The following is a 57671-nucleotide window of genomic DNA, read 5'->3' on the forward strand; positions in this document are numbered from 1 at the left end:
TGATTCAGAAGGAGTCTTGACTCTTGATGCAAATACAGTATCAGGAAGCTACAGCATCACGTACCAATTATGTGAAGTAGGAGCCAATCCTTCAAACTGTGATACAGCTACAGCTACTGTAGTTGTAGGCCAGCCAATAATCGATGCAGTAGCAGAAACGACAGCTTCGATCAATGGTTACACAGGAGGAACAACTCCAGCCTTAACGTTAAATGATAAATTAAACGGAGCAGCAGTAGTAGTGGGTACTAACCCAGGTGAGGTAAAAGTAACCCCGGTAACAGTACCAACAGGCTTAACATTAAATACAGACGGAACAGTAACAGTTGCAGCAAACACTCCAGCAGGAAATTATGATGTAACATACAAAATCTGCGAAGTAACCAATCCAGGAAACTGTGATGAAGTAACTTCAGTTATAGTAGTTAGCCAGCCTACAATCGATGCAGTAGCAGAAACGACAGCTTCGATCAATGGTTACACAGGCGGAACAACACCAGCCTTAACGTTAAATGATAAATTAAACGGAGCAGCAGTAGTAGTGGGTACTAACCCAGGTGAGGTAAAAGTAACCCCGGTAACAGTACCAACAGACTTAACATTAAATACAGACGGAACAGTAACAGTTGCAGCAAACACTCCAGCAGGAAATTATGATGTAACGTACAAAATCTGCGAAGTAACCAATCCAGGAAACTGTGATGAAGTAACTTCAACTATAGTAGTAGGTAAATCAATTATCATTGCATTGACTGAGACTACAGATGCAATCAATGGAAGAGTTGGTGGAACGACATATTCATTAGTTAAAAATGATCTTTTAAACGGAGTTGCAGTTGTTATTAAAAATAGTAATGGAGGAGTAATCTTGACAAGTGTAAGTGTACCAGCAGGATTAACTTTAAATGCGGACGGAACTGTGAAAGTAGATGCGGGAACGCCAGTAGGACTTTATGAGGTTGAATATACAATTTGCGAATTTTTAAATCCAACGACAAATTGTGCAACTGTCAAAAGTTATGTTCTTGTTACAGGTTCAGCTCCTAGTGCAGGGTTATTAAAAGCAAATGAAGACAATGGAGGAACTATAGATACTAATAAAGGAGAAAAACCAAACGTAAATGTCTTTAAAAATGACACTTATAATGGTTTGCCATTAGATCCTTCAACTGTTATTTTAACAACAGTAGTTTCAAATCCTAATTTAATTTTAAAAGCGGATGGGTCAATAGAAGTAAAAGATGGAACTCCAGTTGGGGATTATGAATTGACATACCAAATTTGTGAAGTCTTAAATACAGATAATTGCAGTCAGGCAAAAGTGAAAGTTTCAGTTGAAAACAGCGTTGATCCTGAACCGCCAATTTCAAAAATTGTTCTTGGAAACGATCAAGGTGTTGCAGATGGAATAAATGGTTCACTTGAATTCATCAATGTTTTAGACAATGATTTCTTGAATGACAAGCCAATTAGTTCTCTAGATATTGTAATTACTAATATATCAAGAAGTCCATATTTCGAATTTAATTCAGATGGAACAGTAAATGTGAAACCAAATACGCCGGGAGGAAATTATGCAATTGCATATCAAGTTTGCGAAAAAGCAGATTCATCTAATTGTAGTACCGGAATGTTAAATGTTTTTGTTGAAGTTCCAGAAATTGCACTTGTAAAAACAGCGGTATTCAATGATGAAAATGGTAACGGAGTTGCTAATGCAGGCGAAACAATTACATATAGATTTGTGGTAACAAATACAGGAAATGTTCCATTAAAAGGAATTATGATTACAGATCCTTTAGTTGGAGTTAAAGTCTTTGGTCAAGCAATTGATCTAGATGTTAACGAATCTAATGACACTAATTTTACTGCAGAATATAAGATCACACAAAGTGATATTAATTTCGGAAGCGTGAGTAATCAAGCTAGTGTAAAAGGAAGCAGTGCAAAAGGAGTTGTAGTTGAAGATATTTCTGATGATGCAAGCCTTACAGATGATAAACCAACTGTTTTAGGTCTAAAAGGATGTGTGATAAAAGTCTTTAATGCTTTCTCTCCAAATGGAGATGCTAAAAATTCAAGATTCTACATTCAAGGATTAGAATGTTATCCAAACAATACAGTAGAGATTTACAATCGTTGGGGAGTATTAGTTTTTGATGTTGATCGTTACAATAATGAAGATCGAGTGTTTACAGGATTTTCACAAGGACGTACAACCATTAGTGAAACTGCTGGATTACCTGTAGGAACCTATTTTTATATTATTAAGTATACTGATAGCGATTCTAATCCTCACGAACTTTCAGGTTATTTATATCTAAATAAATAAAAATTACAAACGGCTTAGTATTGAGCTAAGCCGTTTTTTTAAATTCTTTTAAATGAAAAAATTAAGCTTAATTTTTATATTCTTTTCCATTGTAGGCTTTGCGCAGCAAGATGCTCAGTATACACAATACATGTACAATACTATAAATGTAAATCCTGCATATGCTGGTTCACGAGGAGTAATGAGTGTTTTTGGATTATATCGTACCCAATGGATAGGGCTTGACGGTGCGCCAAAAACCAGCAGTTTTTCATTAAACACACCGATAAATAACAGCGATATCGGAATAGGTGTTTCGCTTGTAAATGACAAAATTGGACCTACAAATGAAAATACCTTATCTACAGATATATCATATTCAATACCAACATCCGAAACCTTCAAACTTTCGTTTGGAATTAAAGCAACAGCTAATTTATTCAATTTAGACATAAATAAACTTAATCCCGAAGATCAGGGAGATCCACAGTTTCAAGACTTAAATAATAAGTTCTCACCAAATATTGGAGCAGGAGTTTATTGGCACTCAGACAAAGCTTATGTTGGTTTTTCTATTCCAAACTTCATAGAAACAAATAGATATGATGACAATGATGTCGCAATTTTTAAAGATAAAATCAACTATTACTTAATGGCAGGTTATGTATTTGATCTTAATTATTATGTCAAATTTAAACCAGCTGTTCTAACAAAAATGGTGCAAGGAGCCCCTTTACAAGTTGATTTATCAGGAAATTTTATGTTTAATGAAAAGTTTGTCGTAGGATTGGCTTATAGATGGAGTGCTTCATTAAGCGCAATGGCAGGTTTTCAAGTCTCAGAAGGAATGTATATAGGTTACGCTTATGATCGTGAAACGACTAAGTTAAACAACTATAATTCAGGTTCTCACGAAATATTCCTTCGTTTTGAGTTTTTTAATAATTATAATAAAATGATATCTCCAAGATTCTTCTAATATATGCCATAATGAAAATTAAAAAAATAGGTTATTCAGTTCTATTACTATGCTTCTTTTTCCAAATAAATGCGCAGACAAAACTTATAAGTAAAGAAAATAAAACTAAAAGCAGCAAGGAAGTTAAACTTGCCAAAAAAGAGGAGAAAGCAAAAAAAGAATATGCAAAACTAGTAAGTAAAGCAGATAAAAAATATGACAATTATGAATATGTAGACGCTATAAAGGCCTACAAAAGCGTAATGGCAAAAGGAGATTATGACGAAAAACTGCTTCAAAGACTTGCAGACTCTTATTATTTTACAGCCGATTTAAGAAATGCAGAAAAATGGTATGGAGAACTTTACAGAATCAATAAAAATCAGTTACCAGAATATTTATACAAGTATGCACAATCCCTAAAATCAGTAGGACATTATCAAAGAGCAGATCAAATCTTAGAAATATTTAACACCAGAGCTGCGTCACAAAATAGAGCTGCTTTAGTTAGAAATGAGAAAAATTATTTAGACGAAATTAAATCCAATTCGGGACGTTTTGTAATCGCCGATGCTGGAGTTAATTCTGAATTTTCAGATTACGGAGGAGTAGTTTATGATAACAAGATTGTTTTTACTTCTGCAAGGGATACTGGCGGAATAGCTAGAAAAAACTTTAAATGGACAAATAAATCCTTTTCTACTTTTTTTACAGCAGATTTATTACCAGATGGAAGTGTTGGAAAAGTGAAACTTTTCTATAAAAAAGACCATGGAAATTTTAATGAATCTTCTCCAGTGTTTACAAAAGATGGGCGCACAATGTATTTTACCCGAAATAACTTTATTGATGGTAAAAGAGGAGAAAATAATAAGAATGTAACGCTTCTTAAACTTTATAAAGCAGAATTGGTTGGTGATAAATGGGGTAATATAAAGGAGTTGCCTTTCACAAGTGATCAATACAGCACCGCACATCCTGCTCTAAGCATAGACGAGAAAACGTTGTATTTTGCTTCAGACATGCCTGGAACTCTTGGAGAATCTGATTTGTACAAAGTAACCATAAATACTGATGGAACTTTTGGAGCACCTGAAAATTTAGGAGCACATATAAATACAGAAGGAAGAGAAACATTCCCATTTGTCTCAGGTGATAATGAATTGTATTTTTCTTCAGACGGACGTCCAGGACTAGGAGGTCTTGATGTGTATGTTGTAAAAATGAATGAAGACGGAACGCTGGACGAAGTTCAAAATGTTGGACAGCCAGTAAACAGTAAACAAGATGATTTTGCTTTTGTAATCGACAGTAAAAAGAGAAATGGATTCTTTTCGTCAAATCGCGAAAATATGAATGATTCAGATAATATCTATCGATTTACAGAAATAAAAAAATTGGTATGCGAACAAGGACTGTCAGGAATAATTACAGATGCTGAATCAAATGAAATTTTAGCAAATGCTTCTCTTATTTTGTTTGATGAAAATTTCAATACGCTGCAAAATGTTGAATCAGATGAAAAAGGGAATTATGCTTTTGAAAACGTAAAATGCGGAAAGAAATATTCTATCAGAGTTGTCAAAGACGGTTTTAACAGAAAAGATGTTTCAATTGCTTTAAAGAAAGAAAATGGTAAAACTGAATTACCAATTGGATTGCATAAAAATGTGCAGCCAGCCGAAATTAAGAAAATAGCGGTAAATAAATTGGCTATTAAACCTTTGAAAATAGGGACTATTAACGTCGGGTCAGATTTGGTAAAATTACTTCACATTCCGATGAACTTTTTTGATTTAGGAAAAGCTACAATTAAAAAATCATCCGAAGCTTCACTAATTAAAGTTGTACAAGCCTTAAATCAGTATCCGAATTTAAAATTAGATATTCGATCGCACACAGACAGCCGATCTTCATCTGAAAGTAATCAGATTTTATCTGATAAAAGAGCCCAGTCAACAAGAGACTGGTTAATAAGTAAAGGAGTTGATGCCAGTAGATTAACAGCAAAAGGATATGGTGAAACACAGTTAGTTAATAAATGTGCAGACGGTGTAAAATGTACCGAACAACAGCACCAGTTAAACCGACGCAGCGAATTTATTGTAGTTGCTATGTAAATATAAGTTTCTTTAAAATATAATAAGCCCTTTTCTAAATCTAGAAAAGGGCTTTTTTCTTGAGAATACTTTAAAAGTTAAAAAAGCTGATTTTTGGCAAAAAAGAGCCGTAAATGTTTTTGTTCTTTAGTGTATAGTTTTAAAAAGTTATAAAACAATGTATAATGTTTAAAATGAGTATGTTGTGTTTTTAAAATATAGTGTTAGAAGTAAATAGTGTGCGATTTTTTTTTAACTTTATAAATCTAAAATTTTTCAGATATGACTGTAGATCAAATACTAAACGCAAAAGGTAAAAATGTTTATTCGGTACATTCAACAACAACAGTTTATGAAGCTTTGAAAGTAATGGGCGAAAAAAACATAGGAGCAATCCTAGTTATTGACGGAAATGACTTAAAAGGAATTTTATCTGAAAGGGATTATGCTCGAAAAATAGTTTTAAAAGATAAATCTTCCAAAGAAACCCTTGTGCATGAAATCATGGAAAGCAATGTTTTTTCGGTTAAATTATCTAATAATATCGAGGATTGTATGGAGTTGATGAGCTCAAAGAGAATCAGGCATCTCCCAGTTTTAGAAAACGAAATTGTAGTAGGAATAATTTCGATCAGTGATGTGGTAAAAGCTGTTATCGAAATTCAAAAAGATACCATTAATCACTTAAATTCCTATATCTCACAGTAAATAAATTTTATGAAATATAACTTTTTAAATAGTCCATTTTGTCATGGGCTATTTTTTTGACGTTATTAATTTAACATTTTAACAAAAGAAAGTAGTAAAAACATACCTTTTTAAGCTAAGACTTATATCTTTGTAAGCTAGAATAAAAGCTAAAAATAATGAACAAAGAGAGTAAAAAAAGAGAGGCATTACTGTACCACGCAGAGCCAACTCCAGGAAAAATTCAAGTAGTTCCAACAAAAAAATATGCAACCCAAAGAGACTTATCACTGGCTTATTCGCCGGGAGTTGCTGAACCATGTTTAGAAATCGCAGCAAACAAAGAAGACGTTTATAAATACACCGCAAAAGGAAATTTAGTAGCTGTAATTTCAAATGGTACAGCTGTTTTAGGTCTTGGAAATATAGGCCCTGAGGCAGGAAAACCAGTAATGGAGGGGAAAGGTCTATTGTTTAAAATATTCTCAGATATAGACGTTTTTGATATAGAAATCGATACCGAAAATGTTGAAGAATTTATTCAAACGGTAAAAAATATTGCTCCAACCTTTGGAGGTATCAATCTTGAAGATATCAAAGCACCAGAATCTTTCGAAATTGAAAGAAGATTAATAGAAGAATTAGACATTCCAGTAATGCATGATGATCAGCACGGAACTGCGATTATTTCTTCTGCAGCCTTAATCAATGCACTTGAATTAGCAGGCAAAAAAGCCGAAGATGTAAAAGTGGTTGTTTCAGGAGCAGGATCAGCAGCAATTGCTTGTACTGATCTATATGTTTTACTAGGAGTAAAAGTCGAAAATATTTTAATGTATAATAGTAAAGGACTTTTAACAAAAGACAATCCTTCACTTTCAGAATTACAATTAAAATACGCAGTTAACGGTCCTAAAATTGATTTAGCAGATGCAGTAAATGGAGCAGATGTTTTCATCGGATTATCATCAGGAGATATTCTGTCACCAGAAATGTTATTGACAATGAAAGAAAATCCGATTGTGTTTGCAATGGCAAATCCAAATCCGGAAATCGATTATAATTTGGCTGTTCAAACGCGAAAAGACGTTATTATGGCTACAGGACGTTCAGACTTTCCTAACCAAGTAAATAATGTTTTAGGTTTTCCATATATTTTTAGAGGAGCGTTAGATGTACGTGCTACTAAAATTAATGAAGAAATGAAAATGGCGGCTGTAAAAGCTTTAGCTATTTTAGCAAAAGAACCAGTTCCAGAACAAGTTAACGTAGCTTATGGTGCAACAAAGCTTGGTTTTGGTCAAGAATATATCATTCCTAAGCCTTTTGATCCTCGATTAATTACTATTGTAGCGCCTGCAGTTGCTAAGGCAGCAATGGAATCTGGCGTAGCAAAAAAACCTATTACAGATTGGGCAGCTTATGAAGATGTGCTTCGTGAACGTATGGGTAACGATAACAAAATGGTGCGTTTAATTACCAATCGTGCTAAATTAAATCCTAAACGAGTTGTTTTTGCAGAAGCAGATCATTTAAATGTTTTAAAAGCAGCTCAAATTGTTTATGAAGACGGTATTGGTTCGCCAGTATTATTAGGAAATAGAGAATTAATTTTAGAATTAAAAGCTGAATTAGGTTTTGATGCTGATCTTGAAATTATTGACCCTAAAACGAATGAAGAAGAAGCAAGACGAAATCGATTTGCAAATTCTTATTGGGAAACAAGAGAGCGAAGAGGAGTTTCATTGCTTGATGCTCAGAAGTTTATGCGCGAAAGAAATTATTTTGCAGCAATGATGGTTAATGAAGGAGAAGCTGATGCTGTAGTTACAGGTTACTCAAGAAGTTATCCAAGTGTTGTAAAACCAATGCTTCAGCTAATCGAAAAAGCGCCAGGTGCATCACTTGTTGCGACTGCAAACATGATGCTTACATCTCGTGGACCAATGTTCTTGTCAGATACAGCAATAAATATCAACCCAAGTTCAGAAGATTTAGTAAACATCGCCATCATGACAGCAAAAACAGCAAAAATGTTTGGTGTTGAGCCTGTTATTGCAATGGTTTCTTATTCGAATTTTGGATCATCAACAAGTCAAAGTGCTTCAAAAGTAAGAGAAGCAGTTGCTTACTTGCATAAAAATCATCCAGACATGATTGTTGATGGTGAAATTCAAGCAGATTTTGCTTTAAATCCAGATATGCTTAAAGAAAAATTTCCTTTCTCTAAATTAGCAGGTAAAAAAGTTAATACATTAATCTTTCCTAACTTAGAGTCAGCAAATATTACATACAAATTGTTGAAAGAGTTATATAAAGTTAACTCTATTGGGCCAATTATGATGGGAATGGGTAAACCAGTTCACATTTTTCAATTAGGAGCAAGTGTTGAAGAAATGGTCAACATGGCAGCAATTGCGGTAATTGACGCGCAGCAAAAAGAAAGTAAAAAAAACAAATTAGCAGAGTAGTACAATAAAGTAAGGGTCAAATAATATTGTCTTAATTTTATTGCATTTTTGTTATATTTGATACTTATAAATAATACTATGATAGCACATTTGCAAGGGAAATTAGTTGAAAAAAATCCCACAGAAGTTGTAATTGATTGTGGTGGAGTGGGATACCATGTAAACATATCGTTGCATACCTTTTCATTAATTCCTAATGCTGATTTTATAAAATTGTATACGCATCTTCAAATCAAAGAAGATGCGCATACTTTATTTGGTTTTGTCGAAAAATCAGAGCGAGAAATATTTAGAATGCTTTTGTCTGTTTCAGGAATTGGAGCCAATATTGCAAGAACAATGTTGTCTTCTATTGAACCAAGACAAATTATTAATGCCATAGCATCGGGTGACGTTGGTGTTATCCAGTCTATAAAAGGAATTGGAAACAAAACAGCACAGCGAGTAATACTTGATTTAAAAGAAAAAGTGTTAAAGTTGTACGATTTAGATGAAGTTTCCGTAGTTCAAAACAATACAAATAGAGATGAAGCGTTATCTGCTTTGGAAGTTTTAGGATTTGTTAGAAAAACTTCAGAAAAAGTAGTTGAAAAGATTGTAAAAGAAGATCCGGAAGCTACCGTAGAAACGATTATTAAAAAAGCATTAAAAAGCTTGTAAACCCAATCTTGATAAACGAATTGTATGCGTAAAATTTGTATTTTTTTGCTGGTTTTATTATGTGGTAACGTTTTGCGATCACAAGTAAATCCGGCGGCTCAAGATACAACCAAAACTCAGTTTTCTGTTGGAAAATTAGAGTTAGAAAATCCGCCTAGTATACTCTCAGCTTATCGATATGATCCAATTACAGATCGTTACATTTATACAAAATCAGTCGATGGTTTTTCCATTGATTATCCCCTTATTTTAACACCCAAAGAATACGAAGATTTAGTTTTAAAAGAATCCAGAAGAGATTATTTTAGAAAGAAATCCGATGCAATCGATGGCAAGAAAGCAAACAGCGAAGCTGCCAAAAAAGATTTACTGCCACGTTACTATATTAATTCAAGCCTTTTTGAAAGTGTATTTGGAAGTAATACTATCGACGTAAAACCTACTGGATCTGTTGAGATGGATTTAGGTATGCGTTATACAAAACAAGACAATCCTTCATTCTCACCTCGTAATAGATCAAGTCTTACGTTTGATTTCGATCAGCGAATCAGTATGAGTTTAATGGGTAAAGTAGGAACTAGATTGGAGGTAAATGCAAACTACGATACACAATCGACATTTGCATTTCAAAACTTGTTTAAACTGGCATACACGCCGTCAGAAGATGATATCATCCAAAAAGTAGAAGTAGGTAATGTCAGCATGCCGCTAAATAGTACCTTAATTCGTGGAGCGCAGAGTTTGTTTGGAGTTAAAACGCAGTTGCAATTTGGAAAAACAACCATTACAGGCGTTTTTTCAGAACAAAAATCACAAACAAAAAGCGTCGTTGCCGAAAACGGAGGAACAGTTCAAAACTTTGATCTATATGCTTTAGATTATGATAACGATCGACACTTTTTCTTATCTCAATATTTTAGAAATAAGTATGACGCGTCTCTAAGGAATTATCCAATTATTGATAGTCGTGTACAGATAACAAGATTAGAAGTTTGGGTAACCAACAAACAAAATCGTATAAGCACAAACAATAATAACTTAAGAAACATTATAGCGCTTCAGGATTTAGGTGAAGGCCAGATTAGTGGTATTCCAGATAACGAAGTTGTTGTAATAAGTTCTAGCACTGGATTTTTTAATAATCCTGTAGATACACCAACAAATAATACCAATAATAAATATGATCCAGCGACCATTGGTCAAGCAGGAGCATATTTAAATTCTAATATTAGAGAAATCGTAACTGCAAAATCAGGATTCAACAACACCAATGTAAGCGAAGCCACTGATTATTCTGTATTAGAAAATGCTCGAAAATTAACAGCGGCAGAATATACATTTAACCCTCAATTAGGATATTTATCGTTGCAACAGCGTTTAGCAAACGATGAAATTCTAGCAGTAGCTTTTGAATACACAGTGGGTGGAAAAGTGTACCAAGTAGGAGAATTTGGAAGTGATGGTATTGACGGAACAGTAGTTACTGGAAACAATAATGGCAATCAGGCAATTATTACACAAAGTTTAGTTTTAAAAATGCTGAAAAGTAATTTGACAAACGTTAAAAATCCAGTTTGGAATTTGATGATGAAAAACGTTTATCAGATTCCACAGGCCTATCAAATTAAACAAGATGATTTTAGGTTAAATATCCTTTACACAGATCCATCGCCTATAAACTACATTACACCAGTTCAAGGAACTACTTTTCCTCCAAATCCAGCGCCAGATAGTAAAGTGGAACAAACGCCATTATTAAACGTTTTCAACTTAGATCGCTTAAACTACAATAATGATCCGCAAACAGGTGGAGATGGATTTTTTGATTACATTCCTGGAATAACAGTCGATGTTCAGAACGGACGTGTAATTTTTACAACAAAAGAACCTTTTGGAGAGCTTATCTTTAAAAAATTACAAAACAGCGCAGGAGAAACATATAACGATCCAACAACTTATAATGCCAATCAGCAAAAGTATGTTTTTAGAAATATGTATAAAAACACTCAGGCAGGAGCATTGCAAGACAGTGATAAAAATAAATTCTTATTAAGAGGAAAATACAAATCATCAGGAAGCAACGGAATACCTATTGGAGCATTTAATGTACCTCAAGGATCTGTTGTGGTTACTGCAGCCGGACGAAGACTAGTTGAAGGGATCGATTATAGTGTCGATTACCAACTAGGAAGAGTGCAAATTTTAGATCCTTCACTTCAGGCATCAAACACACCAATAGAAGTTTCATTAGAAAACAATTCAATCTTCGGACAGCAGACTAGAAGATTTATGGGGTTCAATGTCGAGCATAAAATTTCAGATAAATTTGTTGTTGGAGGAACTTACTTAAAAATGACCGAAAGACCATTTACTCAAAAATCAAGTTATGGTCAAGAGTCAGTAAATAATACCATTTTTGGTTTTAATGGAAATTACTCAACAGAAGTTCCCTTTTTGACAAGATTAGCAAACAAATTGCCTAATATTGATACGGATGTGCCATCGAATTTATCTATACGAGGTGAAGTTGCATTTTTAAGACCAGACGCACCAAAAGCAAGTGATTTTGAAGGAGAAGCAACCATTTATGTTGATGATTTTGAAGGTTCACAGACTACAATCGATATGCGATCTGCTTATGCATGGAGTTTAGCATCAACACCATTTGTAAATTCTATAAATGATAATACATTTAATGCCAATTCAAACACTTTAGAATACGGTTATAAAAGAGCAAAACTATCTTGGTATACCATTGATCCAATTTTTTATTCCTCAAAACCATCAGGAATTTCAAATGATGATTTGTCTTTAAATACAACAAGAAGAATTTACAGCCGAGAATTATATCCAAATACCGATATTGCTCAAGGACAGATTCAGGTAGTTAATACACTTGATTTAACATACTATCCATCAGATAGAGGACCTTATAATAATAACCCAAATTTTAGTTCAAGTAATCCATCGTCAAATTTTGGTGGAATCATGCGAGCTTTAAATTCAACAAATTTTGAGCAAGGAAACGTTGAGTATATTCAGTTTTGGGTGCTGGATCCTTATGTTGGAAATGGAGAAACACCGGGAACTAATACAGGTAAAATATATTTCAACTTAGGAGAAATCTCCGAAGACGTTTTGAAAGACGGAAGAAAACAATATGAAAACGGATTGGGGCCAGATCAAATTATGGTTAATCCGCAGCCGCTTTGGGGAGATGTCCCTGCATCACAATCTTTAATCTATGCTTTTGACACCAATCCAGATAACCGAAGAAATCAAGATGTTGGTTTAGACGGTCTGCCAAGTTCAAAAGAAGGAGCAATTTATACAAATTATGCAGGAGAAGCTGACCCTGCAGCAGACGATTATACCTATTATTTAAATACTGATGGCGGGGTTCTTGAACGTTATAAAAACTATAACGGAGTTGAAGGAAACTCAGCGGTAAGTATTAATGATCCAAATCGTGGTTCAACGACTCTTCCAGATGTTGAAGATATTAATCGCGATAATACAATGAGTACCATTAATGCTTATTATGAATATAGTATTGATGTAAAGCCGGGAATGCAGGTAGGGCAAAATTATGTTACAGATATTAGAGAAGTAAGTAATGTCGAGCTGCCAAACGGAGGAACAACAACAGCAAGATGGATTCAGTTTAAAATTCCAGTTTCTCAGCCACAAAACACGATTGGTAATATTACAGATTTTAGATCTATTCGTTTCATGCGTATGTTCATGACTGGATTTAATAATCAGACTACCGTGCGTTTTGGAGCCTTAGATTTAGTGAGAGGAGAATGGAGAAGATATACAGGAACCCTTGATGCAAATGACCCAAATCCAGACGATGATGGAGTAGAGTTTGATGTAGCAGCAGTAAATATTCAAGAAAACGGAACCAAGTGTCCAGTAAATTATGTAATTCCACCCGGAGTTCGAAGAGAGCAGTTGTATAATAACAATACTGTTATCAATCAAAACGAGCAATCTTTGGCAGTGCGAATTGGCGGTGTAGGTTTACAGTATCAAGATTCAAGAGCAGTTTTTAAAAACGTAAGTGTTGATATGCGTCAATACAAAAAACTTAAAATGTTTTTACATGCTGAATCTCTGCCAAATGAAAATACACTTGAAGATGATGAAATGGTTGGTTTCATTCGTTTTGGAAATGACTTTACACAAAACTTCTATCAAGTAGAAATTCCATTAAAAGTTACCAGAACGGGAGGTTCGTGTACTATAAGTCCAGATTTGGTTTGGATGGAAGAGAATAACATAGACTTAGCTCTTGATTTATTGACCAGTATGAAAATTAAAGCCATGTCTATTGATATCAATTCTGATAAGCGTGATATTAACGGAATTTATTATCCAGATGATGATTTATCAAGTGGAGGAGATGGTGACAGCAAGTTAAAGTTAGGTATAAAAGGAAATCCTAATTTTGGTTTAGTGCGAAACTTAATGGTTGGAGTAAAAAGCAGGGCCGATCATAAAGATATAAAAGGAGAAGTTTGGTTTAATGAACTTCGATTAGCAGATTTAGAGAATAAAGGCGGAATGGCAGCAATATTAAATGTTGATACTAATATGGCCGATTTTGCAACTGTTTCTGCAACTGGTAGAAAAAGTACAATAGGTTTTGGATCTTTAGAGCAAGGAGCAAACGAACGCAGTCGTGAAGATGTACAGCAATACAACATTGTAACGAATTTGAATTTAGGAAAATTATTGCCTCCAAAATGGGGAATCAACCTGCCGTTTAATTATGCAATCGGTGAAGAAGTAATTACGCCAGAATATGACCCTTTTAATCAGGATATTAAGTTAGATCAGTTAATAAGAGAAACGACAAACGAGGCTGAAAAAGACAATATTAGAACTCGTGCTGTAGACTATACGAAACGTAAAAGCATCAACTTTATAGGTGTTAGAAAAGATAGAGCTCCAGAGCAGAAACCTCATGTTTATGATGTAGAGAATTTTACATTTTCACAATCATACAATCAGGTCGAAAGACACGATTATGAAGTTGAAAGTTATGAAGACGAGCAGTCTAGTACAGCAGTAAATTATGCTTATACATTTCAGCCCAAAGAAGTAGTTCCGTTCAAGACTACAAAGTTTATGAAGAAAAGCGATTATTGGAAAATGTTAAGCGACATCAATTTTAATTATCTGCCGTCAAACATATCTTTTAATACTAATATTTTAAGACAAAGCAACCGTCAGCAGTATAGACTAGTTGAAGTTGAAGGTATTGGACTTGATCCGTTATACAGAAGAAATTTTGCCTTTAATTATCAATATGGTTTTGGTTTCAACTTAACTAAATCATTAAAACTAAATTACTCAGCAGCATCAAATAATATAGTTCGAAATTTCTTAAACGATGATAACTCTCCAAAAGAAGATTTTAATATTTGGGATGATTATTGGGACATTGGTACGCCAAATCAGCACGTTCAACAGTTAATATTGAATTATGATATTCCAATCAATAAAATTCCAATCTTTAGTTTTGTAAAAGCGAGTTATTCTTATACAGCAGACTACAGTTGGAATCGTGCTTCAACAGCATTTACGCAATACGAAGATACCAATGGTAATATATACGATTTAGGAAATACAATTCAAAACGCAAATTCTAATACACTTACTACAACCTTAAACATGAATATGTTGTATAAGTATTTAGGATTAACGCCGGGTGCAAAATCTCCTGCAAAACCTAAAACAGCAGCACCGCCAAAACCAGGTGAGAAAATTGTTAATACGGCAAAACCAGTTGTAAGCAGCAGTCCTTTTTATGATGGTTTAATTGGAGTGTTGACCAGTGTGAAAAATGTTCAAATTAATTACACCAAAAACAGCGGTACCGTTTTACCTGGATATACGCCAAGTATTGGTTTCTTAGGAACATCAAAACCAAGTTTAGGCTTTGTATTTGGTAGTCAAGATGACGTTCGTTACGAAGCTGCAAAAAATGGATGGCTGACAACTTACCAAGATTTCAATCAAAGTTTTACACAAGTTTCAAATAAGCTTTTAAAAGTTACAGCAAACATTGATTTGCTTCCCGACTTAAAAATTGATTTGGCAATGGATCGCGCCTATTCTGAAAACTCATCAGAACAGTTTAGTGTTGATCCAGCAACGAGAGAATATTTGCCGTTGTCGCCTTATACTTATGGAATGTTTTCTATTTCGACAGTTTTGATTAAAACAGCTTTTTCAACTAGTAATGAAACACAATCTGCAGCATTTGATGATTTTAGAAATAATCGCTTAATAATTGCAAACCGTTTGGCAGAAGAACATTATGGCGCAGGAGTTGAAATTCCTAGATATGGAGATGCAAATAATCCAATTCCAGCAGAAACAGATCCTAATTATAAAATATATGTTTCCAATCAAGGATACCCTATTGGATATACAAAAAGCAATCAAGCCGTTCTGCTGCCATCATTCTTAGCCGCATATACAGGTGGAGACGCTTCGGGCTCATCTACAGATATTTTTAGAAGCTTTCCAATTCCAAACTGGAGTATTAAATATAATGGATTAATGCGCTATAAGTATTTTAAAGATAAGTTTAAGCGTTTCTCATTACAGCATAATTATAGAGCATCTTATACTGTGAATCAGTTTAGATCTAACTTTGATTTTAATGATCCTGCTAAGACGCAAGACGTTAATACTAATTTCTATAATCAAATTATTATGTCTAACGTTAACTTAGTTGAGCAGTTTAGTCCATTAATTCGAATGGATTTTGAATTGAAGAGTTCTTTACGAGTGCTTTCTGAGATTAAAAAAGACAGAGCATTATCAATGAGTTTTGATAATAATTTATTGACAGAAGTTAGAGGAGTAGAATATATAGTTGGATTAGGATATCGTTTTAAAGACGTTATTTTTTCGTCAAGATTAGCAGATTCTCCAACAGGAATTATTAAGAGTGATATAAATATTAAGGTCGATTTCTCATTTAGAAATAATGAAACATTAGTACGATATTTAGATTACGATAATAATCAGCTTGCGGCAGGACAAAATATCTGGTCGTTAAAATTAACAGCAGATTATTCTTTTAGTAAAAACTTGACAGCAATATTTTATTACGATCATTCATTTTCAAAGGCTGTTATTTCAACATCGTTTCCTTTAACAAATATTAGATCCGGGTTCACGCTTCGATATAATTTCGGAAATTAAATTTGGGTTTCTAAACAGGAATTTCTTAGAAGATTATTACATTTGTTGCAGAATTATTAAATTATCAATTTTCAAACACACAATTATGAGCATACCAGCAAATTTAAAGTACACAAAAGATCACGAATGGGTTAGCATCGAAGGAGATGTTGCAACAGTAGGAATTACTCATTTCGCACAGAAAGAGTTAGGAGATATTGTGTATGTTGAAGTAGAAACTTTAGATCAAACACTTGATAAAGACGAGGTTTTTGGAACAGTTGAAGCTGTAAAAACAGTTTCAGATTTGTTTTTGCCTTTAACAGGAGAAATTATTGCTTTTAATGATAGTTTAGAAAGCGCTCCAGAAACAGTAAACTCTGATCCTTACGGAGCAGGATGGATGATTAAGATAAAAATTGCAGATGCTTCGGAAATAGAATCATTATTGTCTGATGAAGCATACAAACAATTAATAGGTGCCTAAACAAATCCTTTTAATCTGGGCGATTATTTGCTCGGGAATCATTGCATACTTTTGTTTGGTAGATTCGAGCAAAATACCTGTAGTCAATTTTCCGAGTATAGATAAAATCGTGCACTTTTGTTTTCATTTTGGATTTACAATTTCATGGATCTTGTTTTTCAAAAAGGAACTTAAAGGCAAAGAAGCAGATGATTATAAAGCCTATTTGATTTCGTTTATATTTTCCGTTTTTTTCGGAATTACAATCGAAATTTTGCAAAGTATTCTAACAGTTACCAGAGCTTCAGATGTAACAGATATTTTAGCAAATGCATTAGGTGCAGTCGTAGCAGTTTTTTCTGCGATAGCTTTTAAAAAACAGATTAGTAAAATATAAGAATATAATAACCCACTTCGGTGGGTTTTTTTATGATTTAAAATAAAGGTTTGTAAAAACTTATTTTGTCAGAATTTTAATGTATTTTTGTAGAATTCGATCTAATTTCAAAATTATGAATGTTAACCAATATTTAGATTCAACATATTTAAAAACAGCTTCTCAAGCCGGACTTACAGAAGAAGAGAATACTATTGTCGTAAAAAAAGCAATTGAAGAAGCGATTCAGGAGAAGTTTAAATTAATTATGATTAGGCCAAATTTTGTGAGTATGGCCAAAGAAATGATCGTAAAAGCAAACTCAGCTTTACTTGTTGGTACCGTAATAGATTTTCCAGAAGGAAAATCAAGTTTAGAAATTAAGATAAAAGAAGCCAATGAAGCAATTGAAAATGGAGCCGACGATTTGGATTTTGTTTGTAATTATGAAGCTTTCAAAAATGGTAATACTGAATTAGTGAAACAAGAAGTTCTAATAGGAACTCAGATTGGGCTGGCAAATAATAAAACCGTAAAATGGATTATAGAAGTCGCAGCTTTGAATGAAAAAGAAATTATTCAGCTTTCGTCACTTATAAAAAATGTAGTTGTATCCAATTTTAATGAAGAAGATTACGCGTCCGTTTTTGTGAAATCTTCAACAGGATTTTATAAAACCGAAAATGATCTGCCAAACGGTGCAACAATTCCTGCTGTAATTATAATGTTAGAAAATGCATCTCCTTTGTCTGTAAAAGCTGCAGGCGGCGTTCGTTCGTATGAAGATGCAGTAGAAATGATTCGTTTAGGAGTTAAACGTATTGGAACTTCAGCAGCAAAAGTAATTTCAGACGGTGGCAATACTACAAATCAGTATTAATTATAAGTCTAAATTTACGTGAACAAGATTTTTTTACTTGTTGTAGCTCTTTTATATCCTTATTTTCTCTTTTCACAAGAAACAAAAATAAAGCTCGGTTTTTCCACAGAGCAATTTCCAGTTTTTTCAAATTGTGAAAATCTTCAATCTAAAAATCTTGAAAACTGCTTTTATAAAGAAGTTCAGGATTTTGTATTTAATAATTTTAAAGTTCCCGAAAATCTTCGGCACAACAATTATAAAGGAGAAGTTAAAGTGCTTTTTGAAGTTGATGCCAATGGCAGTTTTAAAGTAATTTATGTCAATGCGGCAAATGAGTTATTGTCTGATGAAGTCAAACGCGTTTTTAGTAAATTTCCTAAAGTAAAACCTTCAACTTACAGCGGAAAACCAACTTACTCCCAATATACCATTTCCGTTGACATACCTTTAAAAAATGCAGATCAAATAGCCCAAGAAGCTTTGGCTGCCGCCGAAATTTTAAGACCAGTCGAAAAACCTACAACAGAATTAGATAGTATAGTCTATAAAAAGTACAAAATGCCTGAATTTGAAAGTCATTTAAATGTACCTTTTTCACACAGTTATTATGCGCAGTTTGATGGAGCTCTCAATCAAGTTGGAATTAATAATCATACAGCTTCAAAACCCTATACTTATACAGAAGTGTCTAAATATTATAATCTGATAGCGGTAAATCAATCACTTCAAAAAAAAGGTTCGACTTGGTTAGGAAGAAAATTTTGGAATGAAAATATGGTTCAGATTCAAGGAGAGGATTATTGGCTGGCATTAAATCCAATTGTCGATTTGCAAATGGGAAAGGCCTCAGATATTGATGCTTCATATACTTATGTAAATACTCGCGCGTTGAATTTTAGAGGAGGATTAGGAAAGCAAATTAATTTCACTACAACAGTTTTTGAAAGTCAAGGTCGTTTTGCAGGTTATTTTAATGATTATGCCGAATCGATAAAACCGTCTGGAGGAAATCCTGCAATTATTCCAGGAGTTGGAATTGCCAAGCGATTTAAAACTGATGCGTACGATTTTCCTTTAGCAGAAGCTGATATAACTTTTGTACCAAGTAAAGTTTTCGATTTTCAATTGGGTTATGGAAGAAATTTTATTGGAGACGGATATCGTTCTTTGCTCGAAAGTGATGGAGCCAGTCCATATCCTTATTTTAAAATTAATACCACTTTTTGGAAGATAAAATACACCAATACTTATATGTGGCTTAAGGATGTTCGCCCAGATGTGACAATCGAGAAAACATATGCGTCAAAGTTTATGGCAAATCATTACTTAAGCTGGAATGTTTCAAACAAATTAAATTTTGGCTTTTTTGAATCTGTGGTTTGGACGGATTCTAATAATAGAGGATTTGATGTTAATTTTGTAAACCCAATTATTTTTTATCGCACAGTTGAATTTACATCTTCCTCAAAAAGCGGAAATGCACTTTTAGGGATAACGTCAAAGTTCAAATGGAATAATCAGATCAATTTATACGGACAGTTTTTAATAGATGAATTTTCCGTATCAGATGTAAAAGCAGCAAATAAAAGTTGGAAGAATAAATTTGGAAGTCAAATTGGAGCCAAATATTATAATGCATTTCAAGTAAAAAATCTGTTTTTGCAGTTAGAATACAATCACGTTCGACCTTATGTGTACTCGCACAGTGCTGTAATTACAAACTACGGACACAATAATCAAAGTATTGGGCATCAATGGGGAGGTAATTTTGAAGAACTAGCGGCAATTGCACGTTATCATAAAGGGCGTATTTTTGCAGATGCCAAAATTACAACCGGTACAAGAGGATTAGATTTTGACACTGCAGAAGACAATTACAATTATGGTGGAAATATTTATAAAGGTTATGATGAAAAAAGACCTTATAATACTGGCGTAAAAGTAGGACAGGGAAATAAAACAAGTATTTTTATTAGCGATATTCAAGGCGGTTATTTAATAAACCCAATTACTAATTTAAAACTTTTTGGGAATTTTATTTATAGAAATTTTGATCCAACAAAAGAAACTACGTCAACTTTTAAACAAAATACCACTTGGTTTACGGTAGGATTGCGCTCTGATATTTTTAATTGGTACTTCGATTATTGAAATTTTTAATAAGATTTTTCGAAGTAATTGTGTTAAAGAATTGAAACTTCTCGATTTGGGACAGTTTTATTGAAAAAAATCTAAATTTATAGTTCTAAATTCTACAATCAAATTTGTACATTTGCACCACTCAAAAAAAATACAAACACTACGGTATTGAACGCTTCAAAAAAAACATTTTCAATAAAAGCAATATTTCAGGATTTCAAAGAGATTACTAAAGCAGGTTTAGCTATTAGTGTTTTGTTTTCTTCAATTGCTGGATATTTATTAGGTGTAAATGATGAGCATCCTTTTAAATGGAGTGTTTTGGCGGTTTTGGCAGTTGGAGGTTATTGTATGGTTGGAGCATCAAATGCTTTTAACCAAGTAATCGAAAAAGACATCGATTCTTTAATGGATCGTACAAAAAACCGTCCAGTTTCTTCAGGACGTATGTCGCCAACAACAGCGTTAATTGTTGCTAGTTTACTTACCATTATTGGTATTTCATTGCTTTATACAATAAATGCGAAATCAGCAATGTTTGCTGCAATTTCAATATTTCTATACACAAGTATTTATACACCATTAAAAACAGTAACTTCATTGTCTGTATTTGTAGGTGCATTTCCTGGAGCAATTCCTTTTATGTTGGGCTGGGTTGCTGCGACAGGAGAATTTGGCATAGAAGCAGGTACATTATTTTTAATTCAATTTTTCTGGCAGTTTCCTCATTTTTGGGCAATTGGCTGGTTTTTATATGAAGATTACGAAAAAGCAGGAATCTTTATGCTTCCAACCGGAAAAAAAGATAAAGGGACAGCTCTGCAGGTTATTTTATATACAGTTTGGCTTATTATTGCTTCATTACTGCCGGTTTTAGGGTATACAGGGCAATTGTTTATTTCGCCAATAGCTGCAGTTCTAGTGTTTTTATTAGGTTTATGGATGTTATTTTTTGCTGTTCGTTTGTATCAGCTTCGAACTGCAAAAGCAGCAAGAAAATTAATGTTAGTTAGTGTGTCTTATATTTCGCTGTTGCAGATAGTATATATAGTAGATAAATTTTTAAGATAGTTATTTATGGAAATGACAATGACAAAAAGTGAAGAGCAAGTAAGAAAATCAAAATCAGCTAAGTTGATTTTGTTGTTCGCAATGGTAAGTATGACCATGATGTTTGCTGGACTTACAAGTGCATTTGTGGTGAGTAAGTCAAGAGCTGACTGGTTGAAGAATTTTGAATTGCCAACAGCGTTTTATTATAGTACAGCAGTTATTATTGGGTGCAGTGTTACTTTTTATTTGGCTAAAAAAGCCATTCAAAAAGGAAATAGAAGCGCTACTACTGCTTTTTTATTAGGAACATTAGCCTTAGGAATCTTGTTTGTTGTGCTGCAGTTTGCTGGTTTTGGACAAATCGTTCAAAGCGGGTATTATTTTACTGGAGAAGGTAGCTCAATTACTACAACTTTCTTGTATGTAGTAACCGTTACGCACTTATTGCACTTGGCTGGAGGGTTAATTTCACTTTTAATTATAATTTATAATCATTTTAAACAAAAATACAATTCGACTCAAACTCTTGGAATAGAACTAGGTGCGATGTATTGGCACTTTTTGGATTTATTATGGTTATATTTATTTTTATTTTTATATTTCTTTAAATAAGAAAAAAACGTAAATTTGGGAACTTTTTAACGAATATCTTTTATGGGAGCGACAGTTACTACTGCAAACAACGACGAAAAAACTTGGGGAGGCGGTCATGAGATTCAGCCACTAGGAGCAAGTTATGGTAAAATGATGATGTGGTTTTTTATCGTATCAGATGCCTTGACTTTTTCTGGATTTTTAGGAGCCTATGGTTTTTCTAGATTTAAATTTATTGAAACTTGGCCATTGGCTGATGATGTGTTTACACACTTTCCTTTTATGCATGGTGTTTCGGCTCCTATGTATTATGTAGCCTTAATGACTTTTATTTTGATTTTTTCATCTGTAACAATGGTTTTGGCTGTTGATGCAGGGCATCAATTAAAGAAAACAAAAGTTGCAATTTACATGTTCTTAACAATTATTGGAGGTTTAATCTTCGTGGGCTCGCAAGCTTGGGAGTGGAAAAACTTCATTAAAGGTGAGTACGGTGCAGTTGAAACAGTAGGAGGTAGTTTGTTACAATTTGTTGACAAAGACGGTAAAAGAGTTGCTCTTGCAGATTTTGCTGTAAAATTACCAGAACAAAGAGAAGCTTTGACAAGAAATAAAACAACTTGGTTCATGGAAGATGCTCATGCATTGCCATCTTACACAGTTGCCGAAGTTCAAGCAGGATTTAAAGCACACCCTGAATTATTGATCAGAACAGAAAAGCTTACTGAGAAAAAGAAGAAAACTGTTCTTGATAGAGCAGAATCTGAAGCTCATTTAGCAACTGCAAAATATGTAGTAGAAGGTGCAAACTTGATTAGAAATGAGTACGGAAACAAATTGTTCGCTGATTTCTTCTTCTTTATTACAGGTTTCCACGGATTCCACGTATTTTCTGGAGTAATTATTAATATCATTATTTTCTTTAATGTGTTATTAGGAACTTACGAGAAAAGAAAAAGCTACGAAATGGTAGAGAAAGTTGGTTTATACTGGCACTTTGTAGATTTAGTTTGGGTATTTGTATTTACAGTTTTCTACTTAGTTTAATTTTAGATTTTAATTATTATGTCACACGAGCACGTATCAAATACAAAAAGAATCTGGTTTGTTTTCGCTTTACTATCAGTAGTAACTACAGTAGAAGTTATTTTAGGTATTCTTAAACCAGAATCATTAGAACTTACTCATTTTGTTGGTTTGAATTTATTAAACTGGATATTTTATATCTTAACTATTTTCAAAGCATATTATATAGTATGGGCATTTATGCACATGGAAGGTGAAAAAAGCAACCTTAGATGGTCTGTTGTGTCGCCTGTTATATTCCTAGTTTTATATTTATTGTTTATTCTATTGACAGAAGGACATTATATTTATGGGGTTTTTAAAGATTCTACTATTAAATGGAATTTTTAACATGATATTAATTCGAAAAGAAGCTCCGTTTTGCGGAGCTTTTTTTATTTTTGTACCTCAATAACTTCTGTTAATACAATGAAAAAAAATATAGTTCTTTTTGTACTTTTTGTTTTGCCAATTGTAGCCTATTTGTTTTTTGCTTCAGGCGTAAATAGTTTTACAACACTTCCGGTAATTACACCAAAGATTGCTGATTTTGGAGATTGGAAATCTTTAGATGGCAAAAAAGTTTCTCTCGATAAAAAAATTACGGTTTTAGGATTTTCGGGTTCTGATATTTTAAGTAACAGAGGAAATTATTTTAATCTCAACGAAAAAATATACAAACGTTATTATGGTTTTGAAGACCTTCAATTCGTAGTAGTCTGTCCAGAAGGTACAGAAGAAGAAGCTCAAAAAGTACTTGACGCACTTAAGCCTTTTACAGATGTTAAAGGATGGAATTTTATTTTTGCTCCACCTGCTGAAATAGAAACTTTTTACAATCAATTGCATTTAAAAGGAAAACTAGATAAAAACCTTGGAACTCCAAATGTTTATATCATAGATAAAGAAAGAAACTTAAGAGGTCGTAAAGGCGGAGATAATGATAAAAAAGACGAATACAAAGAAGGGTACAATACTTTTCATCCGTCAGAATTGAGTAATGAAATGCTCGATGATTTTAAAATTATTTTGTATGAATACCGTGCAGCATTAAAAAAGAATCATAACGCTACTAAACAACTTTAAACTCATATATAATGTTCAAAAACAAATCATACATAGGAATTTCATTTATTATTCTAATTTTTGGAATTTATGCAGTACCTAAAATAGTAGATAGAATAAAGAATGGTGAAGTTGTAAAAGGAAACCGTTTGGATAACGTAGGGTTGAAAAATTCTAAAGCAGATGGAAAATTAATAACAATAGGTCCAGCTCCAAAATTCGAATTGACTAATCAAGACAACGTTAAAGTGTCTAACGCTGATTACAAAGGGAAAGTTTATGTATTAGAATTTTTCTTTACTACTTGCCCGTCAATCTGTCCAAAAATGAATTTAAGCATGTTGGAGATTGAGAAAACGTTCTTTGGTAATCCAAACTTCGGAATTGTTTCTATAACCATTGATCCAGCTCACGATACACCGCAAGTGTTAAAAGATCATGCAAAGTTATTAGGAGTGAAATCATCAACTTGGAATTTTCTAACTGGAGATAAAACTACAATTATGGATTTATCAAATAAAGGGTTTAATCTTTATGCAGGGGAAAATGAAAAAGTAAGCGGTGGTTTTGAGCACTCAGGTTTATTTGCTTTAATAGATAAAGACGGAAACATTCGCTGCAGAAAAGACGAATATGGTAATCCAAGTATTTATTATGATGGGTTAGATAAAAAAGGAGTTAGAGAAATTCAACAAGATATTAAAATATTATTAGAAGAATAAAAATGGAAGATCAGTCTTTAGAAAAAAAGTTCAGCAAATTTATTATTGCCGTTTCGATTGTGATACCTGTGGTTGTTGCAATTTTATTCGGAATCAAATTAAAAGATTTTGGAATTAATGTAGAGCCGCTTTCTTTTTTACCTCCTATATACGCTACAACAAATGGTATTACAGCAATTGTTTTGGTTTGGGCAGTAATCGCTGTTAAAAACGGAAAACGAAAGCTGCATGAAAGATTAATGACACTAGCAATTGGTTTGTCAGTAGCCTTTTTAGTGATGTATGTGGCTTATCATATGACTGCAGACTCTACTAAGTTTGGAGGCGAAGGTATTGTACGTTATGTATACTTCTTTATTTTATTAACCCATATTTTGTTGTCAATTGCGATAATTCCATTAGTGCTAATCACGTATGTAAGAGCACTCGCAAAACGATTTGACAAACACAAAAAAATAGCTAAAATTACTTTTCCGCTTTGGTTGTATGTTGCGGTTACAGGTGTTGTAGTTTACTTAATGATTTCTCCTTATTATGCTAATTAAAAACAAAAATAAGTTTCAAGTTTCAAGTTTCAGGATGCAGAGAATATCTTTTGTTGTCTTATTATTCTTTATTGGAGTTGTTGCAAATGCCCAATGTGCAATGTGTCGAGCAGCACTTGGCGGTGATTCAAATGTAAAAAAAGCGGAAGCAGTAAATGATGGAATCGTTTATTTAATGGTTATTCCATATTTACTTGTAGGTATAATTGGGTATCTTATTTATAAGATGTACCAATCTAAAAAGAAAAAGGCGGAATAATTATTCTGCCTTTTTCTTTTTATTTCAATCCGTTAACCGATACATTAACCGTTCCGTTGATTTTTATAAAAGCAATGATCGCTTGATTCGTCAGCTGTATTTTGTCAAACTGAATATCTTCCATTTTTCCATTTACAAAAACTCCAGGCATTGGCGAGTAGTTTTTAAGATAAGCAGCCATGTTTTTTTTGCCTTCTTCTAAATTAGGCTGTATAGAATAACGACAGCTTTGTTCCATTTTTCGAATTACATATCCTTGCGCAAGCCAGCTTGCAGTTCTCATTAGCTTGCTTTTAGTGTCTAGAACGTAATCAAGTTTGTCAAAATAGATTTCTTTAGTTTGTGGATTGTATTGCGGAAATCCGTTTAAATAAAGCGTTCCATTTATAGAACCTAAAACATCTAGAGCGATTACCATTTTCCCATCTTTATGCCAAATAGTAACATTTTTAACCGTTATTTTTTTGCTTCCAGAGCCAAACTCTTGTCCGGCAAAATTTTTAGTCATAATTTTTGAAGCATCTACATAACTCGAAATTGCAGCAATATTTGCTGAAATCTGGTTCGGAATTTTTGTAACGGGCTTTAAAACTATTTTATTAGCATTAAATTTAGATTCTGGTTGTTTGCCTACAATAGTTTCCATATTGCATTTCATACCCATATCCATTAAAAAAGAATCGTTTTTCAGCTTTGCATTAGTCGAGTAAATTTCGACAGGAACAATTCGAAGCCAGCTTTCATAAGTGTCACTCATTTGAAATGGTGTACAGATTTTTTCTAAAGCAGATAAAACATTAGGTTTAAAATCCATAGACTTTTCAATTGCGTCATCTATTTTGCGCTCCAATTTAGATTTGAAAATGGAGATAGCAGGATTTATTAAATAAGTAATAGGCATATTTTTTCCAAAAACACTCATTGTAGGACTTTCGTTCCAATCAAGTGATTTAAATTCTGTTTTGGTGTTTAATTTCCAATTTGTCAAAGCAGCTTCACTGGATAAAGTAATTACGCCGTTTAAATTAAATTCGCGTATATCGTAAAGATCCACTCCTAGTTTCTTGGTTCCTATTCTGTATTTTATATTGGCTTTTAATGGCAGGATTGTTTTTATTTTTTTATCCGGATTGGCAGGGTCATTTTGAATTTTTATAGGAGCCTGTTTCCAAATTTTCATTTGAATGTCGTCATCTTCGATATCATTATCCTCATAAATTAATCCCGTTAATAAAGCGTTTGTCTGGCTTTCAATATCGGTAAGTTTTACGGTTATTGGCAAATTTATAAAAGATGGATTTGCATCATAAACCAACGGGCTTGCGTCATCTGGCTCAGGCTTTAGCGTTTCAAGTTTTTGAGTTGTTGAACAGCTGGAAATTACTGTAAATGCAGTAAATAATGATAACCTTAAAAGAAATTTCATTTGTATTAAATTTTTAAAGTGCAACAAAATTAAGAAAACAATTAAATTATCTTAAAAAAGTGTAACAATTGGTTAAGATCGCCGTCTTATTTAGATATGGAAACGAAATTATTAACGTTTTGTTATCATAAATTACTTATAAAAAATATTATTATTGTTTAAAAATTTAACAATACCATGATCGAGATCAAAGATTTACACAAATCCTATAAAATGGGAAGTTCGGAATTACATGTGTTAAAAGGGATAAATTTTAATATAGCCGAAGGAGAATTAGTTGCGATTATGGGTTCGTCTGGATCTGGTAAATCTACGCTTCTTAATATTTTGGGAATTTTAGATGAGGCCGATTCGGGAAGTTATATTTTAGACAAAACCCCAATTAAGAAGTTAAACGAAACTTTGGCTTCAAAATATCGCAATAAGTTTTTAGGTTTTGTATTTCAATCCTTTAATTTGATAAACTACAAATCAGCTCTTGATAATGTTGCAATGCCTTTATACTACCAAGGAATAAAAAGAAAAGAGCGTTATGATATTGCGTTAAAGTATCTTGAAAAAGTAGGTTTGGGCTCGCATTCACATCATTTACCTAATGAACTTTCAGGAGGACAAAAACAACGTGTTGCGATTGCAAGAGCATTAGCATCAAATCCTAAAGTTTTATTGGCTGATGAACCAACAGGTGCATTAGATACGAAGACTTCATACGAAGTTATGGAGCTTATTCAAGGAATTAACGATGAAGGAAAGACTATTTTAATCGTTACGCACGAACCAGATATTGCCGCAATGTGCAAAAGAAATGTTGTCCTGAAAGACGGATTAATTATCGATGATAAATTAGTAGAACAAGTTAGAGCTTCATCTTATGTTTAATATTGAGCGTTGGCAAGAAATATTTGAGGCAATTTCCAAAAATCGGCTGCGAACCTTCTTAACAGGTGTTTCCGTTGCTTCTGGGATTTTTATTTTGGTGATTTTACTAGGAGCTGGTAAAGGTCTTCAAAATGGTATTGAAAAACAATTTGAACGTGATGCTGCTGGTCTAATTGAGGTTTGGTCTGGTACAACAACAAAGGAGTACAAAGGACTTAACCCAGGAAGACGAATTCAGTATCGAAACAGTGATTTTAATCAAGCAGTTCAAAAGTTTGAAGACAAACTAGATTTGAGAGCTTCAACACAGAATTATTGGGGAGCACCTTTTGCATACGGAAAGGAATCAGGGAATTATCAGTACAGAGGAGTTGATCCAGATTATGGCGCTGTTGAAAATCTTACGATAGTTCAGGGGCGATATGTAAATGCTAAAGATTTACAGAATAATGAAAAAGTTGCTGTTATCGGAATGAAATTAAAAACGGATTTGTTTAAAGACAAAGAGGCTCTTGGGAAAGAAATTTCAATTAATAAAATTAATTTTAAAGTAGTTGGAATTTTTTCTGATCCTGGAGGAGAAAGAGAAGAAACAAGAGCATATCTGCCATTGAGTACTGTACAAAGAACTTTTGGTGCCGGAGATAAAATCAGTAATTTGTTTTTTACTTTAAAAAAGACAAATGATTATGATGAAGCTTTGGCGCAATCTGAAAAATTTACTCAGGATTTAAAAGATTTATTGAAGAGTAAAAATATAGTTGCTCCAGATGATGATGGTGGAGTAGGAGTTTACAATTCGGTTAAAGATGCCAAGCAGTTTTATGATCTAAATTTATACATCAGATTGTTTTTTTGGTGGGTTGGTATCTGTACTATTATTGCCGGGGTTGTTGGTGTTAGTAATATTATGTTGATTATTGTAAAAGAAAGAACAAAAGAAATTGGAATTAGAAAAGCCTTAGGTGCATCTCCATTTTCTATTATTACAATGATTCTTCATGAATCTATATTTATTACCACAATTGCTGGTTTTGTAGGACTGCTTGCCAGTTTGTTATTGTTGGAATTTGTTGGACCGATGGTACAGAGTGAATATTTTCAGAATCCTGAGGTAGATTTCAGTGTAGCCTTAACAACGCTTGCATTGCTTGTATTTGCAGGAGCACTTGCTGGATTTTTTCCAGCATACAGAGCAGCCAAAATTAAACCTATTGTAGCACTTAGAGACGAATAATTATGTTTAAGAAAGATAATTGGGACGAGATTTTACAGGCCTTAACGGCAAATCCTTTCAGAACGATTCTGACTGCTTTTGGTGTTTTTTGGGGAATTTTCATTCTTGTAATTCTACTTGCGGCAGGTAATGGCTTGGAAAATGGAATTAAAAAAGGATTTGACGGAATTGCTACTAATACCATGTTTATGTGGAGTCAGACGACTTCAAAAGCCTATAAAGGACTTCCTAAAATACGTCGTTACGATTTTAGAAATAGTGATGTTGCAGCCTTAAAAGCGGCATTGCCAGACTTATTATATGTTTCGCCAAGGAATCAGTTAGGAGATTTTAACGGGACAAATAACGTGGTTCGTGGTACAAAAACATCTGCATTTACGGTATACGGAGATTATCCAGAGCTGATAAAACAGCAGCCGATGGATATCATAAAAGGTAGATTTGTAAATCAGCAGGATATTCAAGAAAGAAGAAAGGTTGCAGTAATTGGTAAAGGAGTTATCAGCGAACTTTATGGTAAAGAAGAGGAATGTATTGGAACCTATGTAAAAATTAATGGTATAAACTTTATGGTTGTTGGAGTTTATAATTCTAAACAGCAAGGTGGAAATGCAGAGCAAGAGCAAAAAAATATCTTTATTCCTTTTACCACTTTTCAGCAGGCTTTTAATTTTGGAGACAAAGTAGGCTGGATGGCTATTACTGCAAAAGATGAAACTTCGATTACGTCATTAAAACCAAAAATTCTAGAATTAATTAAAGCGCTTCATTCTGTAAATCCAACTGATGATAGAGCAGTGGGGAATTTTGATTTGTATGAGCAATTTAATAAAGTACAAAGTTTGTTTAATATTTTGAAAATCATTGCTTATTTTGTTGGAACGCTGGTTTTGATTTCTGGTGTTATCGGAATTTCAAATATTATGCTTATTGTGGTTAAAGAACGAACTAAAGAAATTGGAATTAGAAGAGCGTTGGGTGCAACACCTGCCGCTATTCGCGGACAAATTTTAGCTGAATCTATATTTTTAACTATTATTTCAGGTATGTTAGGAATAGCTGTCGCAACTGGAATTATTGCGATTTTAAATATGGTTTTAGATTCTATGCCTCCGGGTAGTAATACTATGTTTGCAAATCCAAGTGTAGATTTAGGAGTTGTATTTGTTGCCTTACTTATACTAGTAGGGTCAGGTTTGCTGGCAGGTTTTATTCCTGCACAAACTGCCATTAATGTTAAGCCGGTAGATGCTTTACGAACAGAATAAAATTATCAATCAAAAATAATCGATTAAACCAAAAACAAAATGAAAAAAGGATTTACTGTAACCATTTTAATTTTAATTGCCGTAGTTTTTTTTGGCGCACTTTACTATTTGTACGCAAAGAATCAAGAGCCGCCTATAGTATTTAAAACTGAGAAAGCAGAAATTAAAACAATTGTAAAAAATACAATTGCGACTGGGAATATTCAACCTGATGAAGAAGTCTTAATCAAACCAAACATTTCAGGTATTATTGAAGAAGTTTATATCAAAGCAGGAGAAAAAATTAAAGCAGGCGACATGATTGCAAAAATTAGAGTCGTTGCCAATGTATCTAATGTAAGCAGTACTCAAAATCAAGTGCAAACAGCAAAAATTGCTTTAGATAATCAAGAGAAAATTTATCAAAGACAAAAAACACTTTTTGATAAAGATGTAATCTCTGCTAATGATTTTGATGCAGCACAATTGGCTTACAAACAAGCGAAGCAAAATTATTTAGCTGCAAAACAAAGCTTAGATATTGTTAAAACAGGAACAACAACATCATTAGGAAATTACGCAAATACCTTAATTCGTTCAACTGTAAACGGAATGGTTTTAGCAGTTCCTGTAAAAGTAGGAAATCAAGTTATTGAAAGTAATAACTTTAATGAAGGTACTACTATTGCCAGCGTTGCCGATGTTGGAAGAATGATTTTTATTGGAAAAATTGATGAATCTGAAGTAGGTAAAATTAAAGAGAAAATGCCTATCGAAATTACAGTTGGAGCAATTGAAAACAAAAAATTTGAAGCCGTACTTACTGATATAGCGCCAAAAGGAGTAACAGAAAATGGAGCAATTCAGTTTGAAATTAAAGCCAAATTAGAAAATAATGACGGTACTTTTATCAGAGCTGGTTTAAGTGCAAATGCATCTATTATTCTTGAAAAAGCGGATAAAGTAATGGCTATAAAAGAGTCATTGGTTCAGTTTGACAAAAAAACACAAAAACCATATGTTGAAGTCGAAACAGCTCCTAAGAAATTCGAAAGAAGAGATTTAGTTTTAGGAGTAAGCGATGGAATTTATGTTCAGGTTAAAAGCGGTATTAAAAACACCGATAATATTAAAATCTGGAACCAAGGTTTAATCAACGAAGGCGAGAAAAAATAGATTGAAATTGTAAGAAGTTTTTTGGTTTTAAAAAATGTTAAATTTGTGCAGCTTGGCCGCTGTACTTTCACTCAAAATATATGAAAATAAATAAATATAATAGTCTTGTTTTCGCCATGTTGTTCGGTTTAGGATTATCAGGGCATGCTCAAACAAAACAGTGGACACTAGAGGAATGTGTACGATATGCATTAGATAATAATATAACTATAAAGCAGACAGAACTAGATGTTAAAACAGCTGATATTGATAAAAAAGGAGCATTTGGCAACTACTTACCATCAGTAAGCGGAAATGCTTCGCATTCTTGGAATATTGGTTTGAATCAGGATGTTACAACAGGACTTTTGCGTAATCAAACCACGCAATATTCTTCTGTAGGACTTAATGCTGGTGTTGATATTTACAAAGGTCTGCAAAATCAAAACGCATATCGAAAAGCTAAATTAGCGATTGTAGCTTCAAAGTATCAATTGTTAAAAATGCAGGAAGATATTTCGCTGAATGTGGCAAATGCTTTTCTTCAAATTTTATCGAATAAAGAAGATTTGAAAATTAAAAAAGAGCAGCTTATTATTGATGAAAAACGTTTAAAACGTTCTGAAGAAATGGTAAATGCAGGAACAATTCCGCGTGGCGATTTATATGATTTAAAAGCTACAGTTGCTACTGATCAGCAAAATATTACCGTTTCAGAGAATAATTTATTGATTTCGAAACTAAGTTTAGCACAGCTTTTACAGCTTAAAGAATTTACAGATTTTGATGTTGTTGATGACACGAATGCAAAAGATGAAAATAACATCATGGCGCAAAATCCTATTGATATTTACAATAAAGCAAAAGAGACTAGAACAGAGTTAAAATTGGCTCAAACTAATCTTGAGATTGCTGAGAAAAATGTAGCAATCGCAAAAGGAGCTTATCAGCCGACACTTACAGGTTTTTATGGGTTTAATACGAGAGCAAGTTACAGCGATCAGATTAAACTAGATGCAAATGATAAACCTTATACAGTAGGACCTGATCCTATTTTTGATCAGTTTAGTAAGAATAAAGGACATAACTTTGGTTTTCAATTGAATGTTCCTATATTTAATGGTTTTGCTACTAGAAATAATGTTGAAAGAAACAAAGTAACTTTAGAGAAATCTAAAATAGATTTAGAGCAAAAAAGTTTAGATTTGCAACGTAACGTTTATACTGCTTTTACAGATGCAAAAGGCGCTTTAAATACTTATGAGTCAACAGTAGTAACGTTAGAAGCGAGACAGCAGGCATATAATTATGCTAAAGAAAAGTATGATGTTGGTTTAATGAATTCATTCGATTTTACACAAGCACAAACTTTGCTGACAAATGCACAGTCAAATGTTATTAGATCGAAATACGATTATATGTTTAAGATTAAAATAATCGAATTCTATTTCGGAATTCCAATTGTTCCAATTATTTCAAAATAATTTATTATGTCAAAAAAAACAATTTACTTCTTACTCGGCGGAGCTGTTGTACTTATTTTCGCATTAGTTGGTCTTTCCAAAGCAGGAGTAATAGGAAGTAAAGATGAAGGAAAAGAAGTTGAAATTTCTAAAGTAGCATCATCAACAATTGTTGAAACAGTTTCAGCAACTGGTAAAATTCAGCCTGAAATAGAAGTAAAATTATCATCAATGGTTTCAGGTGAAATTATTGCTTTAAATGTAAAAGAAGGTCAAGTTGTAAAAAAGGGAGATTTACTAGTTAAGATAAATCCTGATTTGTATACTTCTGGTTTAGAGCGTTCGGTTGCCAATTTATCTGGAACAAAAGCAGGTTTAACGCAATCTGAAGCGAGTTTTAAAGAAGCCAAAGCAAGTTACGAACGTAATAAAACGTTGTACGATAAAGGTGTAATTTCAAAATCAGATTGGGATAAGGCTATTTCAACCTACGAAGTTGCAAAAGCGACAAAGCAAAATGCTTATTACAATGTTCAAAGTGCATCAGCATCGGTAACAGAAGCACGTGATAACTTAGGCCGTACAACAATTTATGCTCCTGCAGACGGAACGATTTCAGTTTTAAATGTTGAGTTAGGAGAACGTGTTTTAGGGACGCAACAAATGGCTGGTACAGAGCTTTTGAGAGTGGCAAACCTAAACAATATGGAAGTTGAAGTTGATGTAAACGAAAATGATATTGTAAAAGTAAAAATTGGAGACGAAGCTAATGTTGAAGTAGATGCTTACTTGAAAAAGAAATTTAAAGGTATTGTAACCAGTATTTCAAACTCAGCAAGTACAACTTTGACGTCAGACCAAGTAACAAATTTTAAAGTTAAGGTTCGCATTTTAAAAGAATCTTACCAAGATTTATTAGAAGGAAAACCTAGTACGTATTCTCCTTTTAGACCTGGAATGACTGCTACAGTTGATATTATTACAACAACTAAAACTAATGTTTTAGCCGTGCCAATTAGTTCTGTAGTTGTAAAATCAGATACTACTGCTGTAAAAGACTTTAAAGTTGAAGATCCAAATGAAGACAAAAAAGCAGCTCCAAAAAGCGATAAAAAGTTTGAGTGTGTTTTTGTAAAAGTAGGAGATAAAGCAAAAATCAGAATCATTAAAACGGGAATTCAGGATGATACGAATATCGAAGTAATGTCTGGTTTAAAAGCAGGGGATGTTGTAATTACAGGTCCTTATACAACAGTATCTAAAGATTTAAATTCTGGAGATAAAGTGAAGCTTAAAAAAGAAGAAGCACCTAAAAAGTAGTTTCTAAATAATACAAATTTTTAAAATTAATATTTTGTCTTTTATTTTAAATATCGAAACAGCAACCAAGAATTGTTCAGTATCCATTGCAAAAAACGGGGAAACTATTTTATGTAAAGAGATCGCTGAAGAAGGTTACTCACATGCTGAAAAACTGCACGTTTTCATTGAAGAGGTTATTGCTGAATCTGGAGTTTCAGTTCAAGATTTAAATGCAATCGCAGTAAGTCAAGGGCCGGGATCTTATACAGGTTTGAGAATTGGAGTTTCGGCTGCAAAAGGATTGTGCTATGCGTTAAATATTCCGCTAATTGCAGTTGATACTTTGCAAACTTTAGCTTCGCAGGTTTCTGTTTCTGAAGGAAAAATTATTCCAATGCTTGATGCTAGAAGAATGGAAGTTTACAGCGCTGTTTTTAATGCAAAAATTGAAATAGAAAGACCAATTCAAGCAGAGATTATAAACGAAGATTCTTTTGCTGAATATACAGATACTATTTATTTTGTTGGAGATTGTGCTGATAAATGCAAAGCTGTTTTAACAAAAGAAAATTTTATCTTTTTAGAAGAAGTTAAATATCCTTCGGCTAGAGAAATGAGTAAAATCAGTTATGATAAGTATCAAAAAAGCGACACTGTAGATGTCGCTTATTTTGAACCGTATTATCTAAAAGATTTTATGATGACACTGCCATCAAAAAAATAACACTTATTTTATTTTTGAATTGTAAATGGCTGAATAGAAATTCCTGCTTCATCTAGAGCTGTTTTGCAATTCTCTAATGTTTCAGAAAAAACAGTACCATAATTAGCATTTTTTGCCCACGGGCGTACTGCAAAATCAACAGAGCTGGCAGACAGATTTTTTACAAAAACTTCTGGTGCCGGCGCTTTAAGTACATTTGGATTTTTATTTAAAACATCTAAAAGAATATCTTTTGCCTTTTTAATATCAGAATCATATGAAATTGAAAATGTCAAATCGGCTCTTCTTTCTCCCTGCATTGAGTAGTTAATAATTGTTCCGTTTGATAACGCCCCATTTGGAACAAAAACCGTTTGGTTATTTCCTGTAAGCATTTTGGTAACAAAAATTTGAATTTCTAAAACAGTTGCAATAACACCTTGTGCTTCGATAGTATCGCCTACTTTAAAAGGTTTGAAAACAATAATCAGCATACCGCCTGCAAAATTAGAAAGTGATCCTTGCAATGATAAACCAACAGCAAGTCCCATTGCTCCTAAAATAGCTACAAACGAAGAAGTTTCAATTCCTAGTTTTGAAATAAAAGTAACGAATAATAAAATTCTAAGTGCCCACAACAAAATGTCGGCAAGGAATTTAGTTAAAGTAGGATCAAGATTTCTCTTAACCATTATTTTTCTAATAACTCTATTGATTAATCGTATTGCATATAAACCTACAAATAAGATTAAAAAGGCTGAGATTAGCTTTGGCGAATAATCGATTAGAATGTCAAAAAATTTTGCTGCGTAATTACTCAGTTGTTCTGGACTCATGTTCATCTTTTTTTTGAATAAAAAAACCTTCTCTCAGAGAAGGTATATTAGTGGTACAAATATAAAAATATTTCTTTTTATAGAAAAGCCATGTATTCTTAATCTTTGTCTGTTTTATCAGAAATTTTGTCTATTTCTGCGGCACTGGCTTCGCTTGCATCGGCAACGGTTTCTGATGCAATTGTTTTAGTATTGTTGGTAAATTCGTTTGTTTTTTCTTTTACAGATTCAACTACATTGTCTAATGCGTCAGATGCTTTATCAGCATATTCGCTTACAATGTCTTTTGCCTGATGCGCATAATCAGCCGCATTAGCGATTATAGGTTCAGAAGCTTCTTTGACTTTCGAAATAGTTTCATCAGCAAAGGTTTCTGCCTTATCAATATAAGGAGCAGCGGCTTCTTTAGCTTGTTCAAAAGTACTTTCGGCTTGGTCAGCCAGATCAACCACAGTTTCTTTGGCAGTGCCAAATAAATTTTTAAAGAATGAATTTAATCCCATAATTTTCTAATTGATTGGTTTATAATACAATATTAACGAATTTTTCGTGAAATAGTAATCTGATCACGTAATAATTTATTGAAAAACAATGAGATATAAAAAAAGCGTCCGAGATTATCGAACGCTTTTCTTTATTTAAAGCAAAACTATTGTTATGCGTTTACTGCTTCAACTTTAATAGCTTCATCATTAAGCATGCTTTTCAACATGTTTTCGATACCACTTTTTAAAGTAAAAGTAGATGATGGGCATCCGCTGCAAGCTCCTTGCAAAATCACTTTTACCGTTTTATCATCTTCATTATAAGAATCAAAAGCGATATTTCCACCATCTGCAGCAACTGCAGGTTTTACGTACTCTTCAAGAATATTAATAATCTGCTGAGACGTAACATCTAGTTTGTCAAATGCTTCATCTTTTGTAACGTCATTTTTAGTGGCTGTTTGAACTAAGCTTTCATCTAAAACAGTTCCTCCGTTTTCGATAAATTGTTTGATAAAAGTTCTTAATTCCAAAGTGATTTCTGCCCAGTCGTTGATTTCATACTTAGTAACAGAAATATAGTTCTCATCAATAAAAACCTCTTTTACGTAAGGGAATTTAAATAACTCTTGTGCTAACGGAGACGAAGCCGTTTGATCGATGTTTTTATACTCAATTGCATTTCTAGTCAGCATTCTGCTTACCACAAACTTTAAAGCTGCCGGGTTTGGAGTTGTTTCTCCGTAAACCGTAATAGGCTGCTTTTTAGTCTTATTTTCATCGATTGTTATAATAACACCGCCTTTGTCTACAAATGCTGCAATTTGTTCTGCAACAGCATCTTTTACATCATCCCATTCAACAATACTGTATCTTTCGATAGCAATAAAATTTCCTGAGATATAAACCGTTTTTACAAATGGTAAATAAAACAATTGCTGTGCTAAAGGAGAAGCTTGTGCTTCGTCGATATTTTTGAACTCAAAGTTTTGATTTTGAGTAATGAAGTCTTCAAATTCGAACTTTAATATAGTAGGATTTTGTGTTTCTTTTATAGTGATTTTTGTCATGGCAGTAATTTTTTGCAAATTTACTAAAGTTATTTTCTACTAATACCTATATTTGATTTTTTAATAAAATAATTATGACTCTTTTCAAGAAATTCGTACTTAATTATTAAGAGTATAAAATATTTGTAAACTCATCGGTTATTATGATGTTAAGAATCAGGTTTTTATTTATTTTTTTAATCACGACTTTTTTTTCTTATTCTCAAGAAGGAATTCCAGTTTATTCAGATTATTTATCAGATAATTATTACTTGATTCATCCATCAATGGCTGGAGCAGCAAATTGTGCAAAAATTAGATTGACAGCTAGGAAACAATGGTTTGGTCAGGAAGATGCACCTTCGCTTCAAACTTTAAGTTTTAATGGCAGAGTAGGCGAGCGATCAGGAGCAGGTATTATTGTTTTTAATGATAAAAATGGGTATCATTCTCAAAAAGGCGTAAAAGTTACATATGCACATCATCTTATGTTTTCAAGAGATGAAATCGACTTAAATCAGCTTTCATTTGGTATCAGCGGCGGATTGATTCAAAGCCAGTTGGATGAAACTAAATTTGGAGGTACTTTTGATCCTATTGTTTTTGGTTCAATTCAAAAAGACTCTTATTTTAATGTAGACATTGGTGCTTCGTATAATTTTCTTGATTTTTATGCACACGCTACAATTCAGGGTCTGATTGAAACACGACGAGAGTTGTATACAGATTACGAAAGTAATAATTTAAGAAAGTTTCTTTTAAGTGCCGGATATGTATTTGGCAAAAGAGACAAGATCACTTGGGAGCCTTCAATTTTGTTTCAATTGTTTGATCAAACGAAAGAAAAGTCAATCGATCTAAACATGAAAGCTTACAAAAACATGGATTTTGGAAGTTTGTGGGCAGCTTTGTCTTATCGAAGAAGTTTTGATGGTGCACAATTTACTTCGGGAGGTGGTGTTTCATCTCAAAAATTGCAATATTTCACTCCTATTATTGGAGTAAACTATAAAAATTTTATGTTTGCTTATACCTATTCTCAAGTTATGGGTGATGTAAAATTTGATACTGGAGGATATCATCAAATAACTTTAGGAATTAATTTATTTTGTAAAAAGGAGCGTTACGATTGTAACTGTCCTGCAATTAATTAAAAAAATATCATGCTTATTAAATCTGTAAATGGGAAATCGCCTTTGATTCCAGAAGATTGCTATGTTGCTGAAAATGCTACAATTGTTGGAGATGTTACATTTGGTGACTCTTGCAGTGTTTGGTTCAACGCCGTTATTAGAGGAGATGTTCATTTTATAAAAATTGGAAATAAAGTAAACATTCAAGATGGAGCGATAATTCACTGCACGTATCAAAAACATCCAACAATTATAGGGAATAATGTTTCGATTGGACATAATGCCATTGTTCACGGCTGTACAATACAGGATAATGTATTAATTGGAATGGGAGCAATTGTAATGGATAATTGTATTGTAGAAAGTAACTCGATTGTTGCCGCTGGAGCGGTTTTAACACAAAATACAGTTGTTCCGTCAGGAACTATTTTTGCGGGTGTTCCTGCGAAAAAAGTAAAAGATATTGACCAGTCTGATTTTGCAGGTGAAATCGAACGTATTTCAAACAATTATGTGATGTATTCTGGATGGTTTAAAAATGAAGAATAAATTATAAAAAATTACAAAAAATATAAAATCCAAATTCCAAAAGAGTCAAACCTTTGAATTTGGATTTTTTTATTTAATCGAATTATAAATTGATTTTTTCAAAGAAAGCATTCTTGTAGCTTTCACTAATAGGAATCCGTTTATCACTAATCAAAACCTTATTTTTTTGTATTGATTTCACATGTTTTATGTTAATGATATAAGATCTGTGAATTCTGGAGAATCCTTTGCTTGAGAGTAAATTTTCAAGTTTTATTAAGCTGATTAATGTTAGTGTATATTTATTATCGGTTGTATAAATTTTTACATAATCCTTTAAACCTTCGATGAATAAGATATCAGCAAAATTCATTTTAACATTTTCGTATTCAGCTCTTACAAACATAAAATCCTGCTCAAGTTCTGGAGTAAGCGTATTTTCAGCAATTGAAGAAACAGCTGCAGCAGGATTAACAATTTGCTGTGCGCGTACTACTGATTTTAGAAAACGGTGAAAAGGAATTGGTTTTACTAAATAATCGACAGCACCAAGATTAAATCCTTCTACAGCATAATCAGAATAAGCAGTTGTAAAAATAACAAGCGGTTTTTTCTCGATAGTATTTAAAAAATCTATCCCAGAAAAATGCGGCATTTGAATGTCTAAAAAAATCAAATCAACATTATTTTGATTGATAAATGAAACGGCATCAATAGCATTATTAAAAGTACTGATCAATTCAAGTGAATCGACTTTTTGTACAAAATCTTCCAGTAATTCAACAGCTAATGGTTCGTCATCTATAATTACACATTTCATCTGCAGGAGTTTAAATTTATTTGGTTTGGAATTCAAAAGTAGTTTTAAACCAGTAAATTAAGTTTTAAAATTATCATAAAATACTGGTTTTGATGTCAATTATCCGTTTACAGTAATTGTTTTGGTCAAAGTATAACCATCAGTCAAATTACCTGTTAAAACTGCCAGTTCGCTGGCAAGACTGTCTGCAAAAACATTATCTCTCGTATTAGAAGTGTCAGCTTGTCCGTGAGCAGCATAATTAGTACTTGAGTAAACAGTACTCGAAGTACTTTCAGGAAAAGCAATTTGAGTAACTAATAATGAAGATCCGCTGCTTGATAAAACTTCAACATGTACATGCGGAGCTCTGCCTTGGTACCATCCTGGATAGATAGAAATAAATGAAACTTCTCCTTTATCATTTGTTGCTTGTCTTCCTCTTAAAAAATGAACAGAAGTATAATCTGTCTGCTGCATTTGAGTTCCGCCGTATTCAGAATAATTGCCGTCTTTGTCGCAATGCCATACATCAACTAAAACATTCGAGAGCGGCAGGCAGTTATTGTTTTTATTTTCAATAATTAAATTGATTAATAGAGCAACTCCAACTCGATCAGATTTTATATTTTCTAAAACTAATTGACTTGGTGTTTTGATAGGAAAAGGACCTTTAGTTTCAGATGGCGAAACTGTGCAGCTTCCGTATTCAGATGAATCAGTGCCAGAATCATCATTATCACTTTTAGAGCATGACTCTAATAATTTTGAAGCACCAGCCAAAGCTGTGATGCCCAAAAGACCATTTCGGATGAATTTTTTTCTGTCCATAATTTCAATGTTTAATTTACAGTAGTTTTAATTTCATCTAATTTTAGATTTAAATGCACGCGGTAAAATTGGTTATCCTGGTTTATAGTCAGTTCATGAGCATTTGGATAAAGTAAATCCAATCTGTTTTGAATGTTTACTAGTCCAATACCTGAATTTTCAGGGTCTTTTGTATAATTCTCAATTGTATTTTCAATCCAAAAATCAAGGTTGTTTTCTGAAATGAAAATTTTTATTTTGATATGCGCCGCACCTTTATAATCTGTTCCGTATTTAAAGGCATTCTCAACAAACGATATCAGCAGCAAAGGTTCAATAAACTTGTTTTTAGTGTCGCCATGAACATTAATTACAATATCTTCAATGTTGTTAAGTCGTAGTTTTTGCAGTTCAATATAATTCTGAATGTAATTTATTTCCTTTTCTAAAGCCACCGTTTTATTGTCTGTTTCGTACAACATATAGCGCATTAACTCAGATAATGTCACGATGGCGTCAGGCACCAAATCAGATTTTTTATGTGCTAGAGAATAAATACTGTTTAAAGAATTGAATAAAAAATGCGGATTGGTTTGTTTGCGTAAATAAGTCAGTTCCGTATTTGTTCGATGAGTTTCGGCAATTAATTTGTTTTGTTCGTTACTGTAAAACTCTGCCAAGGTTCTAATAATTGCACTTATAGTAAGAATTAAAATATAGAAAAAGGAGGGGCCGATTTTAAAGAAAAGCGGACGTTTCATCTCAATTTTTAAGTTGTCAGTTTTTCGTAAAAGAATAGTGTCATTTGGCATGAAATGCGGACGAGCAATATTTGAAGGAGGTAAATGTCTGAATTCAGGAATAAAATAATTAATTCTGATAATCATGAAAACGGCAATGATTATAAATGCAAATAAAAAATACTGCCAGTACTTTTTTTGTAAAAGAAGAGACGGAACCATATAATAATAGTTGAGGTAAAACAACATTATTCCTGATGCCCACTGAACATAAAAATCATTATTGATTCTAAACGGACTTTCATAAAACTGAATTAAAGAAGTCAGAATAAAGAAAACCCATATAATACAATGGAATAGAATTTTGTTTGAGTTAGTATTTTTGATGGCTCCGATTTTCATTTATAATTTTATTTTTAATAAAATTAATTCATTTTTAGCTATTGTTGGCGATAAGTTTTGGCTGAGTTTTTCAACCACTAAATGGGCAGTTTTTAAAGCATCTTCTTCTGTCGAAAAACTTTTGTTGTCACTTATTACGGGTATAATCGATTGTTTAATGATAATTTTATCTTTATATGAAATCGAGTATCCCCAGCCAGAATTGGTTTGAAATGTCTCTGTTCTATAAATCTCTTTTTTCCCGCAAGAAACCATTTGTAAAACAAGACACAAAAGCAACAAATTCTTCTGGATATTACTCCAGAAGAATCGTTTATTATTAATTATCATTGTCATTTTGTTCCTCTAAAGGTTTAAATTCCCAAGCATCATCAAAGTATGAAGAGCCAATTCTTCCTAGCATATAAAAACCGCGATTATTTATAGCAAAACCTACAGCATCAGTTCTTGTAGCGCCTTCAAGCGGTGTTCTTTCAACCCAAAGATCGGTAGTTGGGTTATATTCCCAAATTGTTTTTATGTTTTCGCCTCCAACTACATATCCTAGTCCATTCATGCTAAAACTTGATGCATTGGCACGTACAATTGCATATTCGTCATTATACGAATAATCATCAGTAGTATTTTTGTCAATATCTCTTTTTCTTGTCCAAGTATCAGTTGCAGGATCAAATTCCCAAAAATCTCCCTGATAAACACTATTATTAATTCCTGTTGCCAGATACGCTTTATCAGCAATTACAAATACGGTTGCATTACGTCTTTTATTACCGCTAAAACCATTTACAAGTGTCCAGGTGTTTGCTTGATCATCATATTGATAAAAATCTTTTAGATAATTTCCATCATAACCAGTTCCAAAATAAGCTTTACCTCCAGCCTGAAAACCTACAGCAGCATAACGAGCTGTTCCTGCAAAATCTGTTTTTTGAGTCCAGCTGTTGTTGGAAGGATCGTATTGATAAAAATCCTTCAGTTTATTAGTTCCGTCATAACCAAGTCCAATATAGCCTTTATTGTTTAATGCAAAGCTAGAGGCAGAACTTCTTCCTACACCAATAAAGTCTGCTTTTTGCTCCCAATAATCTCCATTTGAGTTGTAAGCCCATAAATCTTTCAAGTATACGTCGCCAGTATAACCAGCTGCAACATATGCATAATCACCAATTACAAAACTTGTGGCGCTAGACCTTGCCGGCCCATCAAAAGCCGATTTCTTTACCCAGTTTCCCATTAATTCATCATCCTCGTTGTCATTGCTGCAGCTTATAAAGAAGAGACTAGAAAGTAATGAAGCGAATAATATTCCTTTTTTAAAATTATTCATAGTGTATTAAAATTTATTTATTGGTTCAAAAGTAGGCAGGGGAAGGATTTAAAAAAAAGAAGATATATGTATTGCCTATTTTAATAGACTAAATCAGGCTTTTTAAAGGCGAATGAGTTCTTGACGTTACTTTATCTATTATAGATGCTTTTTTGCCTTTTATAGAGCAAAAATGTAAGACTGTATATGTTATGATGCCGTCTAAACCACGCCATTATATATTTGCGCAAAAAATTGATTATGCGTAAGTTATTGTTTGTGTTGTTTTTTGCTTTTACATTATTTTCATGCGGAACAGATACTGATGCAGGAGAGTTTGTAGTTGGATCTGATTATTTGGCTTTGAACAATAAGGTTGTTATGATTGATACTGTAACGGTCGAAATGTCTACCATAAATTTTGATTCGCTGGTGACTTCAAACCAGAGTCGAATCTTGGTTGGAAACTACGATGATCCCATTTTTGGGAAGATAAAATCGAGTAGTTATTTTCAATTGTCATCAAGTAATTATGCTTTAAATAATGAAGGTTCCGATACCGAGAATGTTAATTACGTTTTTGATTCTATTTCCATGGTATTAAAGTATGATAACTATTTTTATGGCGATACAACTAAAATTCAAACATTTAATATTCATCGCTTAACGCAAAAAGTTAAACCAAATACTGATTCTGGAAGTTTTTATAATAATTCTAGTTTGAGTTACGATGAGGAAAGTTTGGGAACATTCTCATACAAGCCGCGCCCAGTTGGAAAAGATTCGATTAATATAAAAATGAGTAATGAATTTGGAGAAGCTCTTTTTCAAAAAATAAAGAAAAGAGATATTACAGATTTTGACACTTTTACAGAGTATCTAAAAGGGCTTGTAATTGTACCATCATCATCTAACTCGTCAAGTGTTATTGGGTTTAATACTTCTAAGAGTTTAGTACGGTTGTATTACTCCAAATATCGAGCGGGCGTTGATGAGGTTCCCTTTGTGATCGATTTTTCTATTTTAGATGCCACAAAGCAGTTTAATTCTATTTCTTTAGATAAAACAGGAACTTTAATTCAAAACCTGCCTATATCGAGCAGTAAACTTTTGAGCACAGCGACTAACGGACAGGGATTTATTCAGTCTGGAACAGGAGTGGCTTGTCGGATCGATTTTCCAAACTTAAGACAGTTGAAATATATCTCAGATAATGGCGCCATTGTCGATGCACAATTGATTTTAAAACCAGTCAATAATTCTTATTCTGAAAAATATCCGCTGGCTGATTCCTTAAAGATATATGTAGGCGACAATTTAAATAGAATCAGCAGTTCGTTGCTAAATTCTGCGGGAGTGCAAGTGTATGGTATTTTGAATAAGAAAAGTGATGAGTTTAATGAAAACATCGGATATACAATTCCGTTAGGTAACTTTTTACAAAAGGAAATGCTTCGTGCTTCTGATTCTAAATCTTCTTTAATCCTTACGCTTCCAGGTATTTCTAAAACCGTAGATCGAATTGTTTTAGGAGATCAAAAGCATTTAAACAATAAAATTCAACTAAAAATCTACTACATCTCTTATTAAATGAAAAATAAAATAGTTTTTTTTTACTGCGCCATTTTAATATCGTTTTCATCATTTTCTCAAAGTATTTCAAGCTCGCCGTATTCATTGTATGGAGTAGGCAGTTTGTATGATGCTGATTTTGGATTGCTTCCTTCAATAGGATCTGCAGGAATTGCACTGCCATCAGATAGTTTTATTAATAACCTTAATCCAGCTTCTTTAGGCTTGCTGCCATTAAATCATTTTATGTTCGATGTTGGTGGTAAAGCTATTGCGACAACCTATCAAAACAATTCAAAAAAGGAGAATCGCAACAATTTTCAATTTTCTCATATTGCTTTTGCTTTTCCAGTTACTAAAAATTCTGGTTTTAGCGTGGCATTACGTCCGTATTCTAGCTCGGCATTTAAAATTTCTAATCTTATTCTGCCAATCTCAGATAGTCAGGAGACCTATAGTTTATCAGCAACAGGTTCAGGAGGATTAAATAATTTTGATTTTTCTTATGGCTATCGATTTGGTAAAAAACTTACAGTAGGAGCGTCTGCAGCTTTGTTGTTTGGAAACACAGTTGATGACAGAGTTTTTACAATTCTCAATTCGGTCACTACTATACATAAAAAAACAGATTATAACGGACTTCGTGCAACATTGGGAACTCAGTATAAAATTGATTCTACGTTTACTATTGGTGCAACAGTTAAATTACCGGCACAAATTAAAGGCTCAAAAGTACAGTCAGTTGAGTCGATAAATGATGAGGTGGTGAGTGATATTCAACCTGAAACAGTTTCTGATGTAGAGGATTATTATATGCCTTTAGAAATTGGAATTGGTATTAGTAAGCGATTCAAAAAAGTCTTGAATATGACTTTTGATTATGAAAAAAGTTTATGGAATGATACAAAACAATCTGATTTCTATGGAGATTATGTAAATCAAGACAGATTTGCGTTAGGTTTTACTTATTTTAACGAAAAACGAAATTACAGAAAATATTGGGACAGGGTCAAATATTCTGCAGGTGCAAATTTTGATACGGGATATCTTGAGATAGATGGAAAAAGAATCAACAATGCTTCAATTTCAATTGGAGTTAATCTGCCTATCGAAAATACTTTTTCGGCCTTAAATATTTCATATTCGTACGGGCAAAAAGGAAGTATTTCAAACAATTTAATTAAAGAAAATTATCATAAATTGTCTGTAAACTTATCTTTAGATGGTATTTGGTTTGTTAAGAGAAAAATAGAATAAAATTAGAAATCTTTTTGGACTACGTTGTATTTATGTTCTAAAATGGAATCTAAAACAACTGGATTTGAATTAACGTAAAATATAGGTTCGCTTTTTTGAGCTGTTGTAAAACCAACTTTATCGCGTAAAATATTTTGAGTTTGTCTTGCTACTGCTTCTCCAGAATCTATAATCTGAATATGTTCAGGAAGTATTTTTTTAATCTGAGGAATTAAATAGGGGTAGTGGCTGCATCCTAAAACTAGATAGTCAATGTTTGCATCTATCATAGGCTGCAAGTATGATTCTAAAAGCTGTGTCATTTCTGGAGAATACAAATTTCCATCTTCAATTAACTGAACAAGTCCATAACCAACCTGTTCAATAATGGTTGTATTTTGAAACATTTCTGCAGTCTTATTAAACAACTCACTGTTTAATGTTCCTTTTGTAGCCAGGATACCAATAACTTGTGTTTTAGAGTTATTGGCTGCAGGTTTTATTGCAGGTTCAATTCCAATAAACGGAATGTCATAATCGTTACGGAGTTCACGAATAGCATTAGTTGTCGCTGTATTGCAGGCTACAACAATTAATTTGCATTTCATTTCCAGTAAAAAATCAACATTTTTTTTGCTTAAAGCAACAATCTGCTCTTTGGTTTTTTGACCATACGGAGCATTTTTACTATCGGCTAGATAAATTGTTTTTTCATTTGGAAGTAAGTTATGAATAGCGCTCCAAATTGAAGTTCCTCCAATTCCAGAATCAAAAACACCTATAGGATTATCGTTTGTCATAGTACAAATTTAGTATTTTTTGAAACAAAATGATAGTTGAAATTAATTGTAATTTGCGAATGATACGTCTTTTTTATTTTAAATAAATGTAAAAAAAAACTGTTCAAATTTTTTAAAAAATTTGAACAGTTTTAATTCAAGAATTCGGTTTTATTAGAATCCTAAATCTTTTTTTACGTCAGCAGTAATGTTTGGACCATCAGCTAATAAAAGAGTAGAACCATCTAAAACATATTGGAAACCTTTAGCTTTTCCAATTTTTTGGATAGAAGCTCTTACTTTTTCCATTAATGGTTTTACAATGTCAGTTTCTTTTTGTTGCAATTCTTTTTGAGCATTGTCTCTATAGTCAACAATTCTTTTTTGCATGTCTTGAACTTCTTTAGAACGATCTCCATTAACAGCTTCTGTTACAGTTGCAGCTTCAGCTTCGTACTTTTTGATTTTAGTTTGATATTCATCAACCATTTTTTTGTATTCAGCATCATACGTACCACTTAATTTTTGCAGTTGATTTTGAGCATCAAGCATAGCAGGCATTTTCGACATAATGTCGCTTACATCAACATGGGCAACCTTCGCCTGTGCGTTCATTGTGTTACTTGCTCCTAAAATTAGTATTGCAGCAATTAGTAAAGTTTTGATTTGTTTCATCATTTTTAAAATATTAATTAATTATTGGTCGTATTAGTTTTTTGTGTTTCGGCTTCTCTTGCTTTTTTAGCCGCTTCTCTTTCTTCTAATATTTTTTTTCTTCTTTCTTCTAATTCTTTTTTACGTTGTTCGTAAAGTTTTTGTCTTTCGGCAGCTTTATCTACGGCAGGTGCAGCTGTTGTTGTTTCAGTTGCTGCTGCAGGTTTTGCTGTCGTACCATCAGTTTTAACTGCTTCAGTTGTTTTTGCTGCCTGAGTTGATTTTGCTGGTTCAGAAACCGTGCCATTTTTTTTAGCTTCTCTTTCTTCTAGTATCGCTTTTCGCCTGTCATCATACTCTTTTTTCTTAGCTTCCTGCTCTAGTCTTCTGTCTTCAATAAGCTTTTCTCTAGCTGCTTTTCTTTCATCTAGAACTTTTTGTCGATCAGCCATAGCAGGATTCTCATCGATGGCATTTTCTTTACTTTCTTGTACTTCCTGATCCTTCAATTGTTTTTTCGTCAACTGTTCTCTTTTGTCAGTTCTGTTCAAGATGCGTATAACCTGATCGCTGATATCAAATCTTTTGTTGCTGAAAAGCATTGTCAAATCTGATGATTTATCAAAAATAAAATCATAATTTTTAGCTTCTGCAATATCTTGAACGGCAGTAAATACCTGATCTTGAATAGGCTTTGCCAAAGCAGCTTTTTGTCGAATTAAATTTCCGTCAGCTCCAAATTGTTTTTGCTGATAATCCAGCATTTCGTTTTCTAAGAACTTAATTTCAGTTTCTTTTTCATCAATTAATTCTTTGGTTAACAAAGCTTTTTCTGCTTTAAGATTTTCTTTAAGCGTATTGATGTTTGTTTTTTTTGTTTCTATTTCTTGTTTCCACTTTTGAGCTTTCAACTCTAATTGTGATTTTGCTTCTTTATAATCAGAAACATTCTCCAAGATATATTCCATATCTATGTAACCAATTCTTGTTGTCTTGCCTTGTGCCTGACTTGTATTAGCTACAATCAAGGCTAAAAATATAAATAAAAATTGTTTTCTCATAACATTACTTTATTCGATGATTTTTAACCAAACGTATTATTCCTAAAATTGTTGTCCAATTATAAAGTGAGTTTCCCAGCCATTTGCTTTGTTTGTAACAGATCCTGGCAGAGCATCGAAACCATAACCAAAATCGATACCTAATAATCCAAACGCAGGCATGAATACACGTAAACCAGCTCCAGCAGAACGATATAAATCGAACGGGTTGTAATCCCTGAATGTTGGATATGAAGAACCTGCTTCTAAAAACGTTAATGCATAGATCGATGCAGATGGTTTTAATGTTATTGGATAACGTAACTCCATTGAGAATTTGTTGTAAATAGTTGCTCCAATTTGCTGCCCATATCTAGAACTTGTTTTGTCTTCAATAATTGGCGTCAATGAGTTGTTTGGATATCCTCTTAACTGTATAGTCTCTCTACCATCCATAGAATACTGTGCCATTCCGTCTCCTCCTAAATAAAAACGTTCAAACGGTACAACACCTCTAGATTGATCGTAAGCACCTAAGAAACCAAATTCTGTTAATGTTCTTAAAACTAATTTTCCATATACCTTAGTATACCAGTCTGCTTTAAATTTAACCTTATAATATTCTAACCAGTTGTATTTTTTCTGATCCACTTTTGCTTGATCTGTATCTGCATTTGCATAGTCAGATCCCACACTTACTGTTTGATTACTACCATTTATAGATTCACTTTTTGTGTAATCTCCAGGATTTATTGGTTGCCCGTCAGCTCCTGTCATAGTAGTTGTACCAGTATATCTTGTTTTGTATTCTTTTTCATTAGCTAAATTTCCATAATCTACACCATTAAATAAAGAATATGGAGGTGTTACTTTAGCAGAGACACTAAACTCAGAACCATAAGTTGGGAATATTGGGTTAACCCCTTTATTACTTCTTGAAATTCCAATAGTGTAAGCTAAGTTTCGTGATGCTCCATTACCAAAGGTAAATAAACCAGTAAAGTAATTATTCAAATCATAGTGCTGGTAACTTACCGATTGTGATAATACGAAATAATCATCTGGCACAGTAAGACGTTTTGCTAAACCAACTTGTACTGTAAAAATATTAAAACTTTGGCTTCTATCAACAGTTCTTGTAACATAATTATTATTAAACTGTTTACTGTACGAGATAGACGAGCTAAATTGTACTGGTTTTTTTCCTCCAAACCAAGGTTCAGAAAATGATAAACTGTAAGTTTGGAAATAAGTACTTCCTTGTAAACGTAATGATACTTTTTGTCCATCTCCCATTGGAAGCGGTTTGTAAGCATCTTTGTCAAATAATTTACGAGCCGAAAAGTTGTTGAATGATAATCCTAATGTTCCAATGAAACCGCCGCCGCCGTAACCTCCTTGAAGTTCAACCTGGCTAGATCCTTTTTCTACTAATTGGTATTCGATATCTACTGTTCCTGCTCCTGGATCAACATTTCTAAATTCAGGCTTGATAGATTCAGGGTCAAAGAATCCTAATTGTCCAATTTCACGAATTGTTCTAACTAGTTCTTCTTTGCTGTATTTGTTTCCTGGTTTAGTTCTTAACTCACGATAAATTACGTGGTCATTTGTTTTGTCGTTACCAGTAACGTATATTTTGTTGAAATAGGCAATTGGACCTTCAGTAATTCTAATTTCAAAATCAATAGTATCATTTACAGTTTTTACCTCTACAGCATTGATTTTTGAGAATAAATAACCATTGTTTTGGTATAAGTTTGTAATGTCTTCCCCGTCAGGTTTTGAATTATCTGCAATTCTTTTTTCAAGCATTACACCATTATAAACTTCTCCTTTTTTGATTCCTAAATAACGATTTAACTGCTGATCTGAGTAAACTGTGTTTCCTAAGAATTTGATATTTCCAAAGTAATACTTGTTTCCTTCTTCGACATTGATTTTAATACCAAGCATATTTTTGTCTTTGTTATATTTAACAGAGTCGTAAATAATACGTGCATCACGATATCCTTTTTCTTTGTATGCCGAGATAACTTTTTCTAAGTCGGTTTTGTATTTTTCGGGAATAAATTTAGAGGCTTTTAAAACACGGAAAACATTTTTCTGTTTCGTGTCTTTCATCGCTGCTCTTAATTGAGTTTCTGTAAGTTGTTTATTTCCAGTGAAATCAATGTTGCTGATTTTTACTTTGTCACCTTTATCTATACGCACCAACATATTAACCTGATTACCGGCAATTGTATCTGGTGTCGTTGTAATGGTAACTTTAGTATTGTAAAAACCGTCTTTTTTGTATTTGTTTTCGATGTAGTTTTTCGTGGTAGTAATTAAGTTCTCGTTTACAATTTTGTTTTTGGTTAAATTGTTATCCTTAATTAAAGCTTCGATTTTGCTTTTCTTTACACCAGTGATTTTAACTTCATTAAGTTTCGGGAGTTCAACAATATTTAAGTCTAAATAAATACTGTCATTTTGAACCTTATTAATGTAAAAAGCGATTTCATCAAAAAGACCAAGTTTACCTAATTTCTTAATTGCACCAGTGATTTCTTCTCCCGGTACAGTTATTTCTTGACCTGTTTGAAGTCCAGAAAACGTTACTACAGTTTGTTCGTTAAAGCTAATTTTACCAACTACAGAAACTTTGGCTAGTATATACTTTTTTCCTTGATCAAAAGGAACTCTTTCTTGTGCTTTAATTTGTGAAAAACTACCCAAAAGTAAAAGGGTAAAGACTATTTGTATTCTTTTTTGTAACACTAAAAAATTATTTAATTTGTTCACTGGTTTTTCCAAATCTACGTTCTCTTTTTTGATAACTAATAATAGCCTCATATAAATCTTGATCTTTAAAGTCTGGCCACAAGACATTAGTAAAATACAATTCTGCATAAGCGATCTGCCATAGCAAAAAATTACTTATTCTATGTTCTCCACTTGTTCGTATTAACAAATCTACATCAGGTAAATTTTGCGTGTAAAGATGCTCATTTATAATTGAATCGTCAATAGCGTCTATTGAAATTATATTATTTTTAACTTTATCACTGATGATTCTAACGGCATTTACCAATTCTTCTCTTGATCCGTAACTTAAAGCTAGCGTAAGAGTAAGACGAGTGTTGTTTTTAGTTTTATCAATTACATCAAGCAGTTCTCTTTGTGCAGATTTTGGTAATTTTTCAAGATTCCCAATTGCATTAAGTCTGATGTTGTTTTCCTGAAGTGTAACTAGCTCTTTTTTTAATGAATTGATTAAAATTTTCATTAATGCTTCAACCTCTAGTTTAGGACGGTTCCAGTTTTCTGTAGAAAAAGCATATAAGGTTAAGTACTCGATACCAAGCTTAGCACAAGTTGTAATTGTTTTTTTTACAGATTTTGTGCCATTTTCATGTCCAAATGCTCTTAGGAAGCCTTGTTGTTTAGCCCAGCGTCCGTTTCCGTCCATAATAATGGCCAGATGTTTTGGTAAGTTTGATTGATCTATAGAGTCTATTAAATTCATTGTATTATTGTGCGCAATAGCAAGGTTTTTGTCCAAAGGTATACGTTAGCGTTAAACCTGAGAAAACATACCAATCATTGTTGTTTAAATTTCCAAATTTTAAAATGTTTGCATTGCTGGTGTTTGGATTGCTGCCATCAATGTTATCTGTAAATGTATATCGTGCTCCAACTTCGGCCGCTAGGACAAAGCGAGATGTTATATTAGATTTTATACCCAGTGTCATTGGTATTGCAAATGAGCTTGAGTTTGTACTTTGTGTAATATTTTGGGTTGTCTTATAGCGATACAATCCGTCATAAATAAAAAAACTTAATCCAGAATATATATAAGGTGTAATTTTTCTGTGATAATCATGCAAATTAAAATCAAAAAAATTAAACTCCAAACCCGCAGAGATTTCTTTTACATTATTTTCAAAGCGATATCCTCTTCCGCTTCTTCCTGTTTCATCTGAGTCTAAATCATTTCCCGAGATTGTAGATTGAGTGTAAGAAATTCGATAAGAGTGACGAGGGCTTTTGTTCCATTTATACAAAACGCCAAAAGCCAGCTTATCTGGATTTATGTAAGTTGTGCTTCCCACATCGCCTACAAAGTTGCTTCCGCCAAGAAAAACACCAATCTCATTGATTTGAGCATTTAGTGTAATAAAGGGAAAAAAACATAACAATAAATTAAAAATTTTCTTCATTTAATTCAGAATTGCGTGCAAATATAATAATTATCGATACGAATCAACGTTCCTTTACATAAATGTGCTTTTTTTTCAATTTACAATATGAATTTGAGACATTTAATGATGATTCACTACAGGCAGAACGAGAAAATGTTCTATTATCGTATAGTGTTAAGTAAGAAATAGGGTTAATTTCTCTTGTCTTCGCCCCAGAGTAGTTTGTTTCTTAATGTTTTTAAGAAAGTTTCGCCTGGTATTTCGACCATTTTTATTTTGTAATCAGTTTTTTTGATCTTTAAAATCGATTCATTTTTTACAGAAGAAGTTCTAGAGTCTAATGAAACCAAATATTGATCTTCTCTGCCTGAAACACGCAATGTAATTTCTGTGTCGTCTGGTATAACAAGTGGTCTTGCGGTTAAGTTATGCGGCGCAATAGGAGTAATGACTAGACTTTTTACATCCGGCGTTAAAATTGGTCCGCCGCAACTTAATGAATATCCTGTAGAGCCGGTAGGGGTAGAAATGATTAAGCCGTCTGCCCAATACGAACTTAAGTATTCGTTGTTTAGGTGAGTTTCAACAGTAATCATCGAAGTAGTATCTTTTCTGCTTACTGTAACTTCATTCATTGCGAAATTAAGTTCTGCAAAGGCATCATTTTTAGGTTCGCACGTTAAACCAAGTAAAGTTCGTTCAGATGTGGTGTAGTTTTGATCGATAACATACTGTAGTAAGCTGTCGATATTTTCTTTTTGAACTTTCGCCAAGAAACCTAATCTGCCAGCGTTTATGCCTAAAAGCGGAACGCCTGAACTGCGAACTAAAGCTGCAGCTCTTAACATTGTTCCGTCGCCTCCAATACTAATCAACATCTCAAAGCTATCATCTAAAATTGTACTTGATGAAAAAGTAGCATATTCTTTTTTGACAAGCTGCTTTTCATAGAGCATTTCCAAAAAGTTTTCTTCAATTACAATTTCGACATGATTTGAAGTAAGAAACAAGAAAATGTCTTTTATAATTGGTTCAGTGCTGTTTTGATAGTATTGTCCGTAAATGGCTATTTTCATTCGTCTTAATTAGATAATGAGGAAATGTGTTAATTTGATAATTTATTTAGTTGAGAACATTTTCTAATTTTCTCATTGACCAATTTTCTAATTTAAATATTGAGATATTTGTCTAAATAATCAGAGCGTTCTTTTAAGCTGTTGATATAAGTGTCTTCTTGATGTTCCGAGATTATTTCGTAACCATATCTTCTGTAAGTTTGAATTATCTCATTCATTGCACCTAATCCTATTTTTATGGTAATTTGAACATTTTCTAAATCAGCTTCAGAGACAAAGCATCCTAATATTTTTCCGTTATTACTTTCAACGATTTGCGTTACCTCACTCATCGAATAATCTAAAAGGCTTTTTTGAACAATAATAATTCCGCCTTGCTCTTTTATAAAAGGAGTTTCTTGAAAGAACTTCATTATATCTTCTATTTCATAATAGCCGACATAGGAGTTGTTTTCGTCAAGAACGGGAATAGTATTAGTATGGTTTTTTGCAAAAACTTCCAGGACATCCAGCCAAATCATTGATTTTCTGGCAAAAAAACGTTCTAAAGTATATTTGTAATCAATTATTTTTTTATCTGAATCAAAAGTTTCAACATCATCAGAAGAAATACTTCCAATGAAAATTCCTTCCTCCAAAACAGGGAAATGAGAAAAATTTACCTCGGCAAAAAAGTCTTGAACCGATGCTATAGTTTCCTGACCATCAATTGGTCCGAAATCATTGGTGATATAGTTTGTAATTTCTGTCATAAATCAATTGGAGATATTTCATGCAAAATAATCAAAAAATACCAAAAACTGCTGCGTTTTACTTTGTATTTTTGTCGTAACAAATATAGTGTTACTAGAATTAATTATCTATTTATATGACAAAGTTAAGTGTAAATATCAATAAAATCGCAACGCTTAGAAATGCTCGCGGCGGAAATGTTCCTGATTTATTAAAAGTTGCTGTCGATATTCAACGTTTTGGAGGACAAGGAATCACGATTCATCCACGTCCAGACGAACGACATATTCGCTATCAAGATGCGCGTGATTTAAAAGCAATTGTTACTACAGAATATAATATCGAAGGCAATCCGCAGCATAATTTTATTGATTTAGTTCTTGAGTGTAAGCCAGATCAGGTAACATTAGTTCCTGATGCAATTGGAGCAATTACCTCTTCTGCAGGTTGGGATACGATTGCAAATCAATCTTATTTAACAGAAGTTATTCAAGAGTTTCAACGAAACGGAATTAGGACTTCTATTTTTGTAGATCCGGTTTTGGAGGTTATTGAGGGAGCGAAAAAAACAGGAACAGATCGAATTGAATTGTACACTGAAGCTTTTGCACATCAATATGATTTGGGAAATAAAAACGGAATAGATCCTTATGTTGAAGCTGCAAAACTGGCAAATGAATTAGGTTTAGGAATAAATGCCGGACATGATTTGAGCTTAGATAACATTCAGTTTTTCAAACAAAACATTCCAGGATTATTAGAGGTTTCTATTGGTCACGCCTTGATTTCAGAAGCGCTTTATCTTGGTTTGGATAATGTTGTAAATATGTATTTGAATAAATTGAAATAAGTTTCCTAAAAGACTCTTAGAAAGGATAAAAAAATATTTAATGTAAAAATAAATGTTATACTCAAAAATAGAAGGCGAAGGAAAACCATTTATTATCATGCATGGATTTCTTGGTATGTCTGACAATTGGAAAACACTTGCAGGACAATATGTAGAAGCAGGATTTCAGGTTCATATTTTAGATTTACGTAATCATGGGCGTAGTTTTCATTCTGATGAATGGAGTTATGAAGCAATGGTTCAGGATGTATTTGAATATTGTAATGCGAATAATTTGACCAGAATTGATATTCTCGGGCATTCAATGGGTGGAAAAGTAGCTATGCTTTTTGCGGCAACACATCCTGAGATTGTAGATAAATTAATCGTTGCAGATATTGGGCCTAAATTCTACAAACAGCACCATCAAGATATTTTGGCGGGGTTGAATGCGGTTGATTTTTCTGTAAAGCCAAGTCGAAATGATGTTGAGGAAATAGTAGCGCAATATGTGCCTGACTTTGGAACTCGTCAGTTCTTATTAAAAAATTTATATTGGAAGGAACCTGGACAGTTAGCGTTTAGATTTAATCTCGCTGTTTTTAATAATAATTTGGATGCAATTGGAAAACCGCTGGCAGACAATTTGGTTTTTGCTAAGCCGACATTATTTATAAGAGGTGGAAATTCAGGCTATATTCAGGATTCAGATCTTGAAGATATTCGAAAACATTTTCCAAATTTAAAATTAGAAACCATACCAAATGCGGGACATTGGCTTCATGCTGAAAATCCAAAAATGTTTTTTGAATTGACAACAACGTTTTTAAAAGAGTAATTTTTTGATAAAAAAAAGTATTACTTTTATTAAAATTTAAAAAGAAAAAGACATGAAATTATTACTTAGACTTCTTGTTACGGCTGCTTTAGTTTTGTTAATAGCTAACTTTTTGCCGGGTGTGCATGTGGCCAGTTTTACTACAGCAATTATCGTTGCAGTGGTTTTAGGATTATTGAATCTTTTTATAAAACCAATATTGGTTATTTTGACATTGCCGGTAACAGTGATTACTTTGGGATTGTTTTTATTGGTTATTAATGCCGTCATCATTTTGTTGTGCACTAATATTGTAGGAGGATTTGCAGTTGATTCACTCTGGACAGCTTTATTGTTTAGTGTTATATTATCTATTCTGCAATCTATTGCATATAAAATAGTAGGAGACGATAAATAAAAGGTATTAAAGTGACTTAAAAACCACTTCAAATACAATATATTAAAAACTTGGTTGGGTTGCAAAAATTTTATAATTTTGCAACCCAATTTTATTATGTAAATTAAAGAAGAAGATGGATATTAAAAGAGTAGCAATAGACGCTGTGAATGAAACGATTGTATTAAACGTTGTTCACATGGATTATAAAGGTCAAGTAGCAAAAAGAATAAACGAAAAAATGCCATTGGCTACCGTTAAAGGTTTTAGAAAAGGACAAGTTCCTAAAGACCTTGTTGAAAAACAATACGGAAAAGCGATCAAGCAAGAAGAAGTTAAAAAAGTAGTTGATTTAGCTTTAGAGCGTTTTGTTCAATCTGAAAGATTAAATCTTTTAGGAACTCCTCTTGCTAAAGAAAACGAAAACTTTGATTGGGATGCTGAAGAACTAACTTTCGAATATGAAATTGGTTTAGTTCCTAACTTCGAAATTGATTTAGAAGCAAAAAATAATATCGTAAAATATATCGTAACGGCTGATGATAAATTAATCGACGGTCAAGTAGAGCGTATTCAAAAACAATTCGGAAAAGCAATCCCGCAAGAAGTGGTGTCTGCAGATTCTGATTTAACTGGAACTTTCTCAAACGAAGAAAAAGGGATCAATAATACAACTACAATTTCATTATCTACTTTCAATAAAGCTGCTGGAGACAAATTCATCGGTAAAAAAGTTGGAGATGTTGTTGCAGTAAGCACAAAAGGTTTATTTGAAGACGATCACCAATTAATGGATTACTTAAAAGTATCTCATGATGATGTTCACGGTTTAGATATCGAAGTAAACTTTACAATCGAAGCAATCAACGGAGCTGAATTAGCTGAATTAAACCAAGAGTTATTTGATAAACTTTTTGGAGAAGGAAAAGTAGCTTCTTTAGAAGATTTAAAATCTAAAATTAAAGAAGACGCTGAAGCTCAATTTGCACAACAAGCAGATCAAAAATTATTATTAGACGTTCAAGATTTCTTGATCGAAAGCACAAAATTTGATTTACCAGCTGAGTTCCTTAAAAAATGGTTACAAACTGTTGGAGAGAAAAAACTTTCTGCAGAAGAAGCTGAAGTTGAATACGCAAGATCTGAAAAAGGTTTACGTTTTCAATTAATTGAAGGAAAAGCTATGGCTCAAAGTAATATTCAAATTACATTTGATGATTTGAAAGCTTTTACAACAAATGCTATCAAACAACAAATGGCTCAATTTGGTCAAACTAACCCAACTGACGAAGAAGTTCAAGGAATTGTAGCTAG

At 32.9% G+C, this 57671-nt stretch carries 51 protein-coding genes (1 of these 51 running past the window's edge); 34 read left to right on the forward strand and 17 right to left on the reverse strand.

From position 1 onward, the window contains the following. From ACHRV0_RS10240 to ACHRV0_RS10330, 19 genes are all read left to right on the forward strand, one after another. The coding region (locus tag ACHRV0_RS10240; protein WP_395440780.1) for a gliding motility-associated C-terminal domain-containing protein at positions 1–2332 on the forward strand (2332 nt) is incomplete at its 5' end. A gap of 52 nt (positions 2333–2384) precedes the next feature. After that, positions 2385–3290 carry a type IX secretion system membrane protein PorP/SprF gene (locus tag ACHRV0_RS10245; RefSeq protein ID WP_129024181.1) on the forward strand — a complete coding sequence of 302 codons (906 nt, stop codon included), beginning with the start codon at positions 2385–2387 and terminating at the stop codon, positions 3288–3290. Between the two features lie 11 nt (positions 3291–3301). Continuing rightward, on the forward strand, positions 3302–5389 hold the full coding sequence (locus tag ACHRV0_RS10250; RefSeq protein ID WP_395440781.1) for an OmpA family protein: 2088 nt from the start codon (positions 3302–3304) through the stop codon (positions 5387–5389). A 261-nt stretch (positions 5390–5650) separates the two neighbouring features. Beyond that, positions 5651–6076, forward strand: coding sequence for a CBS domain-containing protein (locus tag ACHRV0_RS10255; RefSeq protein WP_089054429.1), 426 nt, complete (start codon positions 5651–5653; stop codon positions 6074–6076). A gap of 158 nt (positions 6077–6234) precedes the next feature. Beyond that, entirely contained in the window at positions 6235–8526 is a 2292-nt protein-coding gene (locus ACHRV0_RS10260) for an NADP-dependent malic enzyme (RefSeq protein ID WP_129024179.1), read from the forward strand. A gap of 78 nt (positions 8527–8604) precedes the next feature. Then, a complete protein-coding gene (gene ruvA, locus ACHRV0_RS10265) occupies positions 8605–9186 on the forward strand; it encodes a Holliday junction branch migration protein RuvA (RefSeq protein ID WP_089054431.1) in 582 nt (193 codons plus the stop codon). 24 nt (positions 9187–9210) lie between these two features. Then, positions 9211–16413 (forward strand): cell surface protein SprA, encoded by a 7203-nt coding sequence (sprA, locus tag ACHRV0_RS10270; protein ID WP_395440782.1) that lies wholly within the window; start codon positions 9211–9213, stop codon positions 16411–16413. An 85-nt stretch (positions 16414–16498) separates the two neighbouring features. Next, positions 16499–16879, forward strand: a complete 381-nt coding sequence (gcvH, locus tag ACHRV0_RS10275; RefSeq protein WP_089054433.1) for a glycine cleavage system protein GcvH — start codon at positions 16499–16501, stop codon at positions 16877–16879. Continuing rightward, complete coding sequence (locus ACHRV0_RS10280) at positions 16872–17255, forward strand: VanZ family protein (RefSeq protein WP_395440783.1); 384 nt, start codon at positions 16872–16874, stop codon at positions 17253–17255. Before gcvH ends, ACHRV0_RS10280 begins: the two co-directional genes overlap by 8 nt. Before the next feature lie 115 nt (positions 17256–17370). Further along, positions 17371–18114 (forward strand): deoxyribose-phosphate aldolase, encoded by a 744-nt coding sequence (gene deoC / locus ACHRV0_RS10285; protein ID WP_395440784.1) that lies wholly within the window; start codon positions 17371–17373, stop codon positions 18112–18114. An 18-nt stretch (positions 18115–18132) separates the two neighbouring features. Next, the gene (locus tag ACHRV0_RS10290; protein WP_395440785.1) at positions 18133–20247 is read left to right on the forward strand and encodes an energy transducer TonB; all 2115 of its coding nucleotides are present in this window, start codon (positions 18133–18135) and stop codon (positions 20245–20247) included. A gap of 156 nt (positions 20248–20403) precedes the next feature. Next, entirely contained in the window at positions 20404–21306 is a 903-nt protein-coding gene (gene cyoE, locus ACHRV0_RS10295) for a heme o synthase (RefSeq protein ID WP_395440786.1), read from the forward strand. Between the two features lie 6 nt (positions 21307–21312). Further along, a complete protein-coding gene (locus ACHRV0_RS10300; RefSeq protein WP_089054438.1) occupies positions 21313–21900 on the forward strand; it encodes a cytochrome c oxidase subunit 3 in 588 nt (195 codons plus the stop codon). Positions 21901–21942: 42 nt separating this feature from the next. Further along, positions 21943–22929 carry a cytochrome c oxidase subunit 3 gene (locus ACHRV0_RS10305; protein WP_089054439.1) on the forward strand — a complete coding sequence of 329 codons (987 nt, stop codon included), beginning with the start codon at positions 21943–21945 and terminating at the stop codon, positions 22927–22929. 18 nt (positions 22930–22947) lie between these two features. Further along, complete coding sequence (locus ACHRV0_RS10310) at positions 22948–23298, forward strand: cytochrome C oxidase subunit IV family protein (protein ID WP_089054440.1); 351 nt, start codon at positions 22948–22950, stop codon at positions 23296–23298. A gap of 78 nt (positions 23299–23376) precedes the next feature. Beyond that, positions 23377–24033 carry a hypothetical protein gene (locus ACHRV0_RS10315; RefSeq protein WP_395440787.1) on the forward strand — a complete coding sequence of 219 codons (657 nt, stop codon included), beginning with the start codon at positions 23377–23379 and terminating at the stop codon, positions 24031–24033. An 11-nt stretch (positions 24034–24044) separates the two neighbouring features. Continuing rightward, on the forward strand, positions 24045–24734 hold the full coding sequence (locus ACHRV0_RS10320) for an SCO family protein (protein ID WP_129024173.1): 690 nt from the start codon (positions 24045–24047) through the stop codon (positions 24732–24734). A 2-nt stretch (positions 24735–24736) separates the two neighbouring features. Further along, on the forward strand, positions 24737–25279 hold the full coding sequence (locus ACHRV0_RS10325) for a DUF420 domain-containing protein (RefSeq protein WP_089054443.1): 543 nt from the start codon (positions 24737–24739) through the stop codon (positions 25277–25279). A gap of 34 nt (positions 25280–25313) precedes the next feature. Further along, positions 25314–25538 carry a hypothetical protein gene (locus tag ACHRV0_RS10330; protein ID WP_395440788.1) on the forward strand — a complete coding sequence of 75 codons (225 nt, stop codon included), beginning with the start codon at positions 25314–25316 and terminating at the stop codon, positions 25536–25538. A 19-nt stretch (positions 25539–25557) separates the two neighbouring features. Here the strand turns inward: ACHRV0_RS10330 and ACHRV0_RS10335 are convergent, their stop codons facing one another. Continuing rightward, entirely contained in the window at positions 25558–26964 is a 1407-nt protein-coding gene (locus tag ACHRV0_RS10335; protein WP_129024170.1) for a DUF4403 family protein, read from the reverse strand. A gap of 177 nt (positions 26965–27141) precedes the next feature. Between ACHRV0_RS10335 and ACHRV0_RS10340 the strand changes: the two genes are divergently transcribed. The 7 genes from ACHRV0_RS10340 (at position 27142) to tsaB (ending at position 34971) form a co-directional block, all read left to right on the forward strand. Next, positions 27142–27843 (forward strand): ABC transporter ATP-binding protein, encoded by a 702-nt coding sequence (locus ACHRV0_RS10340; protein WP_089054446.1) that lies wholly within the window; start codon positions 27142–27144, stop codon positions 27841–27843. After that, positions 27836–29080 (forward strand): ABC transporter permease, encoded by a 1245-nt coding sequence (locus ACHRV0_RS10345; protein WP_129056235.1) that lies wholly within the window; start codon positions 27836–27838, stop codon positions 29078–29080. The genes ACHRV0_RS10340 and ACHRV0_RS10345 overlap by 8 nt, the downstream gene beginning before the upstream one ends. Positions 29081–29082: 2 nt before the next feature. Beyond that, on the forward strand, positions 29083–30348 hold the full coding sequence (locus tag ACHRV0_RS10350) for an ABC transporter permease (protein ID WP_089054448.1): 1266 nt from the start codon (positions 29083–29085) through the stop codon (positions 30346–30348). Between the two features lie 39 nt (positions 30349–30387). Beyond that, a complete protein-coding gene (locus ACHRV0_RS10355; RefSeq protein ID WP_089054449.1) occupies positions 30388–31503 on the forward strand; it encodes an efflux RND transporter periplasmic adaptor subunit in 1116 nt (371 codons plus the stop codon). An 80-nt stretch (positions 31504–31583) separates the two neighbouring features. Further along, on the forward strand, positions 31584–32966 hold the full coding sequence (locus ACHRV0_RS10360) for a TolC family protein (protein ID WP_129024169.1): 1383 nt from the start codon (positions 31584–31586) through the stop codon (positions 32964–32966). 6 nt (positions 32967–32972) lie between these two features. Next, entirely contained in the window at positions 32973–34265 is a 1293-nt protein-coding gene (locus ACHRV0_RS10365; RefSeq protein ID WP_395440789.1) for an efflux RND transporter periplasmic adaptor subunit, read from the forward strand. Positions 34266–34299: 34 nt separating this feature from the next. Beyond that, positions 34300–34971, forward strand: coding sequence for a tRNA (adenosine(37)-N6)-threonylcarbamoyltransferase complex dimerization subunit type 1 TsaB (gene tsaB / locus ACHRV0_RS10370; RefSeq protein ID WP_395440790.1), 672 nt, complete (start codon positions 34300–34302; stop codon positions 34969–34971). 8 nt (positions 34972–34979) lie between these two features. Here the strand turns inward: tsaB and ACHRV0_RS10375 are convergent, their stop codons facing one another. From ACHRV0_RS10375 to ACHRV0_RS10385, 3 genes are all read right to left on the reverse strand, one after another. Continuing rightward, complete coding sequence (locus ACHRV0_RS10375; RefSeq protein ID WP_395440791.1) at positions 34980–35792, reverse strand: mechanosensitive ion channel family protein; 813 nt, start codon at positions 35790–35792, stop codon at positions 34980–34982. A 92-nt stretch (positions 35793–35884) separates the two neighbouring features. Next, positions 35885–36289 (reverse strand): YtxH domain-containing protein, encoded by a 405-nt coding sequence (locus tag ACHRV0_RS10380; protein WP_395440792.1) that lies wholly within the window; start codon positions 36287–36289, stop codon positions 35885–35887. A 152-nt stretch (positions 36290–36441) separates the two neighbouring features. Beyond that, positions 36442–37341, reverse strand: coding sequence for a NifU family protein (locus ACHRV0_RS10385; protein WP_089059108.1), 900 nt, complete (start codon positions 37339–37341; stop codon positions 36442–36444). A gap of 143 nt (positions 37342–37484) precedes the next feature. On the opposite strand from ACHRV0_RS10385, the gene ACHRV0_RS10390 reads away from it, so the two are divergent. Together ACHRV0_RS10390 and ACHRV0_RS10395 are read left to right on the forward strand one after the other, a co-directional pair. Next, the gene (locus ACHRV0_RS10390) at positions 37485–38474 is read left to right on the forward strand and encodes a type IX secretion system membrane protein PorP/SprF (protein ID WP_129024165.1); all 990 of its coding nucleotides are present in this window, start codon (positions 37485–37487) and stop codon (positions 38472–38474) included. 9 nt (positions 38475–38483) lie between these two features. Continuing rightward, on the forward strand, positions 38484–39002 hold the full coding sequence (locus tag ACHRV0_RS10395; RefSeq protein ID WP_099720282.1) for a gamma carbonic anhydrase family protein: 519 nt from the start codon (positions 38484–38486) through the stop codon (positions 39000–39002). 82 nt (positions 39003–39084) lie between these two features. Here the strand turns inward: ACHRV0_RS10395 and ACHRV0_RS10400 are convergent, their stop codons facing one another. From ACHRV0_RS10400 to ACHRV0_RS10420, 5 genes are all read right to left on the reverse strand, one after another. Then, positions 39085–39801, reverse strand: coding sequence for a LytR/AlgR family response regulator transcription factor (locus tag ACHRV0_RS10400; RefSeq protein ID WP_395440793.1), 717 nt, complete (start codon positions 39799–39801; stop codon positions 39085–39087). Between the two features lie 99 nt (positions 39802–39900). Continuing rightward, entirely contained in the window at positions 39901–40611 is a 711-nt protein-coding gene (locus ACHRV0_RS10405; protein ID WP_395440794.1) for an intradiol ring-cleavage dioxygenase, read from the reverse strand. A gap of 11 nt (positions 40612–40622) precedes the next feature. Beyond that, the gene (locus ACHRV0_RS10410) at positions 40623–41732 is read right to left on the reverse strand and encodes a sensor histidine kinase (RefSeq protein ID WP_129024162.1); all 1110 of its coding nucleotides are present in this window, start codon (positions 41730–41732) and stop codon (positions 40623–40625) included. Beyond that, entirely contained in the window at positions 41733–42062 is a 330-nt protein-coding gene (locus tag ACHRV0_RS10415; RefSeq protein WP_395440795.1) for a DUF4907 domain-containing protein, read from the reverse strand. After that, entirely contained in the window at positions 42052–43059 is a 1008-nt protein-coding gene (locus ACHRV0_RS10420; RefSeq protein ID WP_395440796.1) for a Kelch repeat-containing protein, read from the reverse strand. The genes ACHRV0_RS10415 and ACHRV0_RS10420 overlap by 11 nt, the downstream gene beginning before the upstream one ends. Positions 43060–43299: 240 nt before the next feature. Here ACHRV0_RS10420 and ACHRV0_RS10425 point away from each other — a divergent pair, with 240 nt between their 5' ends. Both ACHRV0_RS10425 and ACHRV0_RS10430 read left to right on the forward strand, forming a co-directional pair. Continuing rightward, positions 43300–44628 (forward strand): DUF4270 family protein, encoded by a 1329-nt coding sequence (locus ACHRV0_RS10425; protein ID WP_395440797.1) that lies wholly within the window; start codon positions 43300–43302, stop codon positions 44626–44628. Beyond that, a complete protein-coding gene (locus tag ACHRV0_RS10430; protein ID WP_395440798.1) occupies positions 44629–45867 on the forward strand; it encodes an aromatic hydrocarbon degradation protein in 1239 nt (412 codons plus the stop codon). Between the two features lie 2 nt (positions 45868–45869). Here the strand turns inward: ACHRV0_RS10430 and murI are convergent, their stop codons facing one another. The 8 genes from murI to ACHRV0_RS10470 form a co-directional block, all read right to left on the reverse strand. Then, complete coding sequence (gene murI / locus ACHRV0_RS10435) at positions 45870–46646, reverse strand: glutamate racemase (RefSeq protein ID WP_395440799.1); 777 nt, start codon at positions 46644–46646, stop codon at positions 45870–45872. Positions 46647–46799: 153 nt separating this feature from the next. Further along, positions 46800–47303 (reverse strand): OmpH family outer membrane protein, encoded by a 504-nt coding sequence (locus ACHRV0_RS10440; RefSeq protein ID WP_199170255.1) that lies wholly within the window; start codon positions 47301–47303, stop codon positions 46800–46802. Positions 47304–47317: 14 nt separating this feature from the next. Continuing rightward, positions 47318–48340, reverse strand: a complete 1023-nt coding sequence (locus tag ACHRV0_RS10445; protein WP_129024156.1) for an OmpH family outer membrane protein — start codon at positions 48338–48340, stop codon at positions 47318–47320. A 42-nt stretch (positions 48341–48382) separates the two neighbouring features. After that, complete coding sequence (locus ACHRV0_RS10450) at positions 48383–51157, reverse strand: outer membrane protein assembly factor (protein WP_395440800.1); 2775 nt, start codon at positions 51155–51157, stop codon at positions 48383–48385. Next, complete coding sequence (locus tag ACHRV0_RS10455; RefSeq protein WP_089054504.1) at positions 51090–51830, reverse strand: isoprenyl transferase; 741 nt, start codon at positions 51828–51830, stop codon at positions 51090–51092. Before ACHRV0_RS10455 ends, ACHRV0_RS10450 begins: the two co-directional genes overlap by 68 nt. Positions 51831–51834: 4 nt before the next feature. Further along, positions 51835–52524: a DUF6089 family protein gene (locus tag ACHRV0_RS10460; RefSeq protein ID WP_395440801.1), complete on the reverse strand. Its 690-nt coding sequence runs from the start codon at positions 52522–52524 to the stop codon at positions 51835–51837. A 173-nt stretch (positions 52525–52697) separates the two neighbouring features. Then, a complete protein-coding gene (locus ACHRV0_RS10465; protein ID WP_129024154.1) occupies positions 52698–53582 on the reverse strand; it encodes an NAD kinase in 885 nt (294 codons plus the stop codon). Positions 53583–53674: 92 nt separating this feature from the next. Further along, positions 53675–54334 (reverse strand): CBS domain-containing protein, encoded by a 660-nt coding sequence (locus ACHRV0_RS10470; RefSeq protein WP_395440802.1) that lies wholly within the window; start codon positions 54332–54334, stop codon positions 53675–53677. Between the two features lie 116 nt (positions 54335–54450). On the opposite strand from ACHRV0_RS10470, the gene ACHRV0_RS10475 reads away from it, so the two are divergent. The 4 genes from ACHRV0_RS10475 to ACHRV0_RS10490 all read left to right on the forward strand — a co-directional run. After that, entirely contained in the window at positions 54451–55164 is a 714-nt protein-coding gene (locus ACHRV0_RS10475) for a pyridoxine 5'-phosphate synthase (RefSeq protein ID WP_129055132.1), read from the forward strand. 52 nt (positions 55165–55216) lie between these two features. Beyond that, positions 55217–55981, forward strand: coding sequence for an alpha/beta fold hydrolase (locus ACHRV0_RS10480; protein ID WP_129024153.1), 765 nt, complete (start codon positions 55217–55219; stop codon positions 55979–55981). A 52-nt stretch (positions 55982–56033) separates the two neighbouring features. Next, positions 56034–56378, forward strand: coding sequence for a phage holin family protein (locus ACHRV0_RS10485; RefSeq protein WP_129024152.1), 345 nt, complete (start codon positions 56034–56036; stop codon positions 56376–56378). A gap of 115 nt (positions 56379–56493) precedes the next feature. After that, a protein-coding gene (locus ACHRV0_RS10490) for a trigger factor (RefSeq protein WP_089054472.1) crosses the window boundary here: on the forward strand, positions 56494–57671 show its 5' portion. Its footprint extends 145 nt past the window's final position; the window shows 1178 of its 1323 coding nt (coding positions 1–1178); the start codon lies at positions 56494–56496; its stop codon lies off the right edge, out of view.

The organism is Flavobacterium sp. FlaQc-30 (genome assembly GCF_044005885.1).
Classification (GTDB): domain Bacteria; phylum Bacteroidota; class Bacteroidia; order Flavobacteriales; family Flavobacteriaceae; genus Flavobacterium.

What these genes read in the sequence shown, in the direction of transcription:
- ACHRV0_RS10440 (WP_199170255.1), bottom strand. Translation starts at nt 47,303, where the DNA reads ATGATGAAACAAATCAAAACTTTACTAATTGCTGCAATACTAATTTTA.
- ACHRV0_RS10410 (WP_129024162.1), bottom strand. Translation starts at nt 41,732, where the DNA reads ATGAAAATCGGAGCCATCAAAAATACTAACTCAAACAAAATTCTATTC.
- ACHRV0_RS10400 (WP_395440793.1), bottom strand. Translation starts at nt 39,801, where the DNA reads ATGAAATGTGTAATTATAGATGACGAACCATTAGCTGTTGAATTACTG.
- sprA (WP_395440782.1), top strand. Translation starts at nt 9,211, where the DNA reads ATGCGTAAAATTTGTATTTTTTTGCTGGTTTTATTATGTGGTAACGTT.
- ACHRV0_RS10430 (WP_395440798.1), top strand. Translation starts at nt 44,629, where the DNA reads ATGAAAAATAAAATAGTTTTTTTTTACTGCGCCATTTTAATATCGTTT.
- gcvH (WP_089054433.1), top strand. Translation starts at nt 16,499, where the DNA reads ATGAGCATACCAGCAAATTTAAAGTACACAAAAGATCACGAATGGGTT.
- ACHRV0_RS10390 (WP_129024165.1), top strand. Translation starts at nt 37,485, where the DNA reads ATGATGTTAAGAATCAGGTTTTTATTTATTTTTTTAATCACGACTTTT.
- ACHRV0_RS10255 (WP_089054429.1), top strand. Translation starts at nt 5,651, where the DNA reads ATGACTGTAGATCAAATACTAAACGCAAAAGGTAAAAATGTTTATTCG.
- ACHRV0_RS10360 (WP_129024169.1), top strand. Translation starts at nt 31,584, where the DNA reads ATGAAAATAAATAAATATAATAGTCTTGTTTTCGCCATGTTGTTCGGT.
- ACHRV0_RS10475 (WP_129055132.1), top strand. Translation starts at nt 54,451, where the DNA reads ATGACAAAGTTAAGTGTAAATATCAATAAAATCGCAACGCTTAGAAAT.
- ACHRV0_RS10355 (WP_089054449.1), top strand. Translation starts at nt 30,388, where the DNA reads ATGAAAAAAGGATTTACTGTAACCATTTTAATTTTAATTGCCGTAGTT.
- ACHRV0_RS10470 (WP_395440802.1), bottom strand. Translation starts at nt 54,334, where the DNA reads ATGACAGAAATTACAAACTATATCACCAATGATTTCGGACCAATTGAT.
- ACHRV0_RS10340 (WP_089054446.1), top strand. Translation starts at nt 27,142, where the DNA reads ATGATCGAGATCAAAGATTTACACAAATCCTATAAAATGGGAAGTTCG.
- ACHRV0_RS10385 (WP_089059108.1), bottom strand. Translation starts at nt 37,341, where the DNA reads ATGACAAAAATCACTATAAAAGAAACACAAAATCCTACTATATTAAAG.
- ACHRV0_RS10325 (WP_089054443.1), top strand. Translation starts at nt 24,737, where the DNA reads ATGGAAGATCAGTCTTTAGAAAAAAAGTTCAGCAAATTTATTATTGCC.
- ACHRV0_RS10455 (WP_089054504.1), bottom strand. Translation starts at nt 51,830, where the DNA reads ATGAATTTAATAGACTCTATAGATCAATCAAACTTACCAAAACATCTG.
- ACHRV0_RS10300 (WP_089054438.1), top strand. Translation starts at nt 21,313, where the DNA reads ATGGAAATGACAATGACAAAAAGTGAAGAGCAAGTAAGAAAATCAAAA.
- ACHRV0_RS10260 (WP_129024179.1), top strand. Translation starts at nt 6,235, where the DNA reads ATGAACAAAGAGAGTAAAAAAAGAGAGGCATTACTGTACCACGCAGAG.
- ACHRV0_RS10310 (WP_089054440.1), top strand. Translation starts at nt 22,948, where the DNA reads ATGTCACACGAGCACGTATCAAATACAAAAAGAATCTGGTTTGTTTTC.
- ACHRV0_RS10420 (WP_395440796.1), bottom strand. Translation starts at nt 43,059, where the DNA reads ATGAATAATTTTAAAAAAGGAATATTATTCGCTTCATTACTTTCTAGT.
- ACHRV0_RS10335 (WP_129024170.1), bottom strand. Translation starts at nt 26,964, where the DNA reads ATGAAATTTCTTTTAAGGTTATCATTATTTACTGCATTTACAGTAATT.
- ACHRV0_RS10465 (WP_129024154.1), bottom strand. Translation starts at nt 53,582, where the DNA reads ATGAAAATAGCCATTTACGGACAATACTATCAAAACAGCACTGAACCA.
- ACHRV0_RS10450 (WP_395440800.1), bottom strand. Translation starts at nt 51,157, where the DNA reads ATGAGGCTATTATTAGTTATCAAAAAAGAGAACGTAGATTTGGAAAAA.
- ruvA (WP_089054431.1), top strand. Translation starts at nt 8,605, where the DNA reads ATGATAGCACATTTGCAAGGGAAATTAGTTGAAAAAAATCCCACAGAA.
- ACHRV0_RS10480 (WP_129024153.1), top strand. Translation starts at nt 55,217, where the DNA reads ATGTTATACTCAAAAATAGAAGGCGAAGGAAAACCATTTATTATCATG.
- ACHRV0_RS10405 (WP_395440794.1), bottom strand. Translation starts at nt 40,611, where the DNA reads ATGGACAGAAAAAAATTCATCCGAAATGGTCTTTTGGGCATCACAGCT.
- ACHRV0_RS10330 (WP_395440788.1), top strand. Translation starts at nt 25,314, where the DNA reads ATGCAGAGAATATCTTTTGTTGTCTTATTATTCTTTATTGGAGTTGTT.
- ACHRV0_RS10445 (WP_129024156.1), bottom strand. Translation starts at nt 48,340, where the DNA reads ATGAGAAAACAATTTTTATTTATATTTTTAGCCTTGATTGTAGCTAAT.
- ACHRV0_RS10365 (WP_395440789.1), top strand. Translation starts at nt 32,973, where the DNA reads ATGTCAAAAAAAACAATTTACTTCTTACTCGGCGGAGCTGTTGTACTT.
- ACHRV0_RS10250 (WP_395440781.1), top strand. Translation starts at nt 3,302, where the DNA reads ATGAAAATTAAAAAAATAGGTTATTCAGTTCTATTACTATGCTTCTTT.
- ACHRV0_RS10380 (WP_395440792.1), bottom strand. Translation starts at nt 36,289, where the DNA reads ATGGGATTAAATTCATTCTTTAAAAATTTATTTGGCACTGCCAAAGAA.
- ACHRV0_RS10320 (WP_129024173.1), top strand. Translation starts at nt 24,045, where the DNA reads ATGTTCAAAAACAAATCATACATAGGAATTTCATTTATTATTCTAATT.
- ACHRV0_RS10245 (WP_129024181.1), top strand. Translation starts at nt 2,385, where the DNA reads ATGAAAAAATTAAGCTTAATTTTTATATTCTTTTCCATTGTAGGCTTT.
- ACHRV0_RS10345 (WP_129056235.1), top strand. Translation starts at nt 27,836, where the DNA reads ATGTTTAATATTGAGCGTTGGCAAGAAATATTTGAGGCAATTTCCAAA.
- ACHRV0_RS10375 (WP_395440791.1), bottom strand. Translation starts at nt 35,792, where the DNA reads ATGAACATGAGTCCAGAACAACTGAGTAATTACGCAGCAAAATTTTTT.
- ACHRV0_RS10395 (WP_099720282.1), top strand. Translation starts at nt 38,484, where the DNA reads ATGCTTATTAAATCTGTAAATGGGAAATCGCCTTTGATTCCAGAAGAT.
- ACHRV0_RS10485 (WP_129024152.1), top strand. Translation starts at nt 56,034, where the DNA reads ATGAAATTATTACTTAGACTTCTTGTTACGGCTGCTTTAGTTTTGTTA.
- ACHRV0_RS10315 (WP_395440787.1), top strand. Translation starts at nt 23,377, where the DNA reads ATGAAAAAAAATATAGTTCTTTTTGTACTTTTTGTTTTGCCAATTGTA.
- ACHRV0_RS10305 (WP_089054439.1), top strand. Translation starts at nt 21,943, where the DNA reads ATGGGAGCGACAGTTACTACTGCAAACAACGACGAAAAAACTTGGGGA.
- murI (WP_395440799.1), bottom strand. Translation starts at nt 46,646, where the DNA reads ATGACAAACGATAATCCTATAGGTGTTTTTGATTCTGGAATTGGAGGA.
- deoC (WP_395440784.1), top strand. Translation starts at nt 17,371, where the DNA reads ATGAATGTTAACCAATATTTAGATTCAACATATTTAAAAACAGCTTCT.
- ACHRV0_RS10425 (WP_395440797.1), top strand. Translation starts at nt 43,300, where the DNA reads ATGCGTAAGTTATTGTTTGTGTTGTTTTTTGCTTTTACATTATTTTCA.
- ACHRV0_RS10460 (WP_395440801.1), bottom strand. Translation starts at nt 52,524, where the DNA reads ATGAAGAAAATTTTTAATTTATTGTTATGTTTTTTTCCCTTTATTACA.
- ACHRV0_RS10415 (WP_395440795.1), bottom strand. Translation starts at nt 42,062, where the DNA reads ATGATAATTAATAATAAACGATTCTTCTGGAGTAATATCCAGAAGAAT.
- ACHRV0_RS10350 (WP_089054448.1), top strand. Translation starts at nt 29,083, where the DNA reads ATGTTTAAGAAAGATAATTGGGACGAGATTTTACAGGCCTTAACGGCA.